Here is a 56893-nt window from a genome sequence, read left to right as displayed (position 1 = left end):
CGGCGCAACTCCCAGGCGTTGCTCGTCACCCGCTGGATGACCCCGTTATTCTGGGACGGCCGCGCCGAGACATTGGAGGAACAGGCGCTGCACCCGATCACCGACCGGGTCGAGATGGCAGCTGACCTTGCCGAGGTCGAGCGGCGCATGAACACGATTGCTGCCTATCGCGCCGCCTTTGCCGAGGTCACCGGCCGCACGAAGGTCACGCGGGCCGATCTGGCGGACGCGCTGGCGGCATTTCAGCGCAGCCTGCGCCCGCGCGCCACGCGGTTCAGCCGCCTTGTTGCAGGCGACAATCGCGCGATGAGCGACCAGCAGCTCAAGGGGCTGCACCTGTTCCGCACCAAGGCTGGGTGCGTGAACTGCCACAGCGGCATGTTGCTGAGCGATCGGCGGTTCCACAATCTGGGGCTGAGCTTCTACGGGCGTCCGCGCGAGGATCTCGGCCGGTGGGAAGTGACCGGTGTTGCGGCGGATGTTGGGCGCTTCCGCACACCCTCGCTGCTCAACGCGGGACGCACCGCCCCCTATATGCACAATGGGTTGTTGCGATCGTTGGACAACGTCGTCGCCTTCTACAATGGCGGGGGTGGGCGCGATCGCCGCGCTAAGCCACTTAAGGGGAACGCGCCGCCGCCAACGCCGGATCCGCTCATCCAGTCGCTCGGCCTGACCCGCGAGGAGCAGGAGGCGCTGGTCGCGTTTCTGGAGGCGCTCTAGCTGCCTGCCCGGTACCGCATCGGAACTTCAAAGCTCAGTACTTCAGCGGGAGCGGACTTGAGTGGGCGGGGAAACGGAGAGGCGCCGCGGACCTGTCGAACAGCGAGCGCGTCGAGCCACGAAAGGCCGCTTCCGCGGACCACGCGCACATGGTCTGCCCTGCCACGACGGTCAATGGTGAAGGCGATGAGCACGGTTGCGTCGAGCGCGTTGCGCACGTGTGACTCGGGGAAGCGCTGGTGACGCTTGATCCAGGCGAGGACCATCGAAGAATAGGCGTTGGTCTCGGCTCGAGATGGGGCTGCGGGGAAGTCAGATGCTGCAAGCGGTTGTGGGTGCAGAACCGTCGCGTCCGCGGCGTGGCGCAAGCCGTTCGCGGCGTTCGCCGCGGGGGTGTTCGGAAACGGGTCAGCGATGCGATCAATCGGCGCGTTTGCTGAATGCTGGCTAGTATCGGGGGCAGGCGCAGGTACGACCTTTGCCCCGTGCTGAGAGGGGCGTTGCGCCGGCAGTTTCGGCGGTGCCGGTGCGTACGCTGCGGGGCTACCAGGTGGTTCGGCTTCTGGAGCTACCGTAAACGCATGGAGCGGGGCGGTGTAGGCTGGTCCGCTCAAGCCAACGCGAGGTGCCAGGGTCAGGATCAGAACGCCAAGAAGCCCGGCGGTGAGCGCGAGCGACGCCATGAACGAGGGAACCCGAGCCGAGAGCATAAAATTTGATAGCGCGAATGCGAGGCATTCGCAACCTTGGGTGTAAACGTGCTACGGACCCGGGTGACTTGAGCGCGTTCCGGCTGCGTTTAATATGTGGCAACGATGTCTGCACGTTGACCGATCTGGTGCATCGCCTCTGACGCATGGGGGCCTGATCGACACTACCGGCACATGCCATCCGTCGACCGACCTGCGCTTCGCGCAAGTCAGTCGGCGGGGATATCCGATCAGCCGGTGACGATCGGTGGTACAATTGCAGCGACGGTCGCGTTACCGAGTGCGAGGGCCGTGATTACACCGGCGGCGAGCGTCGGATGATGGAGGCATAATTTGCCGTCACGCAAGGTACCCGGATTGATCGCGAGATGCAGACTGATCTGCGCCGACAGGGTCGTGGCGTGAACCAAAATGACGATCAACATCGCGGCGATCGCCGTACCCGCGGCCAGCACCGCTGGGGGCAAACCGGCAATCGCCGCCGCAAGACCCGCGATCGGCGCGATATTGAGCGTTGCCAACGCTGCCGCCGCACCGGAGTTGAACGTCGCCAGGATCGACAGGGCAGCGGCCCATGCGGTTACCGCCGAGCTGGCGATATTTCCCACTGTCAGGCTGCGCGCGCATGCGGCGGACAAGCAAACGTCGATTCCGAACGGCAGTCCGACCGGACCAAGTTGCATGACGGCGAGCGACCATTCGCCATCCAGCAGGCATTTGAACGGGCCGAGGAACTCCAGAACCCCGTCCAGATTTTGGCGCAGGACCTGAATTGCCTTGGCGACATCGACGGCCGTGATGATTCCTTCGCGAATGGCCCCGATGAACGGTGGCTCCCTGAAGTCCGGGAACGGGATTTCCGGCAGCGTCCACTGGTTGGGCAAATAGCCCTTCAGCGGTTTGACGCATTCTACGATTTCGGTGACGATCTGCTCGGTCACCTCAGCCAGGATGGTGATGACACCCACGATCACCGTGAATGCAGTGACGGCACCGCAAGCAAGCGCCGCGCATGCCATGATCGCCGGGGGGAAAAATGCCACCTTGCACGGCCCCAAGAGTGCACGATCATAGCATTCCTGCCATTGCTGTTGCGCGGTGGTGATCGTTTCAACCGTACGCTCGACCGTGCGCGTGACCGTTTCGACCACCGTCCGGGTGGTGCATTGCCCGGCATCGGAGAAATCGTCGATGACCCTAGTAAAGGGATCCTTGACCGACTGAGCGGGCTTGCCGCTCTTCTGCTGCGTCGCGGCGACGGCGAATGAGGTGGCAAAGGCGGATCGCATCTGCATGAGCGATCGGGACCAGCCGGGATTCCCGCGGATCAGGCCGATCAATTTCGGGACATTGCCCTTCCACGGCGTAACCTTTCCGCCCTTTCCGACCGCGAATCCTTCGGCTGTAATCGTCAGGCCGCCGGAGCCGCCCAGCTCCACGAAGAAGTTGCGCTTGCTGAAATCGAACACGCCACCCTTGTCGGCCGACTGGATGAAATATGGTACGATCTGACCATCCAGCGTTGCCGTACGCACCTCGCCCCATGGTCCCATCACCCCGGTTCCTTGGTTGGTGGTGGTATAAAGGGCTTGCGGTATCTTGCCGTTGAATTTCGAGAAGCTCGTTTTTCCCTGTCCGAATACGGGCATACCGCTCAGGAACAGGCCGCCAATGGCGCTGCCACCCAGCAGCAAACGACGGCGAGATAGGTTTTCGGCAAAGGTCATGGCAATTCTCCAGGCTAGAGAGGGCTCAATTGGGTGCGCGATCGGCGAGCAGTTCGGCGGTGGCGTCGCGCGCGCCGGGAAATGGCATCGCCACGTCGCTACGGGTCATTCGGGTGAAGACCGGCAGGGCGTTGAGGTTTTTCAACGTGGGCGTCGCGCTGCTCGCCGGGTCGATAACCCGGGTCCACAGGTCGGTCAGGCGTGCGACGTGCTCGCTCCGCGCCCAGGCACGGCCCGGCAATGCAATGGGGCGAGCCGGGGTGACCAGGACCATGACCGAGTCACGGCGTGTCGTCTTGTTGCGCTCGCTGAACAGATTGCCGACCAGCGGGATGTCACCGAGAACAGGCGTCTTGGAAAAGGTTGAATCCTCGACCGTTTCATTGAGTCCGGACAGCAACAGGGTTTCGCCGAAACGGATCTCGGCGGTCGCCAGCACCTTCTGCCGAAACGTCGTCAACGCTTCTGCGAATGTTCCCGCCGGATCAGCGGTAACGAAGCTGCGGACGGCCTCGATGCGGACACGGGTTCCCGTTTCCGTGATCTCGACCGGCGTCACCTTCAACTCGACGCCGACATCGATCTGCTCGAGCGAACCTGACTGAATGCCATTGACCGCGACCTTGATCGACCGGCCGATGAAGAACTCGCTCTGTTCGCCGCGATAGGCCGTCAGCTGGGGTCGGGCCACGACCGAATATTGTTGCCCGCCCCGGTTGAAAATATTCAGATTGTAGTTGAGCTGCGGCAATCCGATGGTGGAGGTGAGTACGCGCTGATAGCTGTTTCCGCGCGTTCCGCCTGTGTCTGAAATCGTGCGGGATGATTGCCGATTCAGACCATATTGCAGTGACAGGCCGTCCAGCAAATTCAATCCGCTATGCTGGCGCTGGGTATTTTGCGACAGCACGATCGCCACGTCCAACGTGATCTGATTGGGTATTGCGGGCAATGGCATCGCCGCATCGGCAACGGATCGTGCCGGTTCCGCCGACAATTGATCGACGGCGGCGGTTTGCGCGATCTGTTCGATCCGGGCCTCGACGGATGCCGCGCCATCCGGATCGATGGACGAAAGCCTGGTAGCGTAGGCACGCGCCGCCATAACGTCATTGCCGGCAGCGGCCGCGAAAGCCGCAATCCGCAGTAGTCGGAGGTCGATTGCCCCCCTGGGCATCGCCACTGCGCGGTCGGCGGCAATCCTGGCCAGCCCGACATCGCCACTCATATAGGCAGAGGCCGCAACCGCGCCGACTACGCGCGGATCGCCCGGCTTCAGGACCATTGCCCGCGCAAAAAAGTCGAGCGCCTCGGCATATTTGCCCTGATCGAAGGATACACGTCCGGCTAGAGCGAGTGGCCAGAACTGGCCGGGTTCGATTCGGGTGGCGAGATCATATCCCGCAAGCGCCATGTCCAGCGCTTCCCCCCGCTCTGTGCCCGCTTGATGATAGGCAAGTGCCAAGAGGGTCTGTCCTTCCCCGTCGCGAGGTTGTCGGGCGGCGAGTTCGGACAAGGCGGCGATGGCATGTGCGCTGCGCCCTTCCTGCAGCGCGGCAATGCCGCGTTCTCGCAACGCAGCCGGCGCAAGTGAGGCCCAGTCAGGTTGTTTCCCCGGGCGATCGCGTGCCTGAACCGGAAGCGCTACGAGCGAGGCCATTACCAGCCAGCCGATCGCCCTGTTGCAGCTGATCGCCATCCCCGAGATATCCCCAAAAATGCGCCGAGGAAGCCTCCGCGCCATGCGGGTGATAATCGTGGAGCAAGGACCGCGCGGGAATGTGGCAAATAGTTGCAGATCGGCACTTGCCGTTGCGCGCCATGTTGCACACTGTATCGCAACTCAGGAAATCGGTCCGTTGCGTAGTCCGGAGAATCGTGTGCCAGCTTCGCAACGCTTGGACGGATGGAAGGCGATCGGATCCTATCTTGGCCGTGAACGCACGACGGTGATCCGTTGGGCGCAAACCCGTGGGCTTCCCGTTCACCGCATTCCGGGCGGCAACAAGGCTTCGGTCTACGCACTGAAGCATGAAATCGATGCGTGGGTGGGGGGGGCAACACCGGAAAACCCGCTATTGGATGCAATTGTACCTGGACTTGCCGAGCAGCAGGTGCCGACAAGCGTTGCGATACCCAATCGCCGCCGATGGATTATCGGCATCGGCGCGGCATCGGCGCTGACGCTTGCAAGTGGCGCTGCTTGGTACGGGATCCGCATAACGCCATTACCGACCCCGGTAAGATCGTCTGGAAAGCCGACATTGCTTCCTGCCGATCCCCAGATCGCAGCATTGTTCCTGCAAGCACGCCAGGATTGGGCGGAACGCACTCCCGCCAGCATTGGCAGGGCGATTGAAACGCTTGGCGAGGTGGTCCGGCGCGATCCTGCCTATGCGCCTGGCTATTCGGCGCTGGCCGACGCCAATTTGCTGTCGCGTGAGTTCGGGTCAACGCCCGATGTTGAAGCGTTTGCGCGCGCTCGCACTGCGGCACAGCAAGCGCTGCGTCTGTCAGGCGACCAGGCCGAAGCACATCGCGCATTGGGCTTCATCGCCTATTGGTGGGATCGCGACCCGGATGCTGCCGGTCAGGCGTTTAGGCGCGCCGTCGAACTTTCCCCGGGCAATGCACAGACACATTTCTGGTATGGCAATATCCTGGCGGACAATGGCGAGCATCGGGCAGCGCTGCGCGAACTCAATCACGCGCGCGCGATCGAACCTGGGTCGGTTGCGATCAAGACCGATCTTGCTTGGGCCTATTGGGTGGCCGGGCAAGATGCCGAGGCAATCAGTCAATTGGAACGGTTGGCGCAAAGCAATCCCGGTTTCGCCGGAATCTACGATTGTCTGGCCGAAATCCGCCTCGCCCAGCGTGACTATCCCGGTTACCTTCTGGCGTTCGAGCGGTTGGCAAGGCTGCGGAATGATGCCGCTGCGATGCAAAGGGTTCGCATGTTTCGCACGAAGCTGGCCCAAGGTCCCGCAGCGCTGCAACAGGCGCTGATGCGAACGGCGATGCGAGAGAGCGCAGAAGGCAAACGACGAGACTATAGTTGGCCGGCATTCATTGCTGGATTGTCGGACAGTCCGGCCCAGTTGAAGGCACTGCTGCGGACGGCCGCAAAGCGGCGTGAGCGTTGGGGCAATGCCGGTGCCGTCAGGCGGATCGCCGAACGCTGGAAGGGAGATGCTGAAATCCAGCAGATGCTTTCACGCGTGCGCGCCGGGCCGATCGAGCAGGAGAAATCGAGTTGAGCGTAATCACGTGGTTCTGTCAGCCGAATGCACCGTGCGTCACGGGCATCGGCTTAGTCAGCTGGCACGCTCGCTAGAGGATGGTGCCGCCCTCAATCTTGGTTGCGAGCAATGTGGATTGAATGGTGTCGTGATTGCGCTAGCCGCTCAGCATCAGGTAAGCAAAGTGCAAGTTCAGGCTAGCATTTCGCCGATTCCGCTGTTCGAATAGCAACTTTTGAAACTGCCCTGTCAGGAAGCGGCCAGTCTGCAACCGATCTGTGATCGGCCTGTTTGCTTTGGCGTAACTGGCGAGACAGCAACGCGTTTCAATTTTGATGATTTCTGGAGGGGCGGCCGTTCTGAAAAGCGACCGTAAATTGAGGCATTGGCCAGGTGTATTCGCACGATTTCATCATCCTTCCCACCGCGGAGGTTTTCCGTTCAACGTCGAGCAGCGATGGCCGACTGAAATCTCCGGACGGAAAATGGACTGCGATCATCGGTGGATGAAACTCACGTTGCCTGCAACGATGGCCGGATTACCCGCGCTGTCGGTGCCGGCGGGTTTTGGGGCGCGGGACCGGTTACCGATCGGGATGCAGATCATTGGGCCGGCACAGGCTGATCTGGCCGTTCTGCAGATCGGGCATGCCTATGAGCTTGCCTCACCCTGGATCAAACGCGTTTTGCCTAATGGGGGGTGGGGCGTAACTTGGTTCGGATGGTTTCGAGTGTGGTGGGGTTCTAGGCGCGTTCTATGAGAATCGCGAAGCCCTGACCACTCCCTGAGCTGCTGCCGGTTCGATAGACACGAGGTTAAGCTACCTGCGCCTGCCGCTCGAAGTCCATGGGGCTGAGATAGCCCAAGGTCGAGTGCCTGCGTGTCGGGTTGTAGAGGCGCTCGATATAATCGAACACGTCGACCTTCGCGTGATTGCGCGTGCGATATGTCTTCCGGCCGATCCGTTCGGTCTTCATCGACGAGAAGAAGCTCTCCATTGCCGCGTTGTCCCAGACGTTGCCCGATCGGCTCATCGAGCAGGTTACACCATTGTCGGCCATCAGCCGCTGGAACTGCTCGCTCGTATATTGGCTACCCTGATCGGAATGATGCAGCAGAGCATCGGGCTTGCCGCGTCGCCAGATCGCCATCATCAGCGCATCGGTCACGAGTTGGGCGGTCATGGTGTCGCTCATCGACCAGCCGACCGCACGGCGCGAGAACAGGTCAATCACGACGGAGACATACAGCCATCCCTCAGCGGTCCAGATGTAGGTGAAGTCTGCGATCCACTTCTGGTTCGGCGCTTCGGCGGTGAACTGGCGGTCGAGGATGTTGCTGGCAATGACCGACCGCAGACCATCGTCCTTGGGCAGGCGACGACATCGCAGACGCGCCCTCAGGCCATGCACACGCATCAGTCGCTCGATGCGATGCAAGCCATTATGCAGACCTGCTGATTTGTAGGGGTGATTTCGGTCACACTGTCCTCTCAGAGAACCAGCCTGTCTCAGGACACAAAATGGTCACAGTGGACCCTGCGAAGCTAAAAAGCTCGCAAGGCGCGGCGTGTTAAGCCGTTGATTTTGAAGAATAAGGAATGGTGGACGCACTTGGGCTCGAACCAAGGACCCGCTGATTAAGAGTCCCTAGATTGTGGCATATTGTTCAGCTATTTCAGGTACTTAGCTGCATCCGTGTTTGACGGGCTGATCAATATGCCACATCGATCCACAACGAGCGAGCCTACGCGATCGCACAAAATCGCCTACAGAAAGCCCCAGATCAGGGCCCCTCTTTCTGGCCCGCTTGCGTGTCTCGATGACAGCACATGCCGCGCTTGAAAGATGCTGTTCCGGGCGGGTGCACGTATCATCTCTGATCAGGTGAGCGGTCGGGTCTTGTCTCGCCGCAAATCTATACCAAGTCGTCGTGTGCGCGGTTGGTCCTGGGGAAGTGTTGGGGCAGGTAGAGGGAGATCGGCGGGCGAGTTTGCGAGCGCAGGGCCTGACCGGGTGGCTCCCGCGCATGTCCAGGCTTCGGCTAAAGGCGGGGGCTCATGTTCTCATGCATGAACTTCGACACCCGGTTTGCGCGCGAACAATTGCTATGCTTGCAATGCGGTAGCGGTCCTCTAAGCTTTCCCGGTGCCGCCGTAGCGGCACAAGAGGCGGGTGAGCCGCAGGTCGGAAAGATGGGCCGGAGCAATCGAGCGTCCGGACGACTGTCGCGCATGTCCAGGCCGCATTGCGGCTAAAGGCGGTAGTAGAGCTTTCGATCGCGCCACAGCGTTCGGCCACGCCGGACGGCCTCGTCGCCGGAGAACAGCCCGTGATTTTGGGCGATAGGATCGCGCGCGCGCAGTGCGGTCGGAATGCGTGCCGTCCGGTCCGCAAGGTGGCGTCATGCGCCTGAATCTGAATTCCCAGCCGATGTGCGGTGCCGCCCTCGACGAGGGCGAGCCTCTGCCGCCCGAAGACGCGGTCGTGTCATCGCGCGCGGGCCACCTGGAGCTGCTGTACCGCAAGCACAGACCCAGATTACTGCGCTTCCTCGAGCGGCGCGGTGCACCCGATCAGGCTGCGGATATCGTCCAACGCTTGTTCGCAAGGCTGGCGCGGACCAGTGCTGTACCCCCGCCGGCGATCAAAACGCCCGACGCCTATCTCCGCCAGGCGGCGCAGAACCTTCTGTGTGACGATGCTCGTGCGGCCGAGCGACGCTCCGCGCATCTCCATATCTGCGTGGACGATGTGACGCTTGTCGCTCCGGACCCGATCGCTGCGCTCGAGGCGCGCGACATGTTGCAGCGGCTCGAAGCTGCAGTTGCCCGGCTGGATCCGCGCACGCGCGAGATTTTTCTCGCGCACCGGATCGACGGCTACAGCTATGGTGAGATAGCTTTTCGTACCGGGCTGAGCGTCAAGACGATCGAGAAACACATGAGCCGCGCGATCGCGCGCATCGGCCGGGAATTGGGACGATGATGGGCAGAACAGGCGAGAAGCCACTTCGATGAGCCGTGAACAGGATGCAGCGCACTGGTTTGCGCGCATGCGCGGTCCTGATGCGGCGACCGCCCGTGCTGAGTTCGAGACGTGGTACGCAGATCCGCAGAATGCCGCAGCGTACGACCATCTCGTGCGCAGCTGGGATCAGGCCAAATTCCTCGCCAACACGCCGACCGGTCGCGGGCGGAACCTCGAGCTTGCTAGGCCGGGCGGCCAGCGCAGGTCCTTTGCGCTAGGGGTGGCGCTGGTAGCCGCGGTCTGCCTGTGCCTGTTCCTGGCAATCCCGCATCTTCAGCAAACCTTCGCGCCCAAGGGATCTGTACAGCAGGAGATCGCATCGACCGGCGATACCCCGAGAACCATTACGCTGGTCGACGGCTCCCGGATCACGCTCGATCGTGCGTCCCGGCTCGTCATCGATTTTGGCTCTGACGCGCGTCGCCTTCGGCTCGAAGCCGGACGGGCAAGGTTCGAGGTCGCCCATGATCGCGCGCGCGCGTTCATTGTTGAAGCCGGCGCCGGTAGCGTCATCGCCCATGGGACCGTGTTTGATGTCGCCATCGCCCCGGGCGGTGTCGAGATCGTCCTGCTTCAAGGAGCCGTCGAAGCGCGTGGACGCGCGGGAGGCACGGAGAGTGTGCGTCGTCTGGTGCCCGGTCAAAAAGTCGTTGCGACGGCGGGCAGGCTGACGGACCCCGTCGCTGCGACCGCGCGTGACACCCAGTGGATCGAGCCGATGATCGAGTTCGACGCGGTGCCGCTCGCAGAGGCGGTCGCCGAATTCAACCGCATCGGCGAGCGCAAGATCGTCCTCGACCCGGCGATCTCGCCGCGCCTGCGTGTCACCGGGGCGTTTCGGCGCGACGATCCGGAGACATTTGCTACGACGCTAGCGGCCACTTTTGGACTGTCGGTCCAGCGCGCAGACTCCGTGATGCTGAAGCTCGCCGCAGAGCCGGCCCGGCGCCACGAAAAAAAACCATAGGGTGATCCCCTCCAGCCATCGTCTCGCTCTTCGAAGGGACGCGATCAACGCGCGCCCGTTCGGGGAGAGATATGCGAAACTACCATCTTATGTCCTGCGCAGTCGGCGCTGCCGCCTGTCTGGCCGTTGCTCCGGTGTCCGCTCAGACCACCGAGCAACGTCCGGTCCGCCTGCCGGCCCAGCCGCTCGCTGCCTCGCTGGTCTCGATCGGGACGCAGTTCGGCCGGACCGTCGCGGTCGATAGCCAGCTGGTCGCTGGCCGCACCGCGCCGCCGCTCGACGCCGATCTCACCTTCGAGGAAGCGCTGGCCGTTGTGCTGGCAGGAAGCGGTCTCGAGGCCGTTCCGTTTGGCACCGGCGTCCTCATCCGCCCCACGTCCCAGGCAATGCGCACCGAAGACGTGACCATCACGGGCACCCGTATCCGTGGCGGGCAAGTTGCCTCGACAACGATCCGCATCGGTCGCGAGGCGATGCGCGACGCGGGGCAATCGAGCGCGGCCGACGTGTTTCGCGCGTTGCCGCAGAATTTCGGGGGAGGTCAGAATCCCGGGATCGGTTCGAACGTTCCGCAAGGCAAGGGCGCTGATCTTGCCGGTGGCGCGTCGGTCAATCTGCGGGGGCTTGGCAGCGACGCTACGCTTACGCTGCTCGATGGTCGACGGCTGAGCTACGATGGCGCGCTGCAAAGCGTCGACATCTCGGCCATCCCGTTCGCAGCGATCGACCGGATCGAGGTTGTGCCCGATGGTGCATCGGCGCTGTTTGGCTCGGACGCGGTGGCGGGTGTCGTCAATATCCTGCTGCGGCGCGACTTCGACGGGCTGGAAATGAGCGCCCGACTTGCCGGATCGACCGATGGCGGGAATTTCCAGCAGCAATATGGCGCTGCGGGAGGACAGACCTGGGCGTCGGGCAGCGCGTTCCTGGCGTATGAATATGCGCGTTCCACGCCGATTACGGCCGAGCAGCGTTCCTACGCGGCCGAGCGAACGCCCGGCGTCACGCTCTATCCTTCACTGCGCCACCACAATGCAGCGCTGACCGTGCGGCAGGAGATCGCGCCCGGGCTGCAATTCGATCTCACCGCCCTCTTTAACAAACGCTGGCACGCGCTGACTGCCCCGCTCGATGAGTCCGGCGACCTTGCGGCGAGCCGCTTTGAAGGACGCAATAGCAGCGAGTCGAGGGCCCTGGCACCCTCGCTCGAACTTGAGCTGCCAGCGGAGTGGCGCATCGCACTGGCCGGCAGTTATGGCTGGAACCGGGTGCGCTACGGGGGCACCTATCACTATGGGGACGAGGCGATCGATGCGGGGTCGGGGGCCTATCGCAATGTCAACGAAGCTGCGGAGCTGGCGGGCAACGGCAAGCTCTTCGATCTTCCCGGCGGCAGTGCCAAGCTCGCACTTGGATCCGGCTTTCGCCGTAACCGCTTCGAGCGCGTGTCGAGCCGCGGTGCCTCCGAGCGTATCGATCGCCGGCAGGACAGCTACTATGGCTTTGCCGAGCTGAGCCTGCCGCTGGTTGGCCCGGACATGCATGCGTTCGTCGACCGGTTCGACCTCAGCCTCGCGGCGCGCACCGAGCACTATCCTGGACTGGCCACGGTCACGACACCCAAATTCGGGGTCATCATTGCGCCAACGCCCGATGTCTCGCTCAAGGCGAGCTGGGGGCGTTCGTTCCGGGCGGCCACGCTTTATGAGCAGTATACGCCGCGCAGCGCGGTCCTCTATCGCGCCGCTACGCTTGGCGGTGCGGCGGGCACTGGCACTGCGATCCTGCTCGTCGGCGGCAATGCCGCGCTCGAGCCTGAACGCTCGACCAACTGGTCCGCAACGCTGGCGCTGCATCCCCGTTCACTTCCGGGGGCGACGCTCGAGCTGAGCTGGTTCAGCGTGGATTATCGCGACCGTATCGTCACGCCGATCCTGTTTCGCAGCCAGGCGCTGTCGGATCCAATCTATCGCGATCGCGTAACGGCGAGCCCGTCCGCAGCTGCGCAGGCGGCCGCGCTTGCGGAGGCAATCTCGTTCATCAATGCGGCGGGCGCTGCCTATGACCCTGCCAATGTCGTGGCGATCGTCGATAACAGCAACGTCAATGCCGGCCGGCAGACCGCGCGCGGCATCGATGTCCTCGGCCGCTATCGCTTTTCGATCGGCGCTGGCACGCTCACGACAACCCTCAATCTGAGCTGGCTCAAGAGCACCCAGCAGATCAGGCCGGAACTTCCAGAAACCCGGCTTGCCGGTACCCTGTTCAATCCGCCGCACCTGCGCGGTCGGGGCGAAGTGAACTGGAACGGCGGCCCATTCTCGATCACCGCGGCGCTCAACTATATCGGTCCGGTCCGCGACACGCGCGGTTCGCCAGCGGTGCGCGTTGACGGGATGGCCCCATTCGATCTGACGGTTCGCTACCGGAGGCCTGCGGGCCCCGGCTTGTTCGACGGTCTGGACATCGCCGCGTCTGGGCAAAATCTGTTCAATGACAAGCCCGACCCGATCGCGACCAGCCTGTTCCTCGACACGCCCTATGACAGCACCAATTATTCGCCGTTCGGGCGGGTGCTCAGCCTGTCGGTGACCAAGTCATGGTGAGGGCTCTGGCAAGCGCGCTCGCGATCGCCGTGGCAGCGTGTGGGGCATTCTCCGCGCAGGCACGCTGCGATGACCTGTTGCCGGGCGAGCCGGGCAAGGAACCCGTTCGCGACATCACCGCGCGCGATCTCGCCCGGATCCGCGATGTCGGCGAGCCCATCGCGACGGGGATCTCGACGAGTCCCTATGCGATTTCGCCCGATGGACGACGCCTCGCTTTCGTGATCGCACGGGGTGACCCGGCGACCAATCAGGTCTGCACCGCGCTGGTGACGATGCCGCTCGACGGCACGGCGAAGCCGCGTTTGCTCGACCGCGGCGGGCCTTTGCCGATCTATACCGGGACGTTTCGGGGTCTGTTCATCGACACCGGCTTTCCCGAGCAGATTACCCCGATCTGGTCGCCCGATGGCCGGGCAATTGCCTATCGCAAGCTGATCGATGGCAAGGTGCAGATCGTTCGCGTCGCGGCCGATGGCAGCGGCGTTGCGCCGGTCACCCGGCAGGACACCGATGTCGAGGATTTCGCCTGGCTGCCGAGGGGGGATGCAATTGTCTATGCAATTCGCAGCAGCCGGATCGCGGCGGAGGCGGCAATCGACCGTGAGGGCGAAGCAGGTTGGCTCTATGATGCGCGGGTGGTCCCCAATATTCGCTGGCGGCCAAATCCCTGGGCGCGCGATCTTCCGGTCAGCTATGTTCGCGTGGACCTCGCTACTGGCGCGGAGCGGGCGGCCAATAGCGAGGAGCAGGCACGCGTTCTCGTCCCTCCGGTGGCAGACTATGCTCATGACGTGATCGCGAGCGCGCAAGGTGGCGCCAAGGCATGGACCGAGCCGGTCAGCCGCCATCCCTATGCGGAAAGCCGCGTGTGGGCGAGTGATGGCAAAGGCCGAAAGATCGCGTGCGTGCTGGCTGGCTGTTCCGGGCGTATCGCGCGCATCTTCTGGGCGAAGGATGAAAAGACGATCCTGTTCCTCACACGCTCAGGGTGGCGTGGAGAAGAGACCGTGTTGCATGGCTGGCGGCCGGGAAGTGACAGGCTGACGACGGTGCTGCGTACCCGCGACACCCTGAGCGGGTGCATTCAGGGTGGGGGCGAGCTGGTCTGCGGTCGCGAGAACGCCACCATGCCGCGCCGGATCGTTGCCATTGACGTTGCGACAGGGCGCGATCGGCTGATCTACGATCCCAATCCGGAGTTCGCGAGGCTGCGGCTTGGCAGCGTCGAGCGCCTGCGCTTTACGACCGATCGCGGGCTCGAAGCATGGGGCGACCTTGTTCTGCCGCCCGGCTACGACGGGACCAGTAAGCTGCCCATGGTCGTGGTTACCTATAACAGCCGCGGGTTTCTGCGGGGTGGGACGGGTGACGAATATCCGATCCATCCGCTCGCGGCGAAGGGGTTCGCCGTGCTGAGCTTCGAACGGCCGCAGGCGGTGGCCGCCTCGGTGCCCGGGCTGACCAGCTGGCCAGAGGTATTGAAGGAATGGCAGCGCGACTGGAGCGAGCAGCGGAGCGTCCATTCCGCGCTGATGGCCGGCATTGACAAGGCGATCGCGACGGGTGCGATCGACCCCGACCGCATCGGCATCACCGGCCTCAGCGACGGCGCGACGATCGTCGAGTTTGCCCTCGTCAATTCGAAGCGGTTCAAGGCCGCGGCGATGAGTACCTGTTGCGACGACCGGCTGACCTCTCTCGTACTTGGCGGGGAGGCATGGGGCGGCGAGAACCGACGCTCGGGCTATCCGCTTTCGGTCGATGACGACCGCGAATACTGGAAGCCGATCTCGTTGTCGGTCAACGCCCGGCGTATCACCACGCCGATCCTGTTCCAGCTCGCCGATCGCGAGGTGGGGCTGGCGCTCGAATCCTATGGTGCGCTGCGCGAAGCGGGCAAGCCGGTCGAGATGCGGATCTATCCAGACGAATATCATAACAAGGTCCAGCCGCGTCATCGGCTTGCCGTCTACGAACGCAACATCGACTGGTTCGCATTCTGGCTGCGCAACACCGAAGATCCTGACCCTGGAAAACAGGAGCAATATGCGCGCTGGCGGATGCTGCGCGAACCTGAGCGGAAAGGGGCGGGGCAGTGAGAACTGGCGGCGGGAGGTCGCCTGACATTCCCGCCGCTAGCTCCGGCGCGAGAGGATGCCGCGTGCCCAACTCTCGGCATCGGCCAGCTGGAGAATGCGCCCGAAGCCCGTGCCATGCGCAGGGCGGGGATCGTCGATCCCCGCGATCACGGCGTCCCGATCGATGACCTGCGCGCCTGCTAGCAGGCCTTCGCCAAGATGATCGCGCAGCATGGTGCGGTTCGTCTCGAACAGGTCCACTAGCAGGCTTTCCGGCGATCCCTTGCCCTCCCGCCAGGCAACCTGGGCAGCAAGATCTGTCTCGAAAGCGCGGCGTGCCGCCGCGCGATTGGACCCGTTTTCGAACCATTCCCAGCTCGGAATGCGCAGGCAATGTTCGATCAGCGGCTGCGACACGAGCGGGGAGATGGCATTGCTCTTGGTGCCATGCGGCCCGTCCTCCGCATAGCCCTGCGCGGCAACAAGCATCGCGATATGCGCGGCGCGCCCGGGCCAGGCAAGCCGGTCTTCGTCGAGCCAGGGGTGCGCAGGCGCTGCGGCAGCGAGCGTTGCGGCGTGCGGGTGCAGGAAGCGCAGATCGAGCGGCCAGCGCGAGGGCGCGTTGGCACGCCGCGCGCGCAGGAATGCCCGCCAGGCGACGGTATGGCGTGAGACTTGAGCGAGACGGGCGATGTCGCCGCACAGCCGCCAGAAGTGCCGACGCCCCTCAGGATCGAGCAGACAATCGGCGGCGGGCGACGCCGATTGCACCGAGCAGAAGACGTTGTCGCCGCCGCCGCCGTCGACGAGCGCATCGCAGCCAAGTGCAGCGGCCTGCATGCCGGCAAGTGCATAGGCATGCTGTTCGAAACTCCGCGCCACCGGACGCGGCAGGTCGACCGCGGCGAGGCTCCGAATATCGGGCGCGCCGGCGGCCATCTCGTGCTCAACGAGCGGCCGTGCGACGCGCGCGGCAACGGCGCGAGCATAGTGTCGCTCATCCCCGGTGGGGTTGGTCGCAACAAGGTTCAGGCAAGCGAAGTCACGGTCCGCGGCACCGAGACAGGCAGCGACAATCGAGGAGTCCAGTCCACCCGAGAGCAGCAGCAGCGGGTGCGAGGCGCGCGCCGTGCGCAGCGCTACGCAGCTCCTTGCCGTATCGCGAAGCCGCCGTTCCGCCTCGCGCTGATCATCGATCCGGCGCGCGGGTGCCGCGAAGGTCCAAGGCGACCAGAGCCGCTCGCAGCGCATTTCCCCGGCCGCGAGCGTCAGGCGGTCGCCCCCGCGCAGTTCCTCGATGCCAGTGAGGCAGGTCGCGTTGCTGCGCAAATCGCCGACAATCAGCTGACGGGCGATTGCTGCATAATCGAGCGTCAATGCCGATGTTTCGTCGAGGCCCAGCCGGAGCGTGTCGATGTCCGAGGCGGCGATCCTGCCCGGGCCATCCGCGGTGTGAAGGCAGGGCAGGGCGCCAAACGGCGCGCGCACCAGCGCAACGCTCTCGCCGCGTGGAAGAATCGCAACATAGTCTCCCCAATAGCCTCGCACGAGATGTTCCCCTGACGAGCCGATGATCGCCGACACGGCGCCAGGTGCCAGCGTGGTGAGCGCTGCACGCGCTCCGCTGGTGAACAGCGGACCGATGATGACTGCCCCGGAATCGGTATTGAGGGTCGGGGTGCCCGGGGCGATTGAGACAATGGTTCCTGGAACATCGATGACAAATGTCAGAGCGGCGCTGCGGATGCGGGCGCGCAGCCGGCCCGCAGCGTCGGCGTGGAGCCCGAGCCCAGCGAGGAAGCGCGGCCTGATCATAGGACCAGGATCGGTGTAAAATGCCGCGCGACCCCGATGCGCTCGTTGATCAGCGTATCCCCGCACTGCACCCAGGCGTGTGCTTTGAACGGACCGAGCTTGACGGCGAGCACGAGGTCGGCGCGCGCGCCGGCTCGAGTCAAAAAATGGAGGATCGCAAGCGAGCGCGGAAGGCATCGATCATGCGCGCTAACCACGGCGGTGCACGTTTCGAACGCAGCCGCGATCTCGACAATCCGCTCCGCGCTCGCGTTATGGGAAGTGCGGCGCTTGCGTCGGCCGGCGCGGGCCAAAGTGGCTGCGAGGCCAAAGGCACGCAGCTCGAGCGGGGCGAGGGCAAGATGCAGCATTGCTGGAATCACGTCACGCGCGCGGGAAGCCTGGTTCATCCCGGCAAGACTTTGCTGCGCAGCTTGCGGCGGTGGGCAGGGGGCGGGTGGCGGTGCGGTATCGGACCGGACGAGCAGGCCGCTGCGCGCGAGCCCGGCGAGGCACGGGTCGTCATGCAGGGCATCGCGATGCCCGCTGCACAGCCGCGCGAAGCGCTGCTCGGTCCCGCGTGCGAGACAGAAATAGCGATCGGCGGGAAGATCGAGAAACAGCAGACGGTCCTCGACCCGACAGAAAGACAGACCGTCACGCAATGCGTAGTGCATCGGTCAATTCCGCGAATGGAGAAAGGGGTGAGGATGCGCGACGCAGCGGCCGCGCATCCCCGGTACCGGTCAGTCGTCGGTCAGCCCGGCGAAGACCTGGCCAAGGCCGATATCGGGCTCGGGCCCGCGCGGTCCCTTGGTCTCGACGCTGGCGGTGCCCAGTTCGATCACTTCGTTGTCGCGTTCCATGATGCATTCCTCATGTTTGCTGCCGCGGCAATGCGGCAGGAGAAATGCTAGGATCCGCGCTCGACTATCCGAACTTTATAAACCGCGTATCGACCGATTGTAGGCGCCCGGATCATACCGGGCACGCACGATGTCGGGCGCGGCGGCGATCCGGCGGCGGTGATAGGCCCGCGCAAGCTTGAGCAGTGCAGACGGAGGGTCATGGTCGAAGGCCATTGCCATGGCGCGGATTTCCGCCTCGCCGTTCGGCAGCGCATGGCTCTCGGCCACCCGGACCGCCGCGAGGCGATCGTTGCACGCGGCGATCTGCGCACCATGCTCTGGATTGGCGGAGCGCAGGCCGACCAGTGCGAACAGCATCGCTGTGGCACGGGGCGCATCGATCGCGAGCCCATCCGCGCGAGGCCCTTTGCTCGGAATGGTCCAAGACTGCACCGCGAGGGCGAGCAGCGCGACATTCCATGCGTAGAGATCGCGAAGGTGCGCTTCGGTCACGAGCGGCAGGTGGAAACCGTCGCTCGCGCGGGCCTCGACGAGTCGTTCTCCGACCATGCGGTTGAGCGCGTCACGCACTGGCGTCACGCTGCTCGCGAGTTCCTCGGCGAAGCGCGCGGGTTCGAGACGCGCGCCCGGGAGGAGTGCGCCGGACAGGAGACGACACTTCAACGCGTCATAGACGCGTTCGCTGGTGAGGCCCGAACTCAATCGCGCCGCCGTTGTTCGGCAAGATAGGCCTCGAGCGCGAGGCTCTGGTCGGGGCGCAAGGCGTCGATCGCGCCGAGGGCTGGATCCACCGGGCCGTCGAGCAACACCGACGGACAGCGGCCCTCGTAATTGCCGAGATTGGGCCGATGCTGCCGGTAGCCGACCAGTTCGGCGAGTGGGCGCGGGAAGTGCCGTGCGACATCGGGAGGATAGGCGAGCCACTGGTTCTCATAGGGCTTGAGCCAGCCGAGGCAGTAGCTGATGATCAGTCCGCGGCGAATGTCGCCGCTGAGGTTGCCGCCCGCTCCATGCAGTGTCGATCCGAGGAAGACGAGTGCGTCGCCGGGCTTCATCTCGGCCACGACCGGCTCGCCTTCGGGTTGATCCGCGCGTGCAGCGACGCCATGGCTACCGGGCCAGATCAACGTTGCCCCATTGTCGGCCCGATAGTCGGTCAATGGCCACATGACATTGACGAGATACTCGACCTCGCCAACAGCGCCGCGCCACATGTCCTGATCGCGGTGCGGGAACTGCGATAGCGCGCCCGGATGGATGGCGATTGCCTGCGTCAGATTGAGCTGAATTGTGTCACACCACGGCGACAACATCTCTTCAGCAAGAGTCAGGATCGTCGGGTGGCGAACCAGCCGGTCGGTCTCCGGCGCTCGCGAGAGCAGGCGGCCAAAGCGCTTGGTCCGCTCGCCATAAAAGCCGCCCTCGCAAAAGGGGGTGGCCTCGAAGCCCGGGCCGAGCGCTCGGTCCAGCGCTAAGGCCTGTGCCGACGGGATTGCACCACGCACAATGCAATAGCCTTGCGCGTTCAGGATCTTGCCATGTGCCTCAGGCGACATCGGCGACCTCCACTACGAAGTTTAGCGCACCGACGATCCCGGCGCGCTCCAGCAGTCCTGGAGTTTCGGCGTCGATCTCAATCGCGATCGCACCGAGCGCTGACCCTTCGATCGTGCGCAGGGGGCCAAGCGGCTCCACGCGCCAGCCGAACTTGATGATCTGCGCAATCCAGTCGGACGCGGCAACGCCGGTGTAGCGCGTGATCCCCGCGCATACCCCAAAGCGGGCGATTGCGCTGACGAGCGCGTCGCGAGCCGCGCGACGCGCGGGCGCGGCCAGACCGCGATCGAGGCAAAAGCGCGTAATCTCGAATATTGTCGGGCCGCGCGGCACGGGTCCATCGCACAGGGACACGAAGAGCGTGTCGAGGATGTGCGGACTGACGGTCGGGAGCAGCCGGACAGAAGCCCGATGATTGCCAGCGGCATCGCTCACGACGATATAGGTCGCCTCGCGCGTATCGAACTGATCGACCTCATAGGTCCCCGCGATTACCGGGATTTTCCAGTTGAGCAGATCGACGAAGACGCGCTTGCGCGCCGCGAACATGTTGCGCAGCACCGGACTTTCCAGATGCGCGCGCGTGCCTTTGATCAAATGGATCATCGCGAACCTCCGATTCAGGTTCACGCCAAGGTCGCGACAGGATCGGCAGCTCGCTATCCCGGAAAAGAGGGATATCAGCGCCGCGCAATATCCGCGAAGCTGATGGTCCCGTCGAATAGCGCCAGGATGATGAGCGATGTTCTCTTCCGCACGCCATATCGCTTGCATGCTGCACTGACATGTTGCGCTACGGTCTCTTCGCTGATCCCGAGAATGATACCGGCTTCCCAATCTCCCTTCCCGCGGGCGGCCCAGATCAGGCAGTCGCGCTGGCGATCGGTCAGACGGGCTTTGCGCACCGGGAGGGGGCGTACCTGCCAGACCCGCCGCGCGCCTTCGAACGCAACGGCACCGGCCAATTGGGCAAGCGGCAGGTGTCGGCGCAGGAGCGGGCGACCATAGCTGGTGACGAACGAGCAGGAGCCGGTGATTTCACCCGGCACGTGCGCTGGCATAGTAAAGCCCTCGCCAATGCCGTGATCCGCAGCAAGCGCCAGGATATGATGATCCGCCGGCGTCAGCGGGATCATCTCAGGCACCGACCGCCAGGCAAATCCCAACGCGGTCTGCTGGCTCGCGCGGTGTATCGGATCGCAGGCGGCCAGCCCATGCCGATCGAAATAGTCGACCCATCGCTCGGGATAGTTGTGGAGGCGGATCGTTGTTCCTGGCGATGCAAGCGGATCGGCATGATGCGTCAGCGCAAAATAATCACAGCCCAGCCTGTTGGCCATGTTCGCCACTGCTTCGCCGAGATCGGCGGGGCTGGCCGCCCTCGACACGCACGCGACAAACTCCTCGAATGCCTTTACGAACCCCATGCGGCCCATCGATCCCGAGCGGCCTCTCATGCCGCCGCAAGCCCCGGAACCGTCCCTTCCTTATACCTGGCGCCGCGCCCGCCGGTCTTCGCTCCGGCGACGCGACGTGGTTGAGAAGAACGCCGATGTTATGGATTTGGTCGGCGCGATCAAATCCATTTTGGTTGAATTTCGGGTGCTACTCGGTCCGTCAGGATGCTGCTCATGACCCGCGCCCGGACTACGGTGGGGGACTGGCGTGATCGCGGCCATTATCGGCGGTTGCTCGGAACCGATCGCGCCGGTCTGATGTGGGAATGGCTGCGGCGTGATCCCGACTATATCGCCTGGTATGTGCGAGCGAGCGATGCAACGCGTGGCGCTGCGCATGGCACTGCAAGCGATCCTTTGACATGGGGGCTGCACTTTCGCGGAGGATCCAGCAGTTTGCGTGCCTGACGCCCGGCTGATCTGGGAGTCCGGGATTGATCCAGGCACGCTCGCGGTCGAGGCGATCGCGGCGGGACCTTGTGAACCAGGCGCGGTCGATCCGGGTGAGCTTGGCGCATGGCTGACGCTGGTAAGGGGCCGGCATGGATTGGAACATGCGGTGATCAGCGATGGCTGGCACCGAATTCGCCTCGATGTCGCGCTCGGCACGCTTTCGAGCGGACCGGTCATCCTGCGATGCCGGATCGAGGCGATGGGTTCGGCGGTTCCTAAATTTCTTCCGCTCCAGCGGCTCGTCGACTTCGCGCTTCATCGCCGCTTTGCGCGCGCGCTCTATCCGGCTGACCCGCGCATCGAGCGCTGGCTGATCGCATTGCAGGTGCTTGACGGCCTGGCGGATGGCGCCAGTCACCGCGAGCTCGCAGAAGCGCTGTACGGTGCCGAGCGCGTCGCGTCGGACTGGGGAGGGCGTTCGGACTCACTGCGCTCGCGGGTCAGAAGGCTGGTCGCCGAGGCCAAACGCCTGTCGCGTGGCGGCTACCGGCACCTGCTCCGAAAAACCGGTAGATTGACTGGCGAGCCGACCGATTGAGGTGCACGATGCTGTCGGCAGGATCAGAAGACGCCGTCGGCTTTCAGGCTGCGAACTTCGGAGCTTGCGATCACCAGATGATCGATCAGCGTCATACCAAGTGACGAACTTACCCGGGCCAGCGTACGGGTGACCTCGCGGTCTGAGCGGCTGGGCGCGTTGTCTCCCGAGGGGTGGTTGTGCGCCAGAATAAGGCCCGCCGCTCCAACGAGCAGGCCGCGGTGGACGATCGCTCTGACGCTCACCGGCACATTATCGACTTCACCGACCTGAACCAGTTCGTCGATCAGGCGGTTGGCGCTATCGAGGTACAGAACGCGCAGCGTCTCAACGGGCGAGTGACCGATTTCGACAGTGAGGTAGTCGATCACCGCCGACAGGTTGCCGAGCTGGGGGCGTGCAAGCAGCGGCGCGCGAAGGACGTGTTGGATCAACCTGCGCGACACGATGATCTGCCTCACGGCATTGCGCTCGATCCCGAGGGAAACAAGCGTTGCTTCATCAGTCGCAACGACCCTGGCAATCGTACCGAAGCGAGCGAGAAGCGCATCGGTGATCGATCCGGCGTCGTGCGTCAGGGGCGCGAGAAGCTCGACCAGGAGGGCACGGCCCCGTGGGTCCGTGTCCGCCGCCAATAGGCCCAGGTCCCGCCAGCCAGGATCAGAAGCTGAAGATAGGGCCAGAATACCGACATGATCGCGTAAGCGGACCCCAGAAGGCGCGGGTCGAGTGCTTTTGCTGCATGTCCCACCACGATGATCAGCTGAAGCGAGACTGCCGCCATCGGCCAGATCCTGTTGGCGCGTAGGGCAATCGCCCCGAGCCCCAGCAGGAGGGCCGCGTCGATCAGCAAATAGCCGATCTCCACCGTGCGCCACCGATCCATCGCCTGCGGGCTTGCAAACAGCGTTATCAGCCACGCCGTCCAATAGAACCCTGCCGCAATCCGTTCCGGCGGGCCCCCTTTCCAGGCCGCAAAGCCGGTCGAGAGACAAAGCAACGCGACGAAGGCGATGAAGAAGATCATGGCCGCAAAAGGACATCGTCGCGCTGCCTCGTCAATGGCTTGGCGTCAGACCGCTTCCGTCGGGACAACCGGTGCACCAAGAAAGTCCGGCGCAGCGCCGTTTGGCTTGCGCACATCCCAGGGACAAACCGGTCCCGGGCAACCCCAGCCATGTTCAGGCAGCGGCGTGCGATCGACGGCTTTCATGAAGCTGGCATGGGCCAGTTCGAATGCGAACTTCGCGTTCACCGAATGCTGTGTGCCCTCGGCAAGCGCCCGACCCGCGGTTGCCAGGCGACCGCGAAAGACCGGGTTCTCGCTGAGTTCGAGGAGCCGGGCCAGTGCGCGGGCACCATCGAGCGCGGCGAAGCCCTGGGCGTGCTCGGCCGGCAGGAAGGTTTCGGCGACCTCGGTAGCCGCCTCACACGCCTGTTTGATGTCGCTGTCCTTGAAGTTGAGCATAGGTTCCCCCTGTCCGCCGACGGGGTCGGCAGAGCATGTGTGCCAGTGATTGAAGCAATCAGTTGATGAAGCCGAACTTCGTGAGCGTGGTGTCCAGCGACTGAACGGCGGCGAAGGCGAGGAATGTCACGAAGATCACTCCAAGGGTGGCCTTCACCATCCACCAGACCCGTTGAATCCGCGTCAGCTCATTGTCTCGTCCCCATCCACCGACGTTCGTCGCCTGATCGGCGAGGTCCAGGGGCATGGAACGGTCGAAAACCGCACGCTCTTCCCGAAGGACGCTTCCGATCACCACCTCCGCTTCGACGATGATGGCCTCCTTGGGATTGACCGATTTGCGATCCGGCTCAACCGGCTCCGACTTAAGTTTAAACTTGTTAAGGTGCTCGCCAGCATCGTGGCGCCGCAGCATTTCGGCAGCCTCATATCGGTCTGCGGCACCAAGGATGCGCCGCACCCGCGACGCGTACATGTTGACGGTATTATGAGAGAGGCCGAGCTTGCGGGCGATAATCTTGGAGTTGGCGCCCGTGCCCGCGAGGCGGATACAGTCCAGCTCAACCTCCGAGACGACCGGAAGCTGAACGTCGTTACCGCCGGGTGAATCGCCGCCCATCCTGGTACGATAGAAAGAACGTTAATAATCGATAAGCCTAAATCCGCCGCGGTGTTGGGCCGCTCGTTGCAATGCAATGAACTGGAGACGTCTCACCACCCTTGAACTGGATTGGGCCGGTCAGGGCAGTTGCATCCGGATTGGATGAACCCGCGCGCAACTTCCCCAACGCTGCGTTAGAGTTGAGCGATCTGATTGGGCGGGGTGAGTACGCAATGGAGGGACATGCGCTTGAACCGACCCGGTTCGCTACGAGAACCGCATTCTTGTTCGGTGATGATCGTGAGGGGACTGACTGTGCGCTCGCGGCGATCGAGGACGCAGGCCTGCGGTGTCGGATCGTCGACGGCATAGGCACAGCCCATCTCGCGCTCGAGGACGGCTTCGCCGATCTCCTTGTGTTGGAGGCTGGTGCGACTTCGCCTGACGCGCTCACGGCCTTGCTGGTTCGCATGTGCGCTTATGCGTCGGAAACAGGGACTCCGATCATTGCGAGCGCGCCGCTCGATCAGATCGACCTTGTCGCTGCATTTCTCTGGCCTGGCGAGGCGCAACTCCTGTGTGACCCGACGAGTGACGACCGCGGTGCCGCGATCGAGGCTGCGCTCGCCAGTCGGTCCATGCGCGTCCTTCACGATAAGAGTTCAGCGCGCACCGCCGAACTCGAAGGGCTTCGTCGGGACGTCAAGCGGATCGCTCAGCGGGTTGAGTCTCTCGCAGGCGATATGCCCTACTATCTCGACTCTCACGACATCGCCGGTCCTGCGCGGAAAGAGCGCGCCGACGAGGTGCGGTTGCGGATTCGCGCGCGCAGGATGCGCGACAAGTTCTTTGATCCGGGCCTCTTTGCCGATCCGGCCTGGGACATTCTTCTCGATTTATACTCAGCGCATCTCGAATATCGCGAAGTTTCGGTATCCAGCCTGTGTATCGCCGCTGCAACGCCGGCGACGACCGCGCTGCGCTGGATCGGGACGATGACGGACGAGGGCCTTCTGGTGCGCCGACCGGACGGCAACGACAAGCGACGACAGATCATCTCGCTGTCCGACAACGCGCTGCGTGCGATCGATCAATATTTTGCGGCGGTGGCAACAGGTCGCGTCGGTCTATAGTCTGACACCATGATGTTCGACCCCGAGCAGGTTCGCGCGGACGCCCAGCGCAGCGTCTTTCTGGCCACGATCCAGACGATCAAGACGCTCGGCGAACAGTCGCGCGCCGGCGGCCCGGGCCCACGCCTCGAGCTCGCTGCGACGATCGACGGACTTCTTGAAGTGATCGCCGCACTTCTGGTCGAAGCGCGGGTTTTACCCGATGGATTTGCCGAGCAGGAGCTTTGCGAAGACGTGGGACAAGCATTGCTCCATCACATCCGCCAGACCATGCGCGAGCAGAGCGCTGAAGACCCGCACCTCAGGCACTGATCGGTTGTGCCACGCGTTGCGCCAGAGCCCCGCGCGAAGAACAGTCAGAAATCCACGCCAACGCTATGGTCTTCCCGCCTTCGGCGCGGCCTCGCTACCGGTCAGGCCGGCTTTGCAGCGCGTTTCTTGCGGGCTCCGCCGTTGTTACCGAGGCCGATTTTCTTGGCCATCTCTCGACGTTGCTCGGAATAGCTCTCCGCCACCATCGGATAGTCGGGCTTGAGGTTATACCGCGACCGATACTCTTCGGGTGTCATGCCATGCGTCGAGAGGTGCCGGCGCAGCGTGCGATACGGTTTCCCGTCAATCAGCGAGATGATGTGATCTTTCGACGCAAGTGACTTGCGCACCGAAACCGCCGGCACGAATTCTTCAACAGCGGCTGCGCCTCCGTCGTTTTCAGGCAGGTTCGACGAGGATGCCGAGAGATCGACGAGTGTCGCGTGCATCGTGCGAAGAAACGCAGGCACGTCTTCGGGCACAATCCGGTTATTCTGATTGCCGAGCCAGGCGATTGTCAGTTCGGTCGCAAGCTCGACTGGGTTCAGAACGGCGTCTTCGTCCATATCCTAGATCCTTCTCGGCACAGCAGCACTGATCGAAATACATCCATATTGGATGAATTGCGCATGTCGAGAAAAACAACGCGTTGCGCCGGCTCTGTGCGCTATGCGCACTACCCAAAACGCGCAGCGTCAGCGCGACACCTTAGGGTCGCCAGGACGACGCTGTCTTGATCTTTAGCGCATTGACCCCGTATCGACTTGGCGACGGCTCCAGAACTCGGCGTCCGGCCAGCGCGTCTCCATACCGTAGTACAGCGCATGATGGCGCAGATACGCTTGCCAAATCAGGCGCATCCGCTCGGCAAATCGTGGCGTCGCCGCATCATCGCCAGCGATTAGCGCCAGGGTTGCATCGCCCGCCTCGAGGCCGGTCGCGAGGGCATTGAATAATCCTTGGGAGGAAAGCGGGTCGAGCGCCATGGCTGCATCGCCCGCCGCCAGCCAGCCGTGACCCGCCGCGCTTCGCGCGATCGTGTTCGCGGCGCAGACCTCGGGAGAGGTCGCGCGCGATCGCTCGATCTGGCCGATTGCCTCAGCCAGCCCTGGAACCCGGCGCGCTGCCGCCAGCGGCCCTTCCTTGAGCGTTGCGCGTAGCGCCGGGCTGTCGGAGTCGCAATGGTACGCGACCAGCCGCTCGCCGCCCGGTACTACCGCAGTATACCACCAGCCGCTCTCGACCGCATGGGTGTAGGTCACAGGGTCGTAGCGCGAGCCTGCGGCGATCCGCGCATAGACGCAGGCCAGCCGATCGACCACGAGCTTGTGTTGTCCAAATGCAGCGAGCAGCCGCGATCGGCGCCCGCTCGCGTCGATCAGGCGCCTTGCAGCAACAACTGTCCCGCTATCGAGCGACAGGCTCCATCCCGTCGGGGTGCGAGCGACTGTGCGCACCCGTGCATGGTGGAAAACCGCGCCGTGATCGAGCGCAGTGGCGCGCAGGTCGGCTTCAAATCTCGCGCGATCGAGGTGCCAGCCAGCACCGTCCGGATCGCGCATGGGATCGAGTTCGACCGTTCGGTCCGAACCCCAGCGACTGATTTTCAACAGGGCTGGGCCATGGTGGGCCGCGACGAACCGTGGCCATGCGCCGATCGTCTTGAGCAATCGGTGCGCCGCGCCGGGCAGGCTTTCGCCGATCCGCCACTGCGGCGTCGCGATGCGATCGATCAGCGCTACGGATGCTCCTGGCGCAATGACGCAGGCTGCAGCCGAACCAGCCGCGCCTGCGCCGATGATCGCGACATCGACTGTAGCTCTGGTCATCGCCGCTGGGGCGGCAGTCCGTTGGGAAAGCGATTGACCAGCGCGATGCCCGAGAGATCGACTTCGGTCGCCGAGCGCTCTCCGCGCCGCGCAACCGGTCCTGGTGCCGCAGCCGGCGCCATGCGCAGCATCTGTGTTCGACGCTTGGCTGGCTCGGTGAGTTGTTCCTGTTCAGGTGTGATCAGCCGCGCATAATCCTCGACTTCGATCAACGCCGGGAAATCGGCATCGCCCGGCCCCTCGCGCACCTCGACCACGCCGAGGAAATCGAAATGGTGGATCATGTTGTTGATCTGGTGCGTGTAACCATCCGCTCCCAGCGGCTCGATCCATGCCTCGCGATTGGCAAAGGCCTTGCGCCGTTCGGACAGCGGTCGGCTCTTGTCCATCACGATCTCGTAATTCTCCTTGGTCAGCACCTCGTTGGGGACGCGTGCCGGCCAGAAGGTCGGGACATAGGGATCATAATTTGGCGTATAACCCGAGCGGCAGCTGCTGGTATCGGTCTGCCAGGGTACCGCCATCCAGCGCGTGATGCCGCCCGCCTGCTGGCCATAGAGCGGGCCGTTGGGGATGGTGACATCGTCCGGGGTCAGGACCTCGCTCGGCGGGGGCGCGATCCAGCCTTGCGGCGCATGGCGGAAGCGGAAGGGCGCCATGTACATGGTCGCACTGCGTACCGGCCAGGTCATCTCGCAGCCGGGATGGAAGGCATCGGCGAGGCAGAATTCCAGCGCGGCGCGGGTGAGCATCTCGCCCTGCTCGGCGAGCGGTACCCCCTCGATGCTCGCGGGCGGCACCGCCGCCGGATCATAGTCCGCGTCGAAATTGCCCTCGGACCATTGCCACAGCATTGCCATCTGGCAGTCGCTCAGCACCGAATTCTGGCGCGGGCTGGCGACCGGGGGAATATTCATCGCATCGCCGTAGAGCCAGGGCCAGGGTACCGGCGAATTCGCATCGGTCTCGAAATTGCGGAAATTATTGTAGATGACGCGGCGCTGCTCGCGATAGGCGGGGCTGGTGCTGCCGAGCCGGGCGATCGCGGCCGTGCTGGTCAGGTCGAACACGCCCTCCCAGCCAAACCCGGCGGCAAAGCCTGCATTGACCCATTGCAGGCCCTGCATCCGCTCGAAGATCGGCAGGATGTCGCGGGTGAACGAGGGGCGGGTAGGGGCAGCGAGCTTACCCGCCTTGATCGCGACGTCTCGCATCAGGTCCCACATCGTCCGCACCGATTTGCGCTGCGGGCCATAGTTGGGCGGGGCGACCACCACCCAGGCCGGGATGACCTGGATTTCCTCGCCGTTGAGCGTGACCTTCGCGGTTACCGGGCCATCCGACACGTCGTCATACCAGCCTTCGTTGTTGGCGAAGGTGATCGCGGCGCTGTCATCGATGCTTGCCGATACACCCTTGCCCCCAAGCACCGTCAGGCGTTGCTCGGCGTCGGTCATCGCCTCGCCAAGATAGACGGGGATATCGACGAAGTGGCCTTCGAACTTTTTCGCTCGCGCCTTCGCACCCTTCAACACCTGTGGCTTGGGATTAATCGCGAGGGATGTGCGATCGGCAACGCTGGGATTGCGCAGCGTCGTCGGCGGCGCGTAATTTGCCTCTGGAATGTCGAGCGCGAGCTGGAAGCCGTACCAGGCCGATTTTTGGTTGGCGAGCTGCACGGTCCATTCGATTTTGGCGCTTGGTTCCATGCCAGTCAGCTCGCGGACGATCTCGCCACGGGCGTTGACGCCATAGATGCGGAAACGCGCTGCCTGGCGCTTGAGGCGCTTGTCCTTGTCGCGATAGCTGCCAGGCGGCAGCGGCGCTGGATCGGTGACCTCGGGTCCGTAGAAATAATCGTCGCTGCTGCCGACCCGGGCGACGCCGATCGCCGGGTAGATCACCGCCTGGACGATGCAATTATCGCGCTCGACCGGATCGGCCTCGGCTGCGCGCGGCTCGGACGGATCGCCGGTGAGCTGGCCATTGGCGCGCTGGCGCATCGCGGCACCGGCCGCGTAGACGGTGCGGCGCACGACCGCGATCGTCGACTGGTCGTTCGGCCGGTTGGCAGGCGGCACCCGCCAGATGTTGAACGAGAGATTCTGCCCGTAGTCCGCCTGGCCGGGCGCATCGATCCGCTGCTGCGGGATGACCAGCGTGGCGACGGGGACGAACGGGCTTTCCGCTTCCGGCCACACGGCATTGGCTTCGTCGAGCGGCATCGTCTCGGGATTGGTGCGAAGCTGGATCTCGAGCGTGAAGCGATACTCCCGCTCGGCCAGCCGATTGGTGAGATCGATCCTGAGATAATCATTGGCATCATCGGGCACGTCTTCCGGCACCGTCTGAGGAACCAGGCGGTATTTCACGACCTGCTCGCCGAGATGGAAGGGCAGGATTGCCCAATAGCTGTTGGTGAGACACGATCCGCGCGGTGCGCTCATGGCGTTCAGGACGTCGTTGATGTCCGGATGCTTGGCGAGGTACGCATCATAGTCCTTCTGGACGACGCCCGCGTAGGTGAACTCGACCATCGTCTTGGCGGTATTGAGGAAGAACCGGTCGATATTCTGCATGATGAGGTCGGCGGTCTCGCCATGCTCACCCAAAGCGTTCTCGCCCGGCACGCCGAATAGCTTGATGCCAATCCCGCACATGCTGCCAAGGTCGGGGTCAGTCGGGCCGGTGTCGCTCGAAAAGCGCATCCACGCCCTCAGGCGCTCATGCGCGAAGATTCCGACGCGCCAGTGTTCCGGAACATCCGCATGCCGCTCGAGCCAGCCATGGGCGACGCCATGCAGCTTGCGAAACACCGCCCGCTGCGCGGGTGGCGGATTGAGCCGCGTGTCGCGCGCCTGCCCGATTTCGACAAACATCTCCGTCAGCCGCTCGGCGGCTTCGCCAGGCCTGTCGAAACACTTCGGTATCGGCAGTTCCTTTTCCATTGTCCCCTCCGCGCAACGAATTAGCTTCTCGATCGTGTTCAACGAACATGCGGGAGACAAGCTGTATTGAATCCGATCTGACGCCTTTATCCATCGAACAACAGGAGCTTAGGGTGTCTATCGAGGCAGTAAATGTGAAAATATATCCTGCGCAATCCTGAATAATATGCGACTACCGGTGGACGGATCTGACAGTGGCTTCGAGAATATTCATAAACGATATACCGGAAATATCACTCAAGCTGAAGCCGACATTCTCGCCCTACAGGATGGTGGATCGCCGGCCCGGTACCGGTATGACTTTGCGTCGACGCTCCCCCAGCGGAACAACAGCGTTGCGAAATCTAGCCAAGCCATCGCCATCGTCAGTGCTTTTCGAGATGTGGTACCGGCACGACAAGCGCCTTGCCCTTCTCGACGATGTACGTCGCCAGTTCGGCACCGTTCGTGGTGCCGGGGTTATGGGCTTTGTGCGCGACACCGGAAGGCACGAATAGCACTTGCCCTGCCCTTAGAGTCACCGGGCTCTTGCCCTCGAGCTGATACTCCAACACGCCTTCAATGACATAGATCACCTCTTCGCCGGGGTGGCGGTGCCAAGGCGCGGTGCCCCCAGGCGCGATGTCGATCCGCGCCTGGACGGTCTCGCGGCCATCGATTGACAGGTCGTGGCGCTGCAGGTCGGTGCGCTTGACGCCCTGCGCGCCTTGGGCCGTAGCTGCGAACGCGCCGCACAGGATGAGGGCGGTCGCGATGGCAGTTGCGATTTTAATGTGCATATCCGTTTCCTTCTGAACTGGTCACTTTGACCCGAGGGCTTCTTGCGTGAGACGGTATAGGGTGAAGGCCAAGTGGTGGCGCGAGCCGAAACCGACAGTATGCAGGACATAAGTGACATCAGCGGAACGACCCGTAGTCTCGCGTAAATCGGGCTTCTGCAAATTTTCTGACCCTCAGTTTTCGGCGATTTTTGACCAGATGCAGACAGCCCAGGAGCGGTCAGCAGCTTTTTCTTGCGTCCCCTCGTCGGCACGGACCCCAGTAAACCTGTCCGCTTGGTCGCGCGAAACCACCTGGAGCGGACCTGTTCCTGGCCTGTCGGTTGTCCCCACATGCGCATATGTCATCTGGTTCGATGAATGAATCCGGCCGCCGCGAACCATCTGGTGCAGTCGGGCGCGCTTCAATAAGAGCGCGATATGCGGATCGCGATCATCGACACCAGCTCAACGCGCGCCGCGATCATTTCCGATGGGCTGCGCGAAGCGGGCTTGCTCGATGTGGTCCTGATCGATCCTGCCGGCCCACTCGCCGCGCAGATTGAGGCCGCACGGCCTGAAGTCGTGCTGATCAACCTTGAAAATCCGAGCCGTGACCAGCTTGAGGATTGTTTTGCCATGTCGCGCGCGCTCGACCGACCGATCGCGATGTTTGTCGACCAGAGCGACGCTGAATCGACCGGGGCGGCAATCGACGCAGGCGTGAGCGCCTATGTCGTAGACGGGCTGTCGAAGCAACGGATCAAGCCGGTGATCGATCTGGCGGTGCGGCGGTTTCAGGCGTTTTCGAGGCTTCAGCGCGAACTGAACGAGGCAAAGAGTGCGCTTGCAGAGCGCGCCACGGTCGACCGCGCCAAGGCGATCCTGATGAAGCGACGCGAGATCGACGAGCCCGCCGCTTATGCGCTTCTGCGCGGACAGGCGATGCGTACCAATCGCCGGATCGTGGAGATCGCCGAGGCGATCGTCACTGCAGAAGCGCTGATGGGGGATGTTCCGTGACCGACGAAACGATGCGGATCGGCTTCCTGCCCCTCGTAGATGCGGCACTGCCGATCCTGGCGCATGAGCTGGGCTTTGCGCAGGCGCAGGGGCTAAGGCTCGAATTGGTCCGGGACATGACTTGGGCGACGGTGCGTGATCGGCTGCTCTATGGCCACACCGATGGCGCGCACATGGTCGCGCCGCTGGCCATTGCGACTGCATTGGGCAGGGGGCGGCCGGCGGTGCCGATGGCGGTGCCGTTCGTGTTGGGGCTTAACGGCAACGCGGTGACCTTTTCGACCGCGCTCGCTGATGCGGTGGGGCTGGGTGAAACGCTGGGCGATCCGGTTGCGATCGGGGCTGCGCTGAAGCAGGTCGCCGGGGCGCGGCGTCTACGCTTCGGCGTGGTGCATCGCTACTCGAGCCACAACTACATGCTGCGCTACTGGCTGGGGGGGGTGGGCATCCGGCCGGATGTCGATATCGATATCGTTGTCACAAGCCCGCCTTTCGCCGCCGATGCGCTGGCGGCGGGGGAGGTTGACGGGATCTGCGTCGGCGAACCGTGGAATTCGATCGCGGTCGATCGCGGGGTGGGCCGGATTGCCCTTGCGACCGCGCAGATCTGGCGCCGCGGGGTAGAGAAGGTGCTGGCCCTGCGCAGCGCTGTCGCGGACGAGCGGCGCGATGCAGTGCTGCGCCTGATCCGCGCGCTTCATGAGGCTGCAGCCCATTTCGTCGATCCCGCCAATGCCGAGGCGAATGCCGCGATTCTCGCCCGCAGCCATTACCTCGACTCGTCCGCCGATTCGATCCTGCGTGCGATCACCGATCGGTTGCGACTGACCCTGGGGGGGCAGCCAGTTCACTATCCCGATTTCATGTTCCAGTATCGTGAGGCGGCGAACTTCCCATGGCGCAGCCAGGCGGCGTGGCTGTACGCCCAGATGACGCGCTGGGACGGGATCGCCTATTCGGATGCCGACGCCGCAACCGCGACCGAGGTTTTCCGCCCCGATCTGTACCGCGAAGCGCTGTCGGGTTCGGACGCGCCGCTGCCGGGGGCCAGTTCAAAGCTCGAAGGCGGCCTCGATGCGCCGGTCGGTGTCGGCTCCGTACAGGGCCGGCTGACCCTGGGCGCCGATCGCTTCTTCGACGGGCGATCGTTCGATCCCGAGGACATCGCCGGATATCTCGCCAGCCTGCCGTGACGCGCTGCAACTAAAAATATTGCAACTGCGAAGATTCGTGTTGCGCGCAGCCGACGAATCAGGCAGCTTTCCTCCTGTCCGGCGAAGTGGCCGGCAAGATTGATGCGTCGCGCTGCCAACGGGGGGAGCGAAGCGTAGCAGGGCGGAGCGAAGGCTCCTTCACCGCAACAGGCAACGATGCCGCCAGAACGCGCCCATGCGGCCGCCGTTCTGGCGGCTTTTTTCGTGCCCGTCGCATTCGGGGACTGAGACGATGGCAACAACATATCTGGACGCGCAGCCGTCCGTGGAAAAATCGACGTTCTGGTCGAGCGGGCATAAGCCGACACTGATCGCCGCGTTTCTCTATTTTGATCTCGCCTTCATGGTGTGGGTGCTTCTTGGCCCCCTCGCGCCCGAAATCGCCAAGACACTGGCGCTGACCCCCGCGGAAAAAGGGCTGATGGTGGCAGTGCCGACGCTGGCCGGAGCGCTGCTGCGGGTCGTCAACGGATTGTTGGTCGACCGGATCGGGCCCAAGAACTCCGGAACGATCAGCCAGATCATTGTCATCACCGGTCTGTTCATCGCTTGGGCGCTGGGCGTGACTAGCTTTGGCGGGACGCTTGCGCTCGGAGTGATCCTCGGCTTTGCCGGCGCGAGTTTCGCGATCGCGCTGCCGCTCGCCAGCCGCTGGTATCCGCCCGAACACCAGGGCAAGGCTATGGGCCTTGCCGGTATGGGCAATTCGGGCACTGTCCTTGCTGCATTGTTCGCGCCGGGTCTCGCCAGGATCTTTGGCTGGAACGACGTGCTGGGCCTGGCCTGCATTCCGCTGACCCTTGTGCTGGTCGCCTATGTCATGATGGCCAAGGACGCGCCGGGCCGCCCTGCGGCCAAGTCGCTCCGGGATTATTTCCAGCCGCTCAAGACGGCCGACAGCTGGTGGCTGATGGGCTTTTACGCGGTGACGTTCGGAGGATTTGTGGGGCTGGCTGCCAGCCTGCCGATCTACTTCACCGACCGGTTCGGGCTGACAACGATCCAGGCGGGCTATGCGACCGCGGGGTGCGTGTTTGCAGGATCGCTGGTGCGACCGGTGGGCGGCGCGCTGGCCGATGCGATTGGCGGGGTCAAGGCGCTGATCGGGGTATTCATCCTTGCTGCCTTTGCGCTGGCCGGGGTCGCCATCGCCGACACTTTCGTCACCGCGCTGATGCTGTTCGTGATCGGCATGCTGGCGCTCGGCACCGGCAACGGGTCGGTGTTCCAGCTGGTGCCACAGCGCTTTTCGGCGGAAATCGGCGTGATGACGGGCCTTGTCGGCATGGCGGGCGGCGTTGGCGGCTTTTACCTCGCCTCGTCGCTGGGCCTTGCGAAACAGTGGACCGGCAGCTTTTCGGCCGGCTTTCTGATCTTCGCCGGGCTTGCGATTGTCGCGCTGGTGGGGCTGCTGCTCGTCAAGAGCAAGTGGCGCGCGACCTGGGGCACCGCTGCCGGCGTGCGGATCTGATCCGATGCGGATAGTGCTCCCTCTCATCGGGCTGCTGGCCGCGACGCCCGCCACTGGCCAAACCCTCAAGCCTCTGATCGACGCGCGGCTGCGCTACGAACAGGTCGAACAGGACGGTCTGCCTCTCGACGCACAAGCGGTGACGCTGCGGGTCCGCGCCGGGGTTCAGGCAAGCCTAGGGCCGCTGACCGCGTTGGTCGAGGCGCAGGGCAATCTCGCCATCGTCGATGACCGCTTCGACGGCCTCTCCGGATCGGCGGCGCGTCCCCTGATCGCCGATCCGGAGACTGTCGCGATCCATCGCGCACAGCTAGCGCTCAAGCTTCCGGTCGTCACGCTGACCGCGGGGCGCCAGCGGATCACGCTCGACGATGAGCGCTTTGTCGGCGCAGTCGGGTTCCGCCAGAACGGGCAGAGCTTCGACGCAGTGCGCGCCGAGGCGACGCCGGTGAAGGGCGTGAAGGCCGACCTCAGCTATGCCTGGAGCGTGCGGACGATCTGGGGAATCAACGGTACAGGAGCGCGGCAACGCGCGGTGGGCGGCGACAATGTCTTTGCCAACCTGTCGTGGGTCAGCCCGATCGGGACGCTGACCGGCTTTGGCTATTGGGTCGATCAGGACGAGGCGGCGGTGCAGGGGTTTCGCCTGTCGAGCCGGACCTTTGGCGTGCGGCTGGCGGGTATTCGGACGCTGGGCAACGCGAAGCTTGACTATCAGCTCAGCCATGCGCGCCAGAGTGACATGGGGCGCAACCCCAATGACTATGCCGCCGCTTATTGGCTGGCGGACGTGTCGGTGGACCTCAACGGCCCGAAGCTGGGGATCGGGTATGAGGTGCTTGGTGCCGACACGGGCGTGGCGCTGACCAGTTTCCAGACTCCGCTCGGCACCAATTTCAAATTTCAGGGCTGGGCCGACAAATATCTGGCCACGCCGCCCGATGGCGTGCGCGACCTGTATCTGAGCGCGGGCTGGGGCTGGAAGGCGATCGGCCCGGCCAAGGGGGTGACACTGCAAGCCGCGTGGCACCGTTACGAAAGCGACCGGCTGACCCGCCACTATGGCGACGAACTCAACCTGGTGGCCTTGGCGAAGCTGGGCAAGACCACCGCGTCGGTGCGCTACGCCGATTACCGCGCCGACGGCTTCGCCACCGACACGCGCAAATTCTGGCTGCAACTGGACTGGACACTTTGATGGAACTGCGACCCGTAACGGCTGCGAAGGACGACGCGCGCGAGCACCTTGTGGTGATCGGCAACGGCATGGCCGGGTGCCGCGCGGTCGAGGAAATCCTGGCGCGCGATCCGACCCGTTATCGCGTGACGATCTTCGGCGCCGAACCGCGTGTGAACTATAACCGCATCATGCTCTCGCCCGTTCTTGCGGGGGAGAAGGCGTTTGAGGACATCGTCATCAACGGCGCGGATTGGTACGCCGAACATGGCATCGACCTGATCTCGGGAGACCCGGTGGTCGGCATCGACCGCACCGCCAAGACGGTGACGTCACGCGCGGGGGTGAGCACTCGTTATGACAAGCTGCTGATCGCCACCGGCTCCGATCCCTTCATCATTCCGGTGCCGGGTCACCAACTGCCAGGCGTGATTGCGTTTCGCGACATGGACGATGTCGGCACGATGCTCGCCGCCGCCGAAAAAGGCGGGAGCGCGGTGGTGATCGGCGGCGGGCTGCTCGGGCTGGAGGCGGCGCATGGCCTGAGCCTGCGGGGCATGAAGGTCACCGTGCTGCACCTGATGCCGACGCTGATGGAGCGGCAGCTCGATGAAGCGGCAGGATGGCTGCTCAAACAGGCGCTGGAGGCGCGCGGCCAGACGATCCTGACTGGCGCGGACACCGCCGAGATCGTGGGCGACGGCAAGGTCGAGGGCGTCGTACTCAAGGATGGCACGCGGATCGCGGCCGATCTGGTGGTGATGGCGGTCGGCATTCGCCCCTCCGCAGGTCTTGCCCGGACGGCAGGGCTGGAGATCGGACGCGGGATCAAGGTCGACGACCATATGGTCACGTCCGATCCCGATGTGCTCGCGGTCGGCGAGTGCGTCGAGCATGACGGCAATGTCTATGGTCTGGTCGCGCCGCTGTGGGACATGTGCCGCAGCCTCGCCGACCATCTGACCGGTAGCCCGAGCGGCTATCGCGGATCGGTCACCTCGACCAAGCTCAAGGTGTCGGGGATCGACGTCTTCTCGGCGGGGGATTTCTCTGGCGGGGATGGGTGCGAAGACATCGTGATGCGCGACGCCGCGCGCGGGGTGTACAAGCGCGTGGTGGTCAAGGACGATCGCATCGTCGGCGCGGTGCTGTATGGCGATACCGCCGACGGCAATTGGTATTTCGACCTTTTGAAGAAGCAGGAGAGCGTTGCCGATGTCCGCGACCTGCTGATCTTCGGCCAGGCCTTCGCCCAGGGAGGGGGCGCGGCGGACCCTAAGGCGGCCGTTGCGGCGCTTTCCGATGATGCGGAAATCTGCGGCTGCAACGGCGTGACCAAGGGGCAGGTGGTATCGTGCATCGCCAAGGGCGCACATAGCCTCGATACGGTGCGGGCGATCTGCAAGGCGTCGGCGAGCTGCGGGAGCTGCACCGGGCTGGTCGAGACCGTCCTTGCGCTGACGCTGGGCGATGAAGTGCAGGCCGGTGCCCGCACGATGTGCAAATGCACCAGCTTTGGCCATGACGATGTCCGGCGCGAGATCGTCGCACAGAACATGCGATCGATACCGGAGGTGATGCAGAAGCTGCACTGGAGCACGCCCGATGGCTGTTCCTCGTGCCGTCCTGCGCTCAACTATTACCTGCTCTGCGCGCTGCCGGGCGAGTATGTCGACGACCAGCAAAGCCGCTTCGTCAATGAGCGCATGCACGCCAATATCCAGAAGGACGGCACCTATTCGGTCGTCCCGCGCATGTGGGGTGGTCTGACCAACCCGCGCGAGCTGCGCGCGATCGCCGACGTGGTGGAGAAGTACAACGCGCCGATGGTCAAGGTGACCGGCGGCCAGCGGCTCGACATTTTCGGGATCAGGAAAGAGGATCTGCCCGCGGTCTGGGCCGACCTCAACGCCGCCGGGATGGTCAGCGGCCACGCCTATGGCAAGTCGCTGCGCACGGTGAAGACGTGCGTCGGCTCTGAATGGTGCCGGTTCGGCACGCAGGATTCGACCGGCCTTGGCGTCAGAATCGAGCGCGCGACCTGGGGGTCGTGGATGCCGCACAAATTCAAGATCGCGGTCAGCGGCTGTCCGCGCAACTGCGCCGAGGCGACGATCAAGGATTTCGGCGTAGTGTGCGTCGACAGCGGCTATGAGCTGCATGTCGGCGGCAATGGCGGCATCCATGTCCGCGCCACCGACCTGTTGTGCAAGGTTGCGACGGAGGCCGAGGCGATCGAGCATTGCGCCGCTTTCATCCAGCTTTATCGCGAGGAAGCGCGCTATCTGGAGCGCACCGCGCCGTGGATCGAGCGGGTGGGCGTCGAGTATGTGCGGTCGCGGCTGCTCGATGACGATGCCGTCCGCGCCGACCTCGCCGCGCGCTTCTTCTATTCCCAGACGTTCTCGCAGGACGACCCTTGGGCGCAGCGCGCGCAGGGTGCCGAGCGCGAACATCACGCGCCGATGGCGCGCTTCACCCCCGTTGGAGAGATGGCATGACCACCGCCGAATGGCTCGATATCGGCTGGCTGAACGAGATTCCCGTGCGCGGCAGCCGCACGGTGCAGGTCGAGGGCGGCGACGACATCGCGATCTTCCGCACCGGCGAAAATAAGGTGTTCGCGCTGCGCGACCGCTGCCCGCACAAACATGGGCGGCTGTCGCAGGGGATCGTCCATGGCGGCGCGGTGGCGTGTCCGCTTCATAACTGGCGCATCTCGCTGACCACTGGCGAAGCGCTGGGCGAGGACAAGGGGTGCACGCCGACCGTCCCGGTCAAGATCAGCGCGGGACGCGTGCTGATCTGCCGTGCGAGCACGCTGAAGGCCGCTGCCTGATGAACGAGGTGATCCGCACCACCTGCGCCTATTGTGGGGTCGGCTGCGGCATTCGCGCGACCGTCACGGGTAAGCGCGCGGTGCGGATCGAGGGCGATCCCGACCATCCCGCCAATCGCGGGCGGCTGTGTTCGAAGGGCACCCATCTCGGCGAAACCGTCGGTCTGGAAGGGCGGCTGCTCCATCCGATGATCGGCCTCAAGCGCGCTAGCTGGGACAAGACCCTCAACCTCGTCGCAAAACGCTTTCGCGACACGATCGCTCGGCATGGGCCGGGCAGCGTCGCCTTCTACGTCTCGGGCCAGTTGCTGACCGAGGACTATTATGTCGCCAACAAGCTGATGAAGGGCTTCATCGGCACGGCGAACATCGACACCAATTCGCGGCTGTGCATGTCGAGCGCGGTGGCGGGCCATAACCGCGCTTTTGGCGAGGATGTGGTTCCCGCCAGCTATGACGATCTCGACGCCGCCGACCTGATCGTTCTGGTGGGGAGCAACACCGCATGGTGCCACCCGGTGGTCTATCAGCGCATCGCCGCGCGGCGCGAGGCGGGTGCGAAACTGGTGGTGATCGATCCGCGCCGTACCGAGACCGCGGAGGAGGCGGATCTGCATCTGCCGATCCGGCCCGGAAGCGACGTCGCTCTGATGAACGGCTTGCTCCACTGGTGCCGTGAGGCGGGTGTGCTGGATGAGGCGTATCTCAACGCGCATGTCGCGACGCCCAAGGAATTCTGGGACGAGGTAGGAGAGGGGAGTGACCTGTGGTCGGTGGCGCGGGTCTGTGACGTGTCGCCATCAGACCTCAGGCGCTTCTATGAGCTCTTCGCCGCGACGCCGCGGACGGTGACGCTGTTCAGTCAGGGGGTGAACCAGGCGCTTGCCGGCACCGATCAGGTCAACGCGATCCTCAACGTCCATCTGGCGACGGGGCGGATTGGTAAGCCGGGTGCCGCGCCATTCTCGATCACCGGGCAACCCAATGCGATGGGCGGTCGGGAGGTAGGAGGGCTCGCCTCCACCCTCGCTGCGCACATGGATTTCGCACCCGAGAACCGCGACCTTGTCCAGCGCTTCTGGGCCTCGCCCGCCATCGCTCAGAAGCCGGGACTCAAGGCGGTCGACCTGTTCCGGTCGATCGGCGAAGGGCGGATCAAGGCGCTGTGGATCATGGCGACCAATCCGGCCGTTTCGATGCCCGACGCGGGGCGGGTGCGTGAGGTGCTGGCTGGCTGTCCGTTCGTCGTGGTCAGCGACGTGATCGAGAGGACCGACAGCGCAGATTATGCCCATGTCCGCCTGCCCGCCGCTGCCTGGGGGGAGAAGGACGGGACGGTCACCAACAGCGACCGCACGATCAGCCGCCAGCGCGCGCTCTTCCCGCTCCCCGGTGAGGCGAAACCCGACTGGTGGATCATCAAAGAGGTCGCGCGGCGGATGGGGTGGAAAACCGCCTTTGCCTATGACCGCCCCGCCGAAATCTGGCGCGAGCACTGCCGGCTGTCGACCTATGGCAATGACGGCAAGCGCCTGTTCGCGCTGACCGATGGCGGGGCCGGGGGCAACGCCGCCTATGACACGATGACGCCGTTCCGCTGGGGTGGCGTGCCGTTCGCAACTGGCCGATTTTCGACCCCGGACGGTCGCGCGCGGCTGATCAGCGTGGCGCAGAAGCCGATCCCCGCGCCGCTGCGCGACTGGCCGATGACGCTCAACACCGGGCGCTATCGCGACCAGTGGCACACGATGACGCGCACCGGCCTGTCGCCGAAACTGGCGCGTCACCGCGAGGAACCGCTGGTCGAGGTGCATCCTGAGGATGCCGTCGAACTCGAGCTGACCGATGGCGGGCTTGCGCGGGTGGCGACGCCACAGGGGGACAGCATCTTCCGCGTCGCGCTGACCGAGACGCAGCGGCGTGGCGAACTGTTCACGCCGATCCACTGGACCGACCGCACTTCGACCGGTGGGCGCACCGGGCTGCTCCCGCGTCCGCTCACCGATCCGCATTCGGGCCAGCCCGGGTTCAAATCGACGCCGGCGAAGATTGCGCCCATCGCGACCGAATGGCGCGGCTTCCTGATCCTGTCGGGCGAGTTGGCCGCACCCCCGCGCTGCCTGTGGGCGACGCGGGTGGCGGTGCCGCAGGGCAGCCTGTGGGAGCTCGCGGGCAATGGCGATGCGACGCGGATCGAGGCGCTGCTGCCGCGCGGCGAGCGGGTCGAGGCGATCGATGCCGCGCGCGGCACGCGGCGGATCGCCGTGCTCGCTCACGGAAAGCTGGCGGCGGTGCTGTTCGTTACCCGCACCGGCGAGTTGCCGACACGTGACTGGCTGATCGCACAACTCAGCGAGGAACACGCCGCACCGACTCTGCTCGCCGGTCGCGCGCCGGGGGCGCAGCCCGATCGCGGTGCGGTGATCTGCGCCTGTTTCGATGTCGGGCTCAACTCCATCGTCGCGGCAATCCGTGACCGTGGGCTTGCTGATGTCGCCGCAATCGGCGGGGCGCTGCAGGCCGGCACCAATTGCGGATCGTGCCGTCCGGCGCTCGCCCGCATTCTTTCGGAGGTAACGTCCGATGCAGCATGACGCGTTTCCACGGGGTAGCGTTTGGCTGGTCGGCGCAGGTCCGGGCGATCCCGACCTGCTGACGCGCAAGGCGGTGCGGCTGATCGAAGCGGCCGACATCGTTTATCATGACGCATTGGTCGGACAGGGCGTTCTCGACCTGATCCCTGCCGGTGTCGAGCGCGTCAGTGTCGGTAAGCGCGCCGGGCGGCATTCGAAGGATCAGAGCAGCATCGATGCGCTGCTGGTCGCCGCCGCGCGCGCGGGACGGCGCGTGGTGCGGCTCAAGGGGGGCGATCCGTCGCTGTTTGGACGCTCGGCCGAGGAAATGACCGCGCTGCGCGAGGCAGGGTGCATCGTGCAGGTCTGCCCCGGCGTAACAGCGGCAAGCGCTGCCGCAGCCTCGGCGGGGGTGTCGCTATCGCTGCGCGGTCTTGCGCGCGAGGTGCGGTTCGTGACCGCGCATAGCCGAAACGGCGCGGCACTCGATCTGGACTGGACATCGCTTGCGACCCCAGGCGCGACGCTCGCTTTCTATATGGGCCGTGGCGCGGCGGGAGAGATTGCACGACGGCTGATCGCGGCGGGCGTGGACCGCGCGACCCCAGTTCTGATTGCTTGCAACGTCAGCTTGGGAACTGAAAAACGGCTCTCGACACGCCTTGATCTGCTCGACATTGCTACCCGTGCATTCGCCGATGACGCGCCGACGCTGATCCTGATCGGGGAAGCGGTACGGGTCGAGGATGTCGCTCTGGTCGATGACAAAGGTCGGAGAGTCGCCCATGGGTAAACCCGAGGCGCTTGCTGCCAACCCTGAACCCTGTGCCGCCGCGATGGATTACGACGTCGCGCAGGCCATCCTCACTCTGCACGCTCTCCCGCTCGGCGAAGAAGAGATTGCGCTTGCAGCGGCGGCCGGCCGTGTCCTCGCCGAACCGGTGATTGCGCAGATCGACTCGCCCCGGCGCGATTGCGCGGCGATGGATGGCTATGCGGTGCGAAGCGTTGACCTAGATGGCGCGCCGCTTCGGATTGTGGGGACGTGCTACGCCGGTGCGTGCGATGCCGGATCGGTCGCGGCGGGCGAGGCGATGCGGGTAATGACGGGCGCGCCGATGCCGCGTGGCGCTGATCGGGTCATCGTCGCCGAGCGGAGCCTTCTGCAAGGCGACCATGTTGTTCTCCATGCGTCTCCCGGTGAGCGCGCGCATGTCCGGTTGCGGGGGAGCGACTTTCAAGCTGGGGCGACGTTGCTGCCACGTAGCGCGCTGCTGGATCCCTTCGCACTGGTCACCGTGGCTGCCGCCGATGTCGCAGTGGTGCGGGTATGGCGAAAGCCCCGGGTCCTCATCCTTGCAACCGGGGATGAGATCGTCGAACCGGGGACGGCGATCGGCAATGCGCAGGCGATCCCCGACAGCCTGTCGATCGCGCTTTGCGCTTTCGCGCGCGAATGGGGCGGTGGCGACATCTCAACGCGGCGTGTCGCCGATGACCCGCCTGCGATCCGCGCCGCCGCGCGGGAGGCGCTCGCCGAGGCCGATCTGCTGGTCATCGCCGGCGGCGCGTCGCGCGGTGACCGAGATCACTGCCGCGCCGCATTGACCGCAATGGGACTGGAGATCGCATTTGCAGATTTGGCGATCAAGCCGGGCAAGCCGGTCTGGTTCGGGCGTCTCGGCGGACTTGCGGTGTTGGGCCTGCCCGGCAACCCGACGGCAGCGCTGACTGTCGCCCGCCTGTTCCTCGCACCTTTGCTCGCCGGTCTCAGCGGGCGCCCCCTTGCAAGCGCGTTGGATTGGCGCACCGCAACTCTTGTGGACGCGGTCCCGGCCAACGGTTCGCGTGAGGCCTTTCTCTGCGCGGCCGAAGAAGGCGACCGCGTCCGCATGCTCGACCGCCAATCGGCGTCGGGACAGGCGCTGCTTGCACATACCCGGTTTCTCATCCGCCGTCCGGCCAACGCCCCCGCACTCCCCGCAGGAGCGCCGGTCCCCGCTCTCGCGCTTGGCCATTGAGATGCGGCGGCTGGGGGCCCTCATCGCTGGCGGCGCCTCGCGCCGCTTCGGAAGCGACAAAGCGCTTGCGACGATCGGCGGCGTCAGCCTGATCGAGCATGCGCGCGGCGCGCTCGAAGCCCAGGTGGATGAACTGGTTCTCTGTGGCCGCCCATCGCATCGAATGCGCTGGATCTCCGATTGCCCTGCGCCTGGGCTCGGGCCGTTGGGCGGGCTCAACGCCGCGCTCGCTGACGCGCGCGCGCGCGGATACGAGGCGGTTGTGACGGTACCCGTCGACGTATTTCCGCTCCCGCTGGATCTCGTCGATCGTCTCGGCTCATCCGGCCCCTGCGTGTTTGCCACCCAGCATCTGATTGGCCTCTGGCCCGCCGATCTTGGTCCACGGCTGGATCTGCACATCCTATCCGGCTGTCGTTCACTGCGGTCCTGGATCGGGGCGACCAATGCGAGAATAGTGGACGATGCGCGTCTGGGCCTCTCCAACATCAACACCCGCGCCGACCTTGCGGCTATGCTTGCCTTGAGTGGCCTATCGAAATCGGCCTCGTCGAATGGATTGCCATCACTGGACGGGGCCTCGGTTTAACCCGAGGCCCGAGTGTCATTTGCCTTTGTCTTTTTCTTTGGCACAGCAGGGGCAGTCCTTATCGCAGCAGTCGCTCATGTTCATCGCCGACCTCCAATTTGGAGGGGAGAGAATACCATCCTCGCACGTATCGACAAGCCTGCTCTCGCGGGTAGCGACGGGGCCAAGTTGCAAAACAGCGATCGGGTTTTTGGGCTTGCCGGTTGGGAGACCGCGTGAGCTGAAGGATAGGAAGCTGTCGATCAGCGCGAAGGACGAACCGCTGAGCGTTACGCCCGATGAGGGACAGGTTGGGAGTTCACGTATTACAGTGCCAGTATAGAGGGACTCATGAATACAGGGCTGTTGACCGCAATGACGCTGGCTCTTGTCGGTTTGAGCGAGGCACCCCTCGCGGTTGCCAAAACGGCAGAGGACATCGCCGCGCCCCAATCACCAATCGCAACGGTGGACAGGTTTCACGCGGCGTTGACCGAAGGGAAGGTTGAAGCCGCGCTCAAGCTGCTGAGCGAGGATGTGCTGATCTACGAGTCCGGTCGCGCCGAGCGGAGCAAGGCGGAATATGCGAGCCATCATTTGAAGGCCGACGCCGAGTTCGCCGGTGCGACCCAGCGCAAGCTGGTGAAGCGCGCGTCCTGGGTTGGAACCGACACTGCCTGGGTCACGAGCGAGACCGAGACCGCCGGCACCTTCAAGGGCCGGGCGCTGTCCCTTACCGGCACCGAGACGATGATCCTGCGCCGAGCCGCCGGTGCGTGGAAGATCGTCCATATCCACTGGTCGTCCGCGACCAAGCGTTAGGCGTCGGGCGAGAGCGTCCCGAGCAGCGCGACAACCAGCACAACGGCGATCCCGAGGCATAATTCGAGGCTGAGGCTCATGCGGATTGCGCGTGTGTCGCGACCGGCGGCATGTTCGAGTTGTGGGGTGAAGCGCCAGCGGTTTGCTGCCGCGAATGCGAGCATGGCGAGAAACAGCGCGACCTTGACCGCCAGCGTCTGGCCGTAGGCGCTCGCGATCAAGGCCGTTGGTCGGGCGAGATCGGCGATCATGGCGAGGTTGATCACGCCGGTCACGATCAGCACGCCAACGACTGCGGTGCCGGTGTTGGCGAAGCGGCGCAATGCTACGACGATCTCGTCGATCGCTGGCTCAAGTCGCGCGACGGACAAAAGCAGAAGCGCCAGCGTGCTGATCCACATCGCCGCCGCGATCAGATGGAGGATATCCGACGCCTTGTGCAGGATACCGGTCGCACCTTCGCCAGCCCCCGCATGGCCGGACCAGGCGAGGCTCGCGAGAGCAACGACGCCCAGCACTGTTGGCAGCGCGGCGGGGCGGCTGGATCGCGCCAGCATAGCCAGCGCGCCCAAGGCCAGAAGCCGGACCGCCGCCCCTTGTCCATGGCTCGTTTCGAGCGCGATGAAGCGGAGCATTTCGGCATCGAGAAGGGCGGCATCACCCCCGACCATGGCTGCGGCGCTTGCCGCCAAATGCGCGGCAGTGACCACCACGCCAATGCCAGCGAGCAACGCGATCAAACGCGGCGACATCTCGGCCGGCGCGGTTCGCCGCGCGCAGAGGAGCAATCCGGCAACCGCCATCAGATCGAGGTAGAGGAGAAGGCGCAGCGCGACCGTCACGCCTTCCCCCGCCATCACCCCGATCATGTCAGCCGATGGTGAAGCTGTGTGTGCCGGTAATCCGATGCGTGTCGCCGCCGACGACGTGCCAGTCGACCCGATAGGTGCCAGCCGGGAGCGGCTTGGGCGAGGTCAGCACGATCGAGCTGCCGTCGCTGCCGATCGCTGCGTTGACGCTGGTCATCTTCATGTCGGGGTGGTTGGCCATCCCCGGCATGCCGGTCATGGTCAGCGTCGCTCCCGACAGCTTCGGCGTCAGCCGCTCGCTGAACTTCAGGACAATACGCGAGGCGGTCTTGACCGTCGCATTCTCGGCTGGGCTCGCCGACAGCAGCTTGGGATGAGCCAGCGCGATGCCCGGCACTGCGAGCAGCGCGAAGATCGCTGCCGCGAAGATGGATTTCGAAAGGAAGCGCATGAACTACTCCAGTTGGTTCGATGCATGATACGTGCAGGCATATCGCACCCCTCGAAATTTCGAGGGCACGCGCCCATACGCACGTAATGAGGGGCGGAGACGACAGAGATGACAACCGAAATCGACTATACCGCGCACATGGCGCAAACGCGATGGTCCGAGCATCCCGGCCTCGACGGCATCGAGGTCCGCGTCATCGCAGGCATTGATGCGCGAAGTTCCGACGCGGTGGGGCTGCGCATGACCGTGATGCTTGCGGCGAGCGCACTGATGATCGGCGCGGTCGTCGGCGGCGTGCCCGGCCAGCGCGCGGTGGCCGCAACGCCGCATGGGTTGGTTGAGCCGGGGCCGCTCGCCCCCTCCACGTTGTTGCTGGGCAGCGCGGCCGAATGATCCGCCGCCGCGCCGGACTCGCGATGATTGCGTTTGCTGCCGCGCTGTGCGGCGCGTTGGTCGCGCATTTTCTGATCCCTGCACCTACCAAGCCCTCGGTCGATATTCACGCCGTGCTGCACGACCGGCTGAACCTCGACGTCGAGCAGGCGAAGAAGCTGGAGATTCTGGAGCGCGATTTCGCGGAGCAGCGTCGGTCGCTCGAGGCGCGGATGCGCGCAGACAATCGTAGGTTGGCCGCCGCGATCCAGGCGGAGCACCGCAACGGCCCTGCGGTCGAGGCGGCGATCGATGCCACGCATATGACGATGGGCGAGCTGCAAAAGGCGACCGTTGCGCATGTATTCGCGATGCGCGCCTTGCTGCGGGAAGATCAGGTCGGGGTGTTCGATGAGGCGGTGACCAAGGCGCTTGTCGAAGCGCCCCAGTGAGCGTCGGCGACGATGTCAGCGATGCCGCTTTGGTGTCGCGAACGCTGGCGGGGGACCAGCACGCGTTCGCCATTCTGGTCGGGCGCTATAAACGCTATCTCTACGCCATCATCGTCCGGCTGGTTGGCGATCCCGACGAAGCGCTAGACCTGGTTCAGGAGGCGTTCGTGTCGGCGCATGCTGCGCTCCGGCGGTATGATCCCGATCGCCCGCTACGGGGTTGGCTCGCGCGGATCGCGCTCAACAAGGCGCGGGACTGGCGGCGCAAGGAGCGCGTGCGCGCGGCGCTTCGGGCACTGCTGCCGATCGGCGAGGGTCAGAATGTCGCCGATGACGCTGCCTTGCCCGATCGCCAGCTGGCCGACCGCAGCGAACTGACCAGCATCGAACGGAGGATAGCGGGAATGCCCGCGCGCCTGCGGGAAGTGCTGCTGCTGCGGACGATGGACGAACTGTCCCAGGCGGAGGTCGCCGAACTGCTCGGGATCAGCGAAAAGGCCGTCGAGACGCGGCTATACCGCGCGCGCCGCTATCTGCTGGATGCAGGGTGATCCGATGGATCGTTCAGCTTCGCGATGATCGGACATTCCGGACGATCATCCCCCGCGCAGTGCGACGCAAGATCCCTCAGCGTGTCGACCATCGCCTGCAACGAGTCGATCTTGGCCTGAAGTTTACGGATGTGGCCCGCGGCCATGGCCTTCACATCGGCGCTCTTGCGCCCGCGATCGCGCCACAGGCCCAACAGTTCGGAAATCTCTGCGACCGAAAATCCCAGGTCGCGTGCGCGTCCGATGAATCGTAGCTCGTGGACATTGGCATCCGAATAGTCGCGATAGCCGGAATCGCGGCGATCGGCGGGCGGGATGAGCCCGATCTCTTCATAATAGCGGATCATCTTGGCCGAGATGCCCGTCAACCGCGCCGCCGTGCCTATATTCATGTCTGCCCGCCCGCTGATACCGACGGAAAAAAATATAATGGCACCGGCTTGACCTTCCAATGGTTGGAAGGATTATTGGCCCATCACGTTGGGGTTGGAAGTGACCCCGACTCCGCAAATTCAAGGAGTTCGACGTGACACGCATTGCAAAGACCGCAGAATTGTTTCGCATGGTGATGCCCAAGCACACCTGCCCCTATGGGCTGAAGGCACTCGACCTGCTCCGGCGCGAAGGCTTTTCGGTCGATGACCATCATTTGACGACGCGGTCCGAAACCGACGCGTTCAAGGCAGAGCATGAGGTGGCGACCACGCCACAGGTCTTCATCGACGGGCGGCGGATCGGCGGCTATGACGATTTGCGCCGTTATCTGGGCAAGCGCGTCCGCGACAAGGACGCGGTGACCTATGTCCCGGTCATCGCTCTGTTCGGCGTCGCCGCCGCGATGGCGCTGTCGGCGAGCTGGGCGATCGAACAGAGCCTGTTCACGGTTCGCGCGGCCGAGTGGTTCATCGCGTTTGCCATGTGTCTGCTCGCGCTTCAGAAGCTCAAGGATGTCGAGAGCTTCGCGACGATGTTCCTCAATTACGACCTGCTGGCGAAGCGGTGGGTGCCCTATGGCCGCATCTATCCCTTTGCAGAGTTGGCCGCCGGCGTTCTGATGGTCGCGGGGACGATGATGTGGCTTTCGGTGCCCATCGCATTGTTCATCGGCACGATCGGCGCGGTATCCGTGTTCTATGCCGTCTATATCGAGCGGCGGGAGCTCAAATGCGCCTGTGTCGGCGGCGATAGCAAGGTTCCGCTGGGTTTCGTCTCGCTGACCGAGAATGTGATGATGGTCGCGATGGCGGTGTGGATGGTGGCAAAACCATCGCTGCTCGCCACGCACTGAGCCCAAAGCATGCATCGCCGTGAGGGATGACCCGCATCGGCGCGTAGTCAGGTGCAATTCAACGGAGCTTTAACAAGCCATGGTTCGAACAATGGATCGACGACAGCTGCTCGGCGGCGTCGGGATGGGGGGCGCTGCCCTTGCGCTTTCGCAATGGATGCCGGCATGGGCGCGCAGCAATTCTCCCGGTCTGGTTGCTGACCTCAAGACGGTGTCCGGCGAAGACATCCGGCTGCGCATTGCGCACCAGATGATCCATCTCGACGGCCGCCACGGCCATGCGATCGGGATCAACGGCACCGTGCCGGGGCCGCTGATCCGGTTGCGCGAGGGGCAGAATGTCCGGCTTCATGTCGAAAACGCTCTGGACGAAGACAGCTCGATTCATTGGCACGGCCTGATCCTCCCCTTTCACATGGACGGGGTGCCGGGGGTCAGCTTTCCTGGGATCAAGCCACGCACCACCTTTACCTACGAGTTCCCGATCGTTCAGGCGGGCACCTACTGGTATCACAGCCATTCGGGGTTGCAGGAGCAGATGGGCCATTACGGCCCGATCGTGATCGATCCCGAAGGTGCCGATCCGATCGTGTCGGATCGCGAGCATGTGATCGTGCTGTCCGACTACAGCTTCATGCATCCGCACCGGATCTTCCAGAAGCTCAAGCAGATGGGCGGCTACTTCAACCATCAGAAGCTGACGGCGACGGACGGCGAGCCGATGTCGACCGCCGAGCGGATGGCGTGGGGCAAGATGCGTATGGACCCGACCGACATCTCGGACGTCACGGGCGCGACCTACACCTACCTCGTCAACGGCCATGGCCCGAAAGAGAACTGGACCGGACTGTTTCGACCGGGCGAGCGCGTGCGGCTGCGCATCGTCAATGCGTCGGCGATGACGACATTCAACCTGCGCATTCCGGGGCTGAAGCTCAGCATCGTGCAGGCGGACGGAATGAACGTCCGTCCAGTGGCCGTTGATGAGTTTCAGATCGCGGTCGCCGAAACCTATGACGTGATCGTCGAGCCAAGCGAGGACCGCGCCTACACCTTGGTCGCCGAGACGGTCGATCGCTCGGGCATGGGCGTGGCGACGTTGGCACCCCGGCCCGGCATGCGCGGTGCCGTGCCGCCCCTGCGCAAGCGACCGCTGGCGACGATGAAGGATATGGGGATGGGCGACATGGGCGGTCATGGCGCTGCCGTCTGCACGCCTGAGCATGCGGCGATGGGCCATTGCACGATGCCAAGCGGCGACGGCGCGGAACACAGCGGTGGCACAGCGATGAAGCATTCGATGCGCGATTTTTCGGTCGCCCCTGGCGTTGCCAAGACGCCGACGGTCCAATCGATCTCACCGATGCCGGTCGACCGGATGGGCGATCCCGGACAGGGGCTGGACGATGTCGGCCATCGTGTTCTCAATTATCGTGATCTGGTCGCGCTCGATCGCAACCCCGACATTCGCGGACCTGAGCGCGAAGTGCGCATCCACCTGACCGGCAATATGGAACGCTATATGTGGGCGTTCGACGGCGAGAAGCTGTCGGAAGTGCGCGCACCCATCCCGTTCACCGAAGGCGAGCGGGTCCGCGTCACGTTGGTCAACGACACGATGATGACCCACCCGATCCATCTGCACGGACATTTCTTCGAGCTGGTGACGGGGCATGGCGACCATTCGCCGCGCAAGCACACCGTCAACGTTCAACCCGGCGGGACCGCTGCGTTCGACTTTACCGCCGATGCGGTGGGCGACTGGGCGTTCCACTGCCACATGCTCTATCACATGCATGCCGGGATGATGCAGGTCGTGACGGTGCGCCCGCAGGAGGACGCGGCATGATCGGCAGCTTGCTTCTCGCCGGGACCGGCTTCGTGTCTGTCCTGGGTCTTGCCCCCGCCGGACAGACGATGCCGCCGATGGCCGCCCGCAAGGATAGTGCCCAGGCCGCGTCAGCCTGCACGCCCGAACATGCGGCGATGGGGCATTGCCGGATGCCCGATGCCAAAGCTCCGGCAAGCCCACCCGCCAGCGACCCGGATTGTCCCCCCGAACACGCAAAAATGGGTCACTGCACGCCCAAGGACGCGGCACCGGCAGAGGATGCGGTCGGCACCGACCTGGTGCCGGGCACTAGCCCGGCACCGGCCCCCGTCGCGGCGAACTATGCCGACCGCGTCTGGGGGCGGGACGCGATGCAGCCGACCCGCGACGACCTGCGCCGCCATCACGGCGGCGGCACGTTCAGCAAGGTGACGATCGATCTGGCCGAACTGACCATTAGCAAAGGACATGAAGGCTATCGTTTCGAGACGGACGCCTGGTTCGGTGGCGACATCAACCGCCTCGCTCTGAAGGCTGAGGGCGAAGGCACCTTCGGCGAAGCAATCGAGGGCGTCGATCTGAAGGCACTCTATTCGCGTGCGATCGGCCCCTATTTCAATCTCCAGGGCGGCCTGCGCCAGGAGATCGGCCATGGTCCTGACCGGACGCATGCGGTGATCGGTATCGAGGGACTTGCCCCCTATTGGTTCGAGGTCGATGCCTATCTGTCGCTTTCGACGCAAGGCGAACTACGCGCCAGTGCGTCGGCGGAATATGACCAGCGTCTGACCCAGCGCCTCATCCTCCAGCCGAAAATCGAGTTCGACCTTTCGGCGCAGGACATTCCTGCGCTCGGTATCGGGTCCGGCTTGTCGAGTGGCGAAGCCGGCGTCCGGCTCCGCTACGAAATCGCCCGCGAGTTCGCGCCCTATGTGGGCATCGTGCACGAGCGGAAGTTCGGACGAACCGCGTCGTTCGCCCGTGCGGGCGGAGAGGATACGCACTCGACCAGTCTCGTCCTGGGGGTCCGCGCCTGGTTCTGAAGGAAATAAGGGCAGTGCTGAAGATGGCAGCGCATGCGCACAGTGTGGTTTAGGACTTCCGATGCTCTACCTTGCGATCAAGGCGGCGATTTCCGGGGTGCTCATCGCGCTGGTCTCGGAAATCGCCCGCCGCTCTCCCGGCTTCGGCGCGCTGGTCGCATCGCTGCCGCTGGTCTCGGTCCTCGGCATGATCTGGCTCTGGCGCGACAAACCCGACGTAACGCTGATGGCCGATCACGCACTCGCGACCTTCTGGTATGTGCTTCCCAGCTTGCCGATGTTCGTGTTGATCCCGCTGTTGCTCAAGCGCGGCATCGGTTTCTGGCCTGCACTCGCCGCAGGGTGCGTGCTGACGGTCCTGCTCTACGCGGGGATGACGATCGTGCTGGGACGGTTCGGGGTTCGGCTTTAAGGCGGCTACTTCGTGACCTCGCGATGCCAGATTAGCGAAACCAGCCTACCGGTTCGAGCAATGTATACTGAGCAAGCGCATAGCCTCGGTCGCCGCCCCGAAGCCACCCAACTCCTAGCGACCGATCGCCAGAGATAATCTCTGGCAATTAGCGGATTAAAACGCAGAAATCCGATAGCCTCTTCCAGAGGATACACAATCTGTCCGCGCAAGTGACGCGACGGCTGCTTCCGTAGTTCGTCATGCCAACAGCCGCCAGTCGGCTAACGGCCCATCAGCAGCCAGGCCGCTATTGGCATAACCGGCCGGTCGGAAATGCACCCCATGAGCAATCGTCGAACGCCCCTATGGGTGTTCCCGGAAGCGGTCGTTCTTTCCTACGATCCGACTGCGGCACAGAGCATGATCCGACAGACAAGAGGGGGTGCTCCGGGCGTTTACGACGCAAGCAACGAAAGTTCGGCCTTCGGAGCGCGATTTGACTACGGGGTCTTGAGGATTAGACGAGGACGCATAATCAAGCGCTTGCAGGTGGATGTTGAGCATCATATTTGGTATCTTTTCCTTTAGTCAAAACCCTGTCCCGACAGCATGGATAGAAGCTATGGAGTCGCGGGCCGGGCGGTGGCCCTCCGATCACCAAGCGCGTTTTGCGGCGTCCAAGTGCTACATTGGCGTGCACGAACGCACGCAGTCACCCCGCGACATGCCAGGCGGCTTTGCAACAGCCAACGATGGCCACAGCTGTGCCGTCATCGACGGCCGGCTCCACAATCGAGCTGAATTGCAGCACGCGTTGAGCATTCGGGGAAACGATGCATCGCTGATCCTAGCTGCATATAAGCGCTGGGGAAAAGATTTTGCCGCGCGATTAGTCGGTGAATTTACTCTGGCGGTTGCGGATTCCGGTCGAGCTTGTCTGGAGCTTGTGCGAGATGCCATGGGCACCCGACCCCTGTTTACCTCCGAAGGAGGAGGCTATTACGCATTCGCCAGTTCCATGGACGCGCTGCTTGCGCTGCCCTTTGTTGATCGCGCGGAAGACAGGTTGTGGATCAGCGATTTCCTGGAAATTGTGAAACCCGATTCGGGATCGACGCCCTACAAGGGAATTGCCGCTGTTCCGCCGGCGACGCGGATTTCAAAGCTGGCGCATTTTGAGAATCGTGACAAGATCTGGGCGCCACCCACTACAGGGTCGTTAGACACTATCTCACTCGCTGACGCGGTTGCCGAATATCGGCATCTGTTCGATCAGGCTGTAGCTTGCCGCGTGCCTGCTTCAGGCTCTGTTGCAAGCGAACTGAGCGGCGGTCTCGATTCCACAAGTATTGCCGTGACCGCTGCGCCAGTGATCGCAGCGCGGGGCGATATAATGCTCACTCTTTCGCACGTCTTAAATGAGCCCACCTGCGGCGATGCACCGCTGAGCGACGAGCGGGTAGAGATTGAAGCCGTTCTAGATGCAATTCCCGTAGGCAAACATTACTGGCTTGCGAACAGTGCGGTCCCTCAAGTTTCTGCCCTAGCAGACACGATTGCGCGCCACGGCGGATTGCATCGACGGGATTTCAATTCTCTGCAGCTCGGCGTTGCAGAGGCGATGCGCGAGAATGATTGCAGAGTTTTGCTATCGGGATTTGGCGGCGATCAGCTCGCGACCTCCCAGGGAGCGGGACTGGTGGAAAGTCTCGCGCGCGAAGCGCGGTGGGAGGATCTCGCGCGACTGGTCGCCAGTCCATTGGCCCGGCTCGCTTGGCGCACTCCGGTCGGCCGCACTTTGCTACATTGGCGCGCCCGGCGGGCGTTCGAACTCCGTTGCCGAAAGGCGCCGCGCCTGACTCGCCCCACTCTACTGTCCGATGACGAACTAGCCCGGCGCCGCATGCGTTTTCCGTTGCGTCCCTATTGGGGCACAATCGGCTCTCGCGAGCGCAGTGTCATCAGCAGCCCACATATTGGCCATCGCGCACAGGATAGCGCCGTTGGCGCTGGATCCCTTGGATTCGAGTATGCCTATCCGATGCTGGACCTGCGTCTCGTGGAGTTCTGTTTGCGACTTCCGGATCGTCTGAAGCTTCATCCCGGTGGGCAGCGCCGGACGCTCATCCGTTCCGCAATGTCAGGGCGGTTGCCCGATCGCGTGCGCATGCGCGACGACAAGTCCTGGGCTTCTGTACCGTTCGCCATTTCCCGCTTTTTTGCAGAGGCAGGCGATTTCATGGCCTTATTCGAGAGGCATCGCTCTGATCCGGCGGTCGCGGATTTTGTCGATATGGATTTCGTGGTCGACGAATTGCGCCAGTCGGCAGCGAGCGCAGGCAACGTTGGTCAGCTCAGCGTCAGGCAATTCCACCGTATCGCGCAGTTTTGCTTATGGCAGGAATTTCAAAAGTCGGCGTCCGCCCTGTCCGGGTAAGCCAGCTGCAGCCACAGTTAAGGACTTGCGAGGATTGCATCTCCGTCTGGTTTTGATAGGAAATTGACAACTTTTGCCAAGCTTGCGAATAACTTGGATCCAAACCGGGAATCGAGCATGACGACACCTGCCGAGCCAGACGAAAAGATGCCTTGGGAAACGCCGACTTTCACAGTCGTAGCCGGAACTGACGATATCCGCGGCGGGATCATAGACCTAGACGAGGATTTCACCGGACGCCCTTCCTGATAGGAAGGCCGCCACACGCACTATCGTCGATGCATGGATGCAGCTTTCGCGTCGGGTGATATGGCGCTTGTTGCGGGCACTGGCGTGTCGAGTTCGGTCAAATGACATATGCATTGTTATGACGTTTTGGGCTTGACGATTCAGGCGGGTTTGCCGGTCCCCGGGCTCGAAGCCCTGTCCAGTCCGTTTTGCGAAAACCAAGTGCAAGTGGATGAAGGCAATGTTCCAGCATCCCTCGAGCAGGCTGAGAAGGTTCGCCCCCTCTACGAGGTCTCAGGCGATCAAGTCCTTGTCGAAGTGCCAGGGATAGGTCGGCTACTGATCACCGAGGGCAAGAGAATCGTTTTTGAGCGAGCGCCAACGGGCCCTGACGCTCCTATTTTTGCCCATCTGCTGGGCACCGGTTTGGCGACCATTCACCATCAGCGCGGCAACGTCGTTCTTCACGGAGGCAGCCTGTGCCGTGCCGGGCACGCCTACCTCATTTGTGGGCGGAGCGGCGCAGGCAAGTCTACGACTCTCGCGCACTTGCTGGCTAACGGCGGCGAGACGCTGGGAGATGATGTCACCGTCGTAGGCGACGCGCCGGAGTTCATGATCCCCGCCGGACCACGCGTTACCAAATTGGCTGACGATGTTTTGGTCGGGCTACCCGATTTCCAAACGATGAAGACCGAAATGCGCTGCAGTAAAGGGAAACGCGTTCTGCCGACCGAGCACCTTTTTGCTGCCACACCTTACCCCCTTTCGGGCGTTATCGTGCTCGAGCAACGTGGCGTTACTCAGGTTTCCTTGGAACGCGTGCCAGTAAGCGAAGCGATTGCCCTGCTATGGGCGCACAGCTTTCGCAAGCGGTTCATCGCGCGGGCCAAGCTGCCGGGATTGTTGATAAAATGGACTGCTTTGGCGCACGCTGTACCGGTCTGGCGGATCGCCCGCCCGGCGGCGCACGATACGGTGGCGGAGGTAGTGGCCAAAGCGGAGGACGCCATTGCGAAAATCGCTGATGAAAGAAGGAGGAGGGGCTCAGTTGGCTGAAATGCAGGACGTATTCGCATATGCCGATGATGTGATGATGGCTGAGTCGGGCGAGATGAAAATTTTAATGTCGATAGACACCGGAGATTTCATCGAACTGAACAAGACGGGTCGCGTCATTTGGGATCTTGTTGATGGCGCTCGGACGTTGGATCAGATCGCCGCAATAATCCAAGAGAAATACTCGCTAACTTCGTTACAATGTGAGGCGGATCTAAAAAATTTCTTCGCGGGGCTCCAATCTGCAAAACTCGTGAAACGAGCGGATTAACAGCACAGATGCGGAACCAGACGCAGGAATATTATGAGAAGCTGACGCGACTGAGCAATCGTAGTGACACGCACGCATTGCTGGAGCAGCTGGACGCGCGCATCGCCTTGGGCAGGGCCGGTGCGCAACCCCATCTCATGCGGGCGAATCTTCTGAGGCGATGTGGGGATCTAAGGTCAGCGCGGGCAGCCTTTGTCGACCATCTGAACGCGGTGGGGGCGGAGGACGTACTAGAGGCTTTCGATCCAGAGGCCGTCATCCCGCCGGGCCTCCGGTCGCCGGGCAACCACGTCATTTCGCCGATTCTAGTGATCGACGATTTTCTGCCCGTGGACGAGATGAACGCGCTGCATCGACACGCTTGCGATCTTGAGCCGCAGTTTTTTGATGCGCGAACATTCTCGGAAACCGCGGTTTATGATCCGGCAAAGCGGCGTACGCTCGTAAACCCGCAATTCACTTATAAGCGCCAATATTTTCTCGATTTCCTCGACGCTAATCTCGAGAGATTTCAACGTGCACTCGGTCTGCCGAAGTTCAAGGTGGACCGGGTCGAGATTAAGCTAACAAATCATATCGAAGGTGGCTTCTTCAAGCCTCATGCCGACAACCACGGCCCTGTTGCAAGCGCGGGGCGAGCTATTACTTGGCTCTATTATTTCGCGCAGGTCCCGGTACGGTTTACTGGAGGCGAATTGTCGGTCCTGGACACAGATCTCGGGAGGCAGGAAATCTCGCCCAGCTGGTTTACCAAAGTAGCGGCGATCCCGAACCGGCTAGTTGTGTTTCCCAGCTGGTTCTATCATGCGGTCGGGCCAACCCATCTCGCCGAACATCACTTCGCGGGCGGTCGCTTCGCAGTCAGCAGCCATGTTCGAAAACTTGCCGACACGTCACACTGGGCCACGCCGTGAGCAGCAATTTGCGTCTGCCATATCTGTTTAAGCGCTATGGTCACCACAATGTTGTTCGCCTGATCGATCCCGATCTGCTCGATATGACTCAGCCGTTTTTCAGCGCGAGCGTCGCGGAGAGGACCGGACATGTTGGCATGATAGGGTTCGACGAGTGGCTCTCTGTCCAACCTGAAGTGAGCGATGGCTTCGCTAACTTTAGCGCCATATTTCATGTGTCCCGGTGCGGCTCGACATTGCTTGCGAGCAATATCAGAGCGAGTGGGCAGGCTATGGTATTGA

General features: G+C 63.6%; 55 protein-coding genes and 1 pseudogene (2 of these 56 cut by a window edge). 34 read left to right on the top strand and 22 right to left on the bottom strand.

Translation table 11 applies throughout. From position 1 onward, the window contains the following. Positions 1 to 723, top strand: the 3' portion of a protein-coding gene (locus tag VGN66_RS18000) for a cytochrome-c peroxidase (protein WP_327520151.1). 381 nt of this gene lie to the left of the window's left edge; the window shows 723 of its 1104 coding nt (coding positions 382-1104); its start codon lies beyond the left edge, outside the window; its stop codon occupies positions 721 to 723. Here VGN66_RS18000 and VGN66_RS17995 read toward each other — a convergent pair. The 3 genes from VGN66_RS17995 to VGN66_RS17985 all read right to left on the bottom strand — a co-directional run bounded on the left by VGN66_RS17995 (position 720) and on the right by VGN66_RS17985 (position 4904). After that, on the bottom strand, positions 720 to 1406 hold the full coding sequence (locus VGN66_RS17995) for a TonB family protein (RefSeq protein WP_327520150.1): 687 nt from the start codon (positions 1404 to 1406) through the stop codon (positions 720 to 722). The two genes, VGN66_RS18000 and VGN66_RS17995, sit on opposite strands and share 4 nt — an antisense overlap. 257 nt (positions 1407 to 1663) lie before the next feature. Then, positions 1664 to 3160 (bottom strand): hypothetical protein, encoded by a 1497-nt coding sequence (locus tag VGN66_RS17990; protein ID WP_327520149.1) that lies wholly within the window; start codon positions 3158 to 3160, stop codon positions 1664 to 1666. 25 nt (positions 3161 to 3185) lie between these two features. Then, positions 3186 to 4904 (bottom strand): hypothetical protein, encoded by a 1719-nt coding sequence (locus tag VGN66_RS17985; protein WP_327520148.1) that lies wholly within the window; start codon positions 4902 to 4904, stop codon positions 3186 to 3188. A 115-nt stretch (positions 4905 to 5019) separates the two neighbouring features. Between VGN66_RS17985 and VGN66_RS17980 the strand changes: the two genes are divergently transcribed. Together VGN66_RS17980 and VGN66_RS17975 are read left to right on the top strand one after the other, a co-directional pair. Next, complete coding sequence (locus VGN66_RS17980) at positions 5020 to 6420, top strand: tetratricopeptide repeat protein (RefSeq protein ID WP_327520147.1); 1401 nt, start codon at positions 5020 to 5022, stop codon at positions 6418 to 6420. Positions 6421 to 6737: 317 nt separating this feature from the next. Beyond that, positions 6738 to 7163, top strand: a complete 426-nt coding sequence (locus tag VGN66_RS17975) for an amidase family protein (protein ID WP_327520300.1) — start codon at positions 6738 to 6740, stop codon at positions 7161 to 7163. A gap of 55 nt (positions 7164 to 7218) precedes the next feature. Here VGN66_RS17975 and VGN66_RS17970 read toward each other — a convergent pair. Then, positions 7219 to 7857: pseudogene (locus VGN66_RS17970) on the bottom strand (IS3 family transposase); the annotation flags it as partial. Between the two features lie 951 nt (positions 7858 to 8808). Here VGN66_RS17970 and VGN66_RS17965 point away from each other — a divergent pair. From VGN66_RS17965 to VGN66_RS17950, 4 genes are all read left to right on the top strand, one after another. After that, positions 8809 to 9390, top strand: coding sequence for an RNA polymerase sigma factor (locus tag VGN66_RS17965; RefSeq protein ID WP_327520146.1), 582 nt, complete (start codon positions 8809 to 8811; stop codon positions 9388 to 9390). A 28-nt stretch (positions 9391 to 9418) separates the two neighbouring features. Continuing rightward, positions 9419 to 10399, top strand: coding sequence for a FecR family protein (locus VGN66_RS17960; protein ID WP_327520145.1), 981 nt, complete (start codon positions 9419 to 9421; stop codon positions 10397 to 10399). A gap of 134 nt (positions 10400 to 10533) precedes the next feature. Further along, positions 10534 to 13005 carry a TonB-dependent receptor gene (locus VGN66_RS17955; protein ID WP_327520144.1) on the top strand — a complete coding sequence of 824 codons (2472 nt, stop codon included), beginning with the start codon at positions 10534 to 10536 and terminating at the stop codon, positions 13003 to 13005. Beyond that, entirely contained in the window at positions 12999 to 15107 is a 2109-nt protein-coding gene (locus VGN66_RS17950) for an Atxe2 family lasso peptide isopeptidase (RefSeq protein ID WP_327520143.1), read from the top strand. Before VGN66_RS17955 ends, VGN66_RS17950 begins: the two co-directional genes overlap by 7 nt. Positions 15108 to 15143: 36 nt before the next feature. Here VGN66_RS17950 and VGN66_RS17945 read toward each other — a convergent pair whose 3' ends face one another. The 7 genes from VGN66_RS17945 to VGN66_RS17915 all read right to left on the bottom strand — a co-directional run bounded on the left by VGN66_RS17945 (position 15144) and on the right by VGN66_RS17915 (position 20733). Next, positions 15144 to 16901 carry an asparagine synthase-related protein gene (locus tag VGN66_RS17945; protein WP_327520142.1) on the bottom strand — a complete coding sequence of 586 codons (1758 nt, stop codon included), beginning with the start codon at positions 16899 to 16901 and terminating at the stop codon, positions 15144 to 15146. After that, positions 16898 to 17557, bottom strand: a complete 660-nt coding sequence (locus tag VGN66_RS17940; RefSeq protein ID WP_327520141.1) for a lasso peptide biosynthesis B2 protein — start codon at positions 17555 to 17557, stop codon at positions 16898 to 16900. The genes VGN66_RS17945 and VGN66_RS17940 overlap by 4 nt, the downstream gene beginning before the upstream one ends. A 69-nt stretch (positions 17558 to 17626) precedes the next feature. Then, complete coding sequence (locus VGN66_RS17935) at positions 17627 to 17746, bottom strand: benenodin family lasso peptide (protein WP_327520140.1); 120 nt, start codon at positions 17744 to 17746, stop codon at positions 17627 to 17629. A gap of 75 nt (positions 17747 to 17821) precedes the next feature. Further along, complete coding sequence (locus VGN66_RS17930) at positions 17822 to 18451, bottom strand: GntR family transcriptional regulator (protein ID WP_327520139.1); 630 nt, start codon at positions 18449 to 18451, stop codon at positions 17822 to 17824. Next, positions 18448 to 19305, bottom strand: a complete 858-nt coding sequence (locus VGN66_RS17925; RefSeq protein ID WP_327520138.1) for a phytanoyl-CoA dioxygenase family protein — start codon at positions 19303 to 19305, stop codon at positions 18448 to 18450. The genes VGN66_RS17930 and VGN66_RS17925 overlap by 4 nt, the downstream gene beginning before the upstream one ends. Next, positions 19295 to 19912, bottom strand: coding sequence for an acyl-homoserine-lactone synthase (locus tag VGN66_RS17920; RefSeq protein WP_327520137.1), 618 nt, complete (start codon positions 19910 to 19912; stop codon positions 19295 to 19297). Before VGN66_RS17920 ends, VGN66_RS17925 begins: the two co-directional genes overlap by 11 nt. Before the next feature lie 74 nt (positions 19913 to 19986). Further along, positions 19987 to 20733: a LuxR family transcriptional regulator gene (locus VGN66_RS17915; RefSeq protein WP_327520136.1), complete on the bottom strand. Its 747-nt coding sequence runs from the start codon at positions 20731 to 20733 to the stop codon at positions 19987 to 19989. Between the two features lie 195 nt (positions 20734 to 20928). Between VGN66_RS17915 and VGN66_RS18750 the strand changes: the two genes are divergently transcribed. Both VGN66_RS18750 and VGN66_RS17910 read left to right on the top strand, forming a co-directional pair. After that, positions 20929 to 21171 carry a transcriptional regulator domain-containing protein gene (locus VGN66_RS18750; protein WP_414713221.1) on the top strand — a complete coding sequence of 81 codons (243 nt, stop codon included), beginning with the start codon at positions 20929 to 20931 and terminating at the stop codon, positions 21169 to 21171. Further along, positions 21164 to 21754: a DUF2285 domain-containing protein gene (locus tag VGN66_RS17910; protein ID WP_327520135.1), complete on the top strand. Its 591-nt coding sequence runs from the start codon at positions 21164 to 21166 to the stop codon at positions 21752 to 21754. The genes VGN66_RS18750 and VGN66_RS17910 overlap by 8 nt, the downstream gene beginning before the upstream one ends. Positions 21755 to 21777: 23 nt before the next feature. On the opposite strand, the gene VGN66_RS17905 is transcribed toward VGN66_RS17910, so the two are convergent. The 4 genes from VGN66_RS17905 to VGN66_RS17890 are packed head-to-tail and all read right to left on the bottom strand — an operon-like array spanning position 21778 to position 23841. After that, positions 21778 to 22389 carry a JAB domain-containing protein gene (locus VGN66_RS17905; protein ID WP_327520134.1) on the bottom strand — a complete coding sequence of 204 codons (612 nt, stop codon included), beginning with the start codon at positions 22387 to 22389 and terminating at the stop codon, positions 21778 to 21780. After that, positions 22329 to 22781, bottom strand: a complete 453-nt coding sequence (locus VGN66_RS17900; RefSeq protein ID WP_327520133.1) for a hypothetical protein — start codon at positions 22779 to 22781, stop codon at positions 22329 to 22331. The genes VGN66_RS17905 and VGN66_RS17900 overlap by 61 nt, the downstream gene beginning before the upstream one ends. Before the next feature lie 45 nt (positions 22782 to 22826). Continuing rightward, entirely contained in the window at positions 22827 to 23222 is a 396-nt protein-coding gene (locus VGN66_RS17895; RefSeq protein ID WP_327520132.1) for a hypothetical protein, read from the bottom strand. Between the two features lie 58 nt (positions 23223 to 23280). Continuing rightward, the gene (locus tag VGN66_RS17890) at positions 23281 to 23841 is read right to left on the bottom strand and encodes a helix-turn-helix transcriptional regulator (protein WP_327520131.1); all 561 of its coding nucleotides are present in this window, start codon (positions 23839 to 23841) and stop codon (positions 23281 to 23283) included. Between the two features lie 266 nt (positions 23842 to 24107). On the opposite strand from VGN66_RS17890, the gene VGN66_RS17885 reads away from it, so the two are divergent. Further along, a complete protein-coding gene (locus VGN66_RS17885; protein WP_327520130.1) occupies positions 24108 to 24956 on the top strand; it encodes a hypothetical protein in 849 nt (282 codons plus the stop codon). Between the two features lie 9 nt (positions 24957 to 24965). Then, the gene (locus VGN66_RS17880) at positions 24966 to 25268 is read left to right on the top strand and encodes a hypothetical protein (RefSeq protein ID WP_327520129.1); all 303 of its coding nucleotides are present in this window, start codon (positions 24966 to 24968) and stop codon (positions 25266 to 25268) included. A gap of 101 nt (positions 25269 to 25369) precedes the next feature. Here VGN66_RS17880 and VGN66_RS17875 read toward each other — a convergent pair whose 3' ends face one another. From VGN66_RS17875 to VGN66_RS17860, 4 genes are all read right to left on the bottom strand, one after another. Next, the gene (locus VGN66_RS17875; RefSeq protein ID WP_327520128.1) at positions 25370 to 25834 is read right to left on the bottom strand and encodes a MucR family transcriptional regulator; all 465 of its coding nucleotides are present in this window, start codon (positions 25832 to 25834) and stop codon (positions 25370 to 25372) included. 174 nt (positions 25835 to 26008) lie between these two features. Next, on the bottom strand, positions 26009 to 27097 hold the full coding sequence (locus VGN66_RS17870) for an NAD(P)/FAD-dependent oxidoreductase (protein WP_327520127.1): 1089 nt from the start codon (positions 27095 to 27097) through the stop codon (positions 26009 to 26011). Then, positions 27094 to 30045 (bottom strand): LodA/GoxA family CTQ-dependent oxidase, encoded by a 2952-nt coding sequence (locus VGN66_RS17865; protein ID WP_327520126.1) that lies wholly within the window; start codon positions 30043 to 30045, stop codon positions 27094 to 27096. The genes VGN66_RS17870 and VGN66_RS17865 overlap by 4 nt, the downstream gene beginning before the upstream one ends. A 365-nt stretch (positions 30046 to 30410) precedes the next feature. After that, complete coding sequence (locus VGN66_RS17860) at positions 30411 to 30824, bottom strand: cupin domain-containing protein (protein ID WP_327520125.1); 414 nt, start codon at positions 30822 to 30824, stop codon at positions 30411 to 30413. Positions 30825 to 31244: 420 nt separating this feature from the next. On the opposite strand from VGN66_RS17860, the gene VGN66_RS17855 reads away from it, so the two are divergent. The 11 genes from VGN66_RS17855 (at position 31245) to VGN66_RS17805 (ending at position 44511) form a co-directional block, all read left to right on the top strand. After that, positions 31245 to 31826 (top strand): ANTAR domain-containing response regulator, encoded by a 582-nt coding sequence (locus VGN66_RS17855; protein ID WP_327520124.1) that lies wholly within the window; start codon positions 31245 to 31247, stop codon positions 31824 to 31826. 11 nt (positions 31827 to 31837) lie between these two features. After that, positions 31838 to 33019: an ABC transporter substrate-binding protein gene (locus tag VGN66_RS17850; RefSeq protein WP_414713229.1), complete on the top strand. Its 1182-nt coding sequence runs from the start codon at positions 31838 to 31840 to the stop codon at positions 33017 to 33019. Between the two features lie 253 nt (positions 33020 to 33272). Further along, positions 33273 to 34511, top strand: a complete 1239-nt coding sequence (locus tag VGN66_RS17845; RefSeq protein WP_327520122.1) for a nitrate/nitrite transporter — start codon at positions 33273 to 33275, stop codon at positions 34509 to 34511. 4 nt (positions 34512 to 34515) lie between these two features. Beyond that, positions 34516 to 35709, top strand: a complete 1194-nt coding sequence (locus tag VGN66_RS17840) for a hypothetical protein (protein WP_327520121.1) — start codon at positions 34516 to 34518, stop codon at positions 35707 to 35709. Then, complete coding sequence (nirB, locus tag VGN66_RS17835) at positions 35709 to 38189, top strand: nitrite reductase large subunit NirB (protein ID WP_327520120.1); 2481 nt, start codon at positions 35709 to 35711, stop codon at positions 38187 to 38189. Before VGN66_RS17840 ends, nirB begins: the two co-directional genes overlap by 1 nt. Further along, complete coding sequence (gene nirD, locus VGN66_RS17830; protein WP_066661227.1) at positions 38186 to 38527, top strand: nitrite reductase small subunit NirD; 342 nt, start codon at positions 38186 to 38188, stop codon at positions 38525 to 38527. The genes nirB and nirD overlap by 4 nt, the downstream gene beginning before the upstream one ends. Beyond that, a complete protein-coding gene (locus tag VGN66_RS17825) occupies positions 38527 to 41121 on the top strand; it encodes a molybdopterin-dependent oxidoreductase (RefSeq protein ID WP_327520119.1) in 2595 nt (864 codons plus the stop codon). Before nirD ends, VGN66_RS17825 begins: the two co-directional genes overlap by 1 nt. Continuing rightward, positions 41111 to 41893: a uroporphyrinogen-III C-methyltransferase gene (gene cobA, locus VGN66_RS17820; protein WP_327520118.1), complete on the top strand. Its 783-nt coding sequence runs from the start codon at positions 41111 to 41113 to the stop codon at positions 41891 to 41893. The genes VGN66_RS17825 and cobA overlap by 11 nt, the downstream gene beginning before the upstream one ends. Beyond that, a complete protein-coding gene (locus VGN66_RS17815; protein WP_327520117.1) occupies positions 41886 to 43121 on the top strand; it encodes a molybdopterin molybdotransferase MoeA in 1236 nt (411 codons plus the stop codon). The genes cobA and VGN66_RS17815 overlap by 8 nt, the downstream gene beginning before the upstream one ends. Further along, on the top strand, positions 43111 to 43710 hold the full coding sequence (gene mobA, locus VGN66_RS17810) for a molybdenum cofactor guanylyltransferase (RefSeq protein WP_327520116.1): 600 nt from the start codon (positions 43111 to 43113) through the stop codon (positions 43708 to 43710). Before VGN66_RS17815 ends, mobA begins: the two co-directional genes overlap by 11 nt. Before the next feature lie 447 nt (positions 43711 to 44157). Further along, the gene (locus tag VGN66_RS17805) at positions 44158 to 44511 is read left to right on the top strand and encodes a nuclear transport factor 2 family protein (protein WP_327520115.1); all 354 of its coding nucleotides are present in this window, start codon (positions 44158 to 44160) and stop codon (positions 44509 to 44511) included. Here VGN66_RS17805 and copD read toward each other — a convergent pair. Together copD and copC are read right to left on the bottom strand one after the other, a co-directional pair. Next, positions 44508 to 45380, bottom strand: a complete 873-nt coding sequence (copD, locus tag VGN66_RS17800) for a copper homeostasis membrane protein CopD (RefSeq protein WP_327520114.1) — start codon at positions 45378 to 45380, stop codon at positions 44508 to 44510. The two genes, VGN66_RS17805 and copD, sit on opposite strands and share 4 nt — an antisense overlap. A gap of 1 nt (position 45381) precedes the next feature. Beyond that, positions 45382 to 45771: a copper homeostasis periplasmic binding protein CopC gene (copC, locus tag VGN66_RS17795; protein WP_327520113.1), complete on the bottom strand. Its 390-nt coding sequence runs from the start codon at positions 45769 to 45771 to the stop codon at positions 45382 to 45384. Between the two features lie 108 nt (positions 45772 to 45879). Between copC and VGN66_RS17790 the strand changes: the two genes are divergently transcribed. From VGN66_RS17790 to VGN66_RS17780, 3 genes are read left to right on the top strand one after another with little or no spacing between them, the layout of a single operon-like run. Next, entirely contained in the window at positions 45880 to 46164 is a 285-nt protein-coding gene (locus tag VGN66_RS17790; RefSeq protein WP_327520112.1) for a hypothetical protein, read from the top strand. Beyond that, positions 46161 to 46595 (top strand): periplasmic heavy metal sensor, encoded by a 435-nt coding sequence (locus tag VGN66_RS17785; protein ID WP_327520111.1) that lies wholly within the window; start codon positions 46161 to 46163, stop codon positions 46593 to 46595. Before VGN66_RS17790 ends, VGN66_RS17785 begins: the two co-directional genes overlap by 4 nt. Beyond that, entirely contained in the window at positions 46592 to 47146 is a 555-nt protein-coding gene (locus VGN66_RS17780; protein WP_327520110.1) for an RNA polymerase sigma factor, read from the top strand. Before VGN66_RS17785 ends, VGN66_RS17780 begins: the two co-directional genes overlap by 4 nt. On the opposite strand, the gene cueR is transcribed toward VGN66_RS17780, so the two are convergent. Next, a complete protein-coding gene (cueR, locus tag VGN66_RS17775) occupies positions 47125 to 47538 on the bottom strand; it encodes a Cu(I)-responsive transcriptional regulator (RefSeq protein WP_327520109.1) in 414 nt (137 codons plus the stop codon). The two genes, VGN66_RS17780 and cueR, sit on opposite strands and share 22 nt — an antisense overlap. Before the next feature lie 170 nt (positions 47539 to 47708). On the opposite strand from cueR, the gene VGN66_RS17770 reads away from it, so the two are divergent. The 9 genes from VGN66_RS17770 to VGN66_RS17730 all read left to right on the top strand — a co-directional run. Then, positions 47709 to 48434: a glutaredoxin family protein gene (locus tag VGN66_RS17770; protein ID WP_327520299.1), complete on the top strand. Its 726-nt coding sequence runs from the start codon at positions 47709 to 47711 to the stop codon at positions 48432 to 48434. 79 nt (positions 48435 to 48513) lie between these two features. Further along, positions 48514 to 50283, top strand: a complete 1770-nt coding sequence (locus tag VGN66_RS17765; RefSeq protein ID WP_327520108.1) for a copper resistance system multicopper oxidase — start codon at positions 48514 to 48516, stop codon at positions 50281 to 50283. After that, a complete protein-coding gene (locus VGN66_RS17760) occupies positions 50280 to 51308 on the top strand; it encodes a copper resistance protein B (RefSeq protein WP_327520107.1) in 1029 nt (342 codons plus the stop codon). Before VGN66_RS17765 ends, VGN66_RS17760 begins: the two co-directional genes overlap by 4 nt. Before the next feature lie 61 nt (positions 51309 to 51369). Beyond that, positions 51370 to 51720 (top strand): DUF3147 family protein, encoded by a 351-nt coding sequence (locus VGN66_RS17755; protein WP_327520106.1) that lies wholly within the window; start codon positions 51370 to 51372, stop codon positions 51718 to 51720. A 706-nt stretch (positions 51721 to 52426) separates the two neighbouring features. Further along, positions 52427 to 54139, top strand: coding sequence for an asparagine synthetase B family protein (locus VGN66_RS17750; RefSeq protein ID WP_327520105.1), 1713 nt, complete (start codon positions 52427 to 52429; stop codon positions 54137 to 54139). Between the two features lie 357 nt (positions 54140 to 54496). Next, on the top strand, positions 54497 to 55426 hold the full coding sequence (locus VGN66_RS17745; RefSeq protein ID WP_327520104.1) for a hypothetical protein: 930 nt from the start codon (positions 54497 to 54499) through the stop codon (positions 55424 to 55426). Position 55427: 1 nt separating this feature from the next. After that, positions 55428 to 55697, top strand: a complete 270-nt coding sequence (locus VGN66_RS17740) for a PqqD family protein (RefSeq protein ID WP_327520298.1) — start codon at positions 55428 to 55430, stop codon at positions 55695 to 55697. Between the two features lie 8 nt (positions 55698 to 55705). After that, entirely contained in the window at positions 55706 to 56611 is a 906-nt protein-coding gene (locus VGN66_RS17735; protein ID WP_327520103.1) for a 2OG-Fe(II) oxygenase, read from the top strand. Further along, positions 56608 to 56893 carry the 5' portion of a hypothetical protein gene (locus VGN66_RS17730; protein ID WP_327520102.1) on the top strand. It continues 638 nt past the right edge of the window, so the window shows 286 of its 924 coding nt (coding positions 1-286); its start codon is at positions 56608 to 56610; its stop codon lies beyond the right edge, outside the window. Before VGN66_RS17735 ends, VGN66_RS17730 begins: the two co-directional genes overlap by 4 nt.

This window comes from Sphingomonas sp. (genome assembly GCF_035998645.1).
GTDB lineage: Bacteria > Pseudomonadota > Alphaproteobacteria > Sphingomonadales > Sphingomonadaceae > Sphingomonas.
Note: the sequence above shows the minus strand (reverse complement) of the source record. Positions and strands in the feature narration are given on the sequence as shown.

Bases quoted from the DNA above. Each gene is read 5' to 3' on its own strand.
- VGN66_RS17895 (WP_327520132.1), bottom strand. From the start codon at position 23,222: ATGCTCAACTTCAAGGACAGCGACATCAAACAGGCGTGTGAGGCGGCT.
- VGN66_RS17990 (WP_327520149.1), bottom strand. From the start codon at position 3,160: ATGACCTTTGCCGAAAACCTATCTCGCCGTCGTTTGCTGCTGGGTGGC.
- nirB (WP_327520120.1), top strand. From the start codon at position 35,709: ATGGAACTGCGACCCGTAACGGCTGCGAAGGACGACGCGCGCGAGCAC.
- VGN66_RS17960 (WP_327520145.1), top strand. From the start codon at position 9,419: ATGAGCCGTGAACAGGATGCAGCGCACTGGTTTGCGCGCATGCGCGGT.
- VGN66_RS17825 (WP_327520119.1), top strand. From the start codon at position 38,527: ATGAACGAGGTGATCCGCACCACCTGCGCCTATTGTGGGGTCGGCTGC.
- VGN66_RS17875 (WP_327520128.1), bottom strand. From the start codon at position 25,834: ATGGACGAAGACGCCGTTCTGAACCCAGTCGAGCTTGCGACCGAACTG.
- VGN66_RS17770 (WP_327520299.1), top strand. From the start codon at position 47,709: ATGGTGATGCCCAAGCACACCTGCCCCTATGGGCTGAAGGCACTCGAC.
- VGN66_RS17915 (WP_327520136.1), bottom strand. From the start codon at position 20,733: ATGGGGTTCGTAAAGGCATTCGAGGAGTTTGTCGCGTGCGTGTCGAGG.
- VGN66_RS17850 (WP_414713229.1), top strand. From the start codon at position 31,838: ATGCGGATCGGCTTCCTGCCCCTCGTAGATGCGGCACTGCCGATCCTG.
- VGN66_RS17985 (WP_327520148.1), bottom strand. From the start codon at position 4,904: ATGGCGCGGAGGCTTCCTCGGCGCATTTTTGGGGATATCTCGGGGATG.
- copC (WP_327520113.1), bottom strand. From the start codon at position 45,771: ATGCGCTTCCTTTCGAAATCCATCTTCGCGGCAGCGATCTTCGCGCTG.
- VGN66_RS17745 (WP_327520104.1), top strand. From the start codon at position 54,497: ATGCATTGTTATGACGTTTTGGGCTTGACGATTCAGGCGGGTTTGCCG.
- VGN66_RS17750 (WP_327520105.1), top strand. From the start codon at position 52,427: ATGCCAGGCGGCTTTGCAACAGCCAACGATGGCCACAGCTGTGCCGTC.
- VGN66_RS17735 (WP_327520103.1), top strand. From the start codon at position 55,706: ATGCGGAACCAGACGCAGGAATATTATGAGAAGCTGACGCGACTGAGC.
- VGN66_RS17815 (WP_327520117.1), top strand. From the start codon at position 41,886: ATGGGTAAACCCGAGGCGCTTGCTGCCAACCCTGAACCCTGTGCCGCC.
- VGN66_RS17785 (WP_327520111.1), top strand. From the start codon at position 46,161: ATGATCCGCCGCCGCGCCGGACTCGCGATGATTGCGTTTGCTGCCGCG.
- VGN66_RS17865 (WP_327520126.1), bottom strand. From the start codon at position 30,045: ATGGAAAAGGAACTGCCGATACCGAAGTGTTTCGACAGGCCTGGCGAA.
- VGN66_RS17920 (WP_327520137.1), bottom strand. From the start codon at position 19,912: ATGATCCATTTGATCAAAGGCACGCGCGCGCATCTGGAAAGTCCGGTG.
- cueR (WP_327520109.1), bottom strand. From the start codon at position 47,538: ATGAATATAGGCACGGCGGCGCGGTTGACGGGCATCTCGGCCAAGATG.
- VGN66_RS17940 (WP_327520141.1), bottom strand. From the start codon at position 17,557: ATGCACTACGCATTGCGTGACGGTCTGTCTTTCTGTCGGGTCGAGGAC.
- VGN66_RS17760 (WP_327520107.1), top strand. From the start codon at position 50,280: ATGATCGGCAGCTTGCTTCTCGCCGGGACCGGCTTCGTGTCTGTCCTG.
- VGN66_RS17860 (WP_327520125.1), bottom strand. From the start codon at position 30,824: ATGCACATTAAAATCGCAACTGCCATCGCGACCGCCCTCATCCTGTGC.
- VGN66_RS17925 (WP_327520138.1), bottom strand. From the start codon at position 19,305: ATGTCGCCTGAGGCACATGGCAAGATCCTGAACGCGCAAGGCTATTGC.
- VGN66_RS17740 (WP_327520298.1), top strand. From the start codon at position 55,428: ATGCAGGACGTATTCGCATATGCCGATGATGTGATGATGGCTGAGTCG.
- VGN66_RS17965 (WP_327520146.1), top strand. From the start codon at position 8,809: ATGCGCCTGAATCTGAATTCCCAGCCGATGTGCGGTGCCGCCCTCGAC.
- VGN66_RS17765 (WP_327520108.1), top strand. From the start codon at position 48,514: ATGGTTCGAACAATGGATCGACGACAGCTGCTCGGCGGCGTCGGGATG.
- VGN66_RS17945 (WP_327520142.1), bottom strand. From the start codon at position 16,901: ATGATCAGGCCGCGCTTCCTCGCTGGGCTCGGGCTCCACGCCGACGCT.
- VGN66_RS18750 (WP_414713221.1), top strand. From the start codon at position 20,929: ATGCTGCTCATGACCCGCGCCCGGACTACGGTGGGGGACTGGCGTGAT.
- copD (WP_327520114.1), bottom strand. From the start codon at position 45,380: ATGATCGGGGTGATGGCGGGGGAAGGCGTGACGGTCGCGCTGCGCCTT.
- VGN66_RS17935 (WP_327520140.1), bottom strand. From the start codon at position 17,746: ATGGAACGCGACAACGAAGTGATCGAACTGGGCACCGCCAGCGTCGAG.
- nirD (WP_066661227.1), top strand. From the start codon at position 38,186: ATGACCACCGCCGAATGGCTCGATATCGGCTGGCTGAACGAGATTCCC.
- VGN66_RS17840 (WP_327520121.1), top strand. From the start codon at position 34,516: ATGCGGATAGTGCTCCCTCTCATCGGGCTGCTGGCCGCGACGCCCGCC.
- VGN66_RS17855 (WP_327520124.1), top strand. From the start codon at position 31,245: ATGCGGATCGCGATCATCGACACCAGCTCAACGCGCGCCGCGATCATT.
- VGN66_RS17950 (WP_327520143.1), top strand. From the start codon at position 12,999: ATGGTGAGGGCTCTGGCAAGCGCGCTCGCGATCGCCGTGGCAGCGTGT.
- VGN66_RS17790 (WP_327520112.1), top strand. From the start codon at position 45,880: ATGACAACCGAAATCGACTATACCGCGCACATGGCGCAAACGCGATGG.
- cobA (WP_327520118.1), top strand. From the start codon at position 41,111: ATGCAGCATGACGCGTTTCCACGGGGTAGCGTTTGGCTGGTCGGCGCA.
- VGN66_RS17755 (WP_327520106.1), top strand. From the start codon at position 51,370: ATGCTCTACCTTGCGATCAAGGCGGCGATTTCCGGGGTGCTCATCGCG.
- VGN66_RS17900 (WP_327520133.1), bottom strand. From the start codon at position 22,781: ATGATCTTCTTCATCGCCTTCGTCGCGTTGCTTTGTCTCTCGACCGGC.
- VGN66_RS17845 (WP_327520122.1), top strand. From the start codon at position 33,273: ATGGCAACAACATATCTGGACGCGCAGCCGTCCGTGGAAAAATCGACG.
- VGN66_RS17870 (WP_327520127.1), bottom strand. From the start codon at position 27,097: ATGACCAGAGCTACAGTCGATGTCGCGATCATCGGCGCAGGCGCGGCT.
- VGN66_RS17975 (WP_327520300.1), top strand. From the start codon at position 6,738: ATGATTTCTGGAGGGGCGGCCGTTCTGAAAAGCGACCGTAAATTGAGG.
- VGN66_RS17880 (WP_327520129.1), top strand. From the start codon at position 24,966: ATGATGTTCGACCCCGAGCAGGTTCGCGCGGACGCCCAGCGCAGCGTC.
- VGN66_RS17890 (WP_327520131.1), bottom strand. From the start codon at position 23,841: ATGGGCGGCGATTCACCCGGCGGTAACGACGTTCAGCTTCCGGTCGTC.
- VGN66_RS17995 (WP_327520150.1), bottom strand. From the start codon at position 1,406: ATGGCGTCGCTCGCGCTCACCGCCGGGCTTCTTGGCGTTCTGATCCTG.